Source organism: Thiocystis violacea (genome assembly GCF_016583565.1).
Taxonomy (GTDB): Bacteria; Pseudomonadota; Gammaproteobacteria; order Chromatiales; family Chromatiaceae; genus Thiorhodococcus; species Thiorhodococcus violaceus_A.
In genome coordinates, this window is sequence record NZ_NRRF01000046.1 from 1 (window position 1) to 42,347 (window position 42,347).

Annotated in this window: 38 protein-coding genes and 1 pseudogene; 23 read left to right on the forward strand and 16 right to left on the reverse strand. The window is 63.7% G+C overall.

Annotated elements, in window-relative coordinates; translation table 11 throughout:
• Positions 1–259: 259 nt before the first annotated feature.
• The 4 genes from CKO23_RS16775 to CKO23_RS16790 all read right to left on the reverse strand — a co-directional run bounded on the left by CKO23_RS16775 (position 260) and on the right by CKO23_RS16790 (position 2,722).
• Entirely contained in the window at positions 260–973 is a 714-nt protein-coding gene (locus CKO23_RS16775) for a transposase (RefSeq protein ID WP_200332972.1), read from the reverse strand.
• A complete protein-coding gene (locus CKO23_RS16780) occupies positions 909–1,142 on the reverse strand; it encodes a VOC family protein (protein WP_200332973.1) in 234 nt (77 codons plus the stop codon). Before CKO23_RS16780 ends, CKO23_RS16775 begins: the two co-directional genes overlap by 65 nt.
• Positions 1,139–1,438 carry a helix-hairpin-helix domain-containing protein gene (locus CKO23_RS16785; RefSeq protein WP_200332974.1) on the reverse strand — a complete coding sequence of 100 codons (300 nt, stop codon included), beginning with the start codon at positions 1,436–1,438 and terminating at the stop codon, positions 1,139–1,141. Before CKO23_RS16785 ends, CKO23_RS16780 begins: the two co-directional genes overlap by 4 nt.
• A 75-nt stretch (positions 1,439–1,513) precedes the next feature.
• Complete coding sequence (locus CKO23_RS16790) at positions 1,514–2,722, reverse strand: Shedu immune nuclease family protein (protein WP_200332975.1); 1,209 nt, start codon at positions 2,720–2,722, stop codon at positions 1,514–1,516.
• A gap of 916 nt (positions 2,723–3,638) precedes the next feature.
• On the opposite strand from CKO23_RS16790, the gene CKO23_RS16795 reads away from it, so the two are divergent.
• On the forward strand, positions 3,639–5,414 hold the full coding sequence (locus tag CKO23_RS16795) for a B12-binding domain-containing radical SAM protein (RefSeq protein ID WP_200332976.1): 1,776 nt from the start codon (positions 3,639–3,641) through the stop codon (positions 5,412–5,414).
• Positions 5,415–5,896: 482 nt separating this feature from the next.
• Here CKO23_RS16795 and CKO23_RS25735 read toward each other — a convergent pair whose 3' ends face one another.
• Entirely contained in the window at positions 5,897–6,445 is a 549-nt protein-coding gene (locus CKO23_RS25735) for a DUF134 domain-containing protein (protein ID WP_242482505.1), read from the reverse strand.
• 133 nt (positions 6,446–6,578) lie between these two features.
• On the opposite strand from CKO23_RS25735, the gene petA reads away from it, so the two are divergent.
• The 8 genes and pseudogenes from petA (at position 6,579) to CKO23_RS16835 (ending at position 12,983) form a co-directional block, all read left to right on the forward strand.
• A complete protein-coding gene (gene petA, locus CKO23_RS16805; protein WP_200332977.1) occupies positions 6,579–7,172 on the forward strand; it encodes a ubiquinol-cytochrome c reductase iron-sulfur subunit in 594 nt (197 codons plus the stop codon).
• Positions 7,173–7,278: 106 nt separating this feature from the next.
• Positions 7,279–7,434: pseudogene (locus tag CKO23_RS26740) on the forward strand (hypothetical protein); the annotation flags it as partial.
• A 207-nt stretch (positions 7,435–7,641) separates the two neighbouring features.
• Positions 7,642–8,013: a NifB/NifX family molybdenum-iron cluster-binding protein gene (locus CKO23_RS25740; protein WP_242482506.1), complete on the forward strand. Its 372-nt coding sequence runs from the start codon at positions 7,642–7,644 to the stop codon at positions 8,011–8,013.
• Positions 8,014–8,018: 5 nt separating this feature from the next.
• Positions 8,019–8,897 (forward strand): ATP-binding protein, encoded by an 879-nt coding sequence (locus CKO23_RS16815; RefSeq protein ID WP_200332979.1) that lies wholly within the window; start codon positions 8,019–8,021, stop codon positions 8,895–8,897.
• Entirely contained in the window at positions 8,894–9,808 is a 915-nt protein-coding gene (locus CKO23_RS16820) for an ATP-binding protein (RefSeq protein ID WP_200332980.1), read from the forward strand. The genes CKO23_RS16815 and CKO23_RS16820 overlap by 4 nt, the downstream gene beginning before the upstream one ends.
• 37 nt (positions 9,809–9,845) lie before the next feature.
• Positions 9,846–10,217: a NifB/NifX family molybdenum-iron cluster-binding protein gene (locus CKO23_RS16825; protein WP_200332981.1), complete on the forward strand. Its 372-nt coding sequence runs from the start codon at positions 9,846–9,848 to the stop codon at positions 10,215–10,217.
• A gap of 304 nt (positions 10,218–10,521) precedes the next feature.
• Positions 10,522–12,225: an FAD-dependent oxidoreductase gene (locus tag CKO23_RS16830; protein WP_200332982.1), complete on the forward strand. Its 1,704-nt coding sequence runs from the start codon at positions 10,522–10,524 to the stop codon at positions 12,223–12,225.
• A 263-nt stretch (positions 12,226–12,488) separates the two neighbouring features.
• Positions 12,489–12,983 (forward strand): rhodanese-like domain-containing protein, encoded by a 495-nt coding sequence (locus CKO23_RS16835; protein ID WP_200332983.1) that lies wholly within the window; start codon positions 12,489–12,491, stop codon positions 12,981–12,983.
• Between the two features lie 444 nt (positions 12,984–13,427).
• Here CKO23_RS16835 and CKO23_RS16840 read toward each other — a convergent pair whose 3' ends face one another.
• The 3 genes from CKO23_RS16840 to CKO23_RS16850 all read right to left on the reverse strand — a co-directional run bounded on the left by CKO23_RS16840 (position 13,428) and on the right by CKO23_RS16850 (position 17,187).
• On the reverse strand, positions 13,428–13,913 hold the full coding sequence (locus CKO23_RS16840) for a hypothetical protein (protein ID WP_200332984.1): 486 nt from the start codon (positions 13,911–13,913) through the stop codon (positions 13,428–13,430).
• A 68-nt stretch (positions 13,914–13,981) separates the two neighbouring features.
• Positions 13,982–15,343, reverse strand: coding sequence for a paraquat-inducible protein A (locus CKO23_RS16845; protein WP_440870572.1), 1,362 nt, complete (start codon positions 15,341–15,343; stop codon positions 13,982–13,984).
• Positions 15,344–15,513: 170 nt separating this feature from the next.
• Positions 15,514–17,187: a right-handed parallel beta-helix repeat-containing protein gene (locus tag CKO23_RS16850; RefSeq protein WP_200332986.1), complete on the reverse strand. Its 1,674-nt coding sequence runs from the start codon at positions 17,185–17,187 to the stop codon at positions 15,514–15,516.
• A gap of 502 nt (positions 17,188–17,689) precedes the next feature.
• On the opposite strand from CKO23_RS16850, the gene CKO23_RS16855 reads away from it, so the two are divergent.
• A complete protein-coding gene (locus tag CKO23_RS16855; RefSeq protein WP_200332987.1) occupies positions 17,690–19,630 on the forward strand; it encodes an acyltransferase family protein in 1,941 nt (646 codons plus the stop codon).
• A gap of 333 nt (positions 19,631–19,963) precedes the next feature.
• On the opposite strand, the gene msrB is transcribed toward CKO23_RS16855, so the two are convergent.
• Positions 19,964–20,539, reverse strand: a complete 576-nt coding sequence (gene msrB, locus CKO23_RS16860; protein ID WP_242482507.1) for a peptide-methionine (R)-S-oxide reductase MsrB — start codon at positions 20,537–20,539, stop codon at positions 19,964–19,966.
• A 264-nt stretch (positions 20,540–20,803) separates the two neighbouring features.
• Between msrB and CKO23_RS16865 the strand changes: the two genes are divergently transcribed.
• The 4 genes from CKO23_RS16865 (at position 20,804) to CKO23_RS16880 (ending at position 25,506) form a co-directional block, all read left to right on the forward strand.
• Positions 20,804–21,409 carry a DUF938 domain-containing protein gene (locus CKO23_RS16865; RefSeq protein ID WP_200332988.1) on the forward strand — a complete coding sequence of 202 codons (606 nt, stop codon included), beginning with the start codon at positions 20,804–20,806 and terminating at the stop codon, positions 21,407–21,409.
• 142 nt (positions 21,410–21,551) lie between these two features.
• Positions 21,552–22,628: a hypothetical protein gene (locus tag CKO23_RS16870; RefSeq protein ID WP_200332989.1), complete on the forward strand. Its 1,077-nt coding sequence runs from the start codon at positions 21,552–21,554 to the stop codon at positions 22,626–22,628.
• Between the two features lie 326 nt (positions 22,629–22,954).
• Positions 22,955–24,355 carry a L,D-transpeptidase gene (locus CKO23_RS16875; protein ID WP_200332990.1) on the forward strand — a complete coding sequence of 467 codons (1,401 nt, stop codon included), beginning with the start codon at positions 22,955–22,957 and terminating at the stop codon, positions 24,353–24,355.
• A 17-nt stretch (positions 24,356–24,372) separates the two neighbouring features.
• Positions 24,373–25,506, forward strand: coding sequence for an aminotransferase class V-fold PLP-dependent enzyme (locus CKO23_RS16880; RefSeq protein WP_242482508.1), 1,134 nt, complete (start codon positions 24,373–24,375; stop codon positions 25,504–25,506).
• A 6-nt stretch (positions 25,507–25,512) separates the two neighbouring features.
• Here CKO23_RS16880 and CKO23_RS16885 read toward each other — a convergent pair whose 3' ends face one another.
• From CKO23_RS16885 to CKO23_RS16895, 3 genes are all read right to left on the reverse strand, one after another.
• A complete protein-coding gene (locus CKO23_RS16885) occupies positions 25,513–25,932 on the reverse strand; it encodes an acyl-CoA thioesterase (protein ID WP_200332991.1) in 420 nt (139 codons plus the stop codon).
• Positions 25,933–26,143: 211 nt separating this feature from the next.
• Positions 26,144–26,707 (reverse strand): hypothetical protein, encoded by a 564-nt coding sequence (locus CKO23_RS16890; RefSeq protein WP_200332992.1) that lies wholly within the window; start codon positions 26,705–26,707, stop codon positions 26,144–26,146.
• Positions 26,708–26,796: 89 nt separating this feature from the next.
• Positions 26,797–27,099: a hypothetical protein gene (locus tag CKO23_RS16895; RefSeq protein ID WP_200332993.1), complete on the reverse strand. Its 303-nt coding sequence runs from the start codon at positions 27,097–27,099 to the stop codon at positions 26,797–26,799.
• 235 nt (positions 27,100–27,334) lie between these two features.
• Here CKO23_RS16895 and CKO23_RS16900 point away from each other — a divergent pair, with 235 nt between their 5' ends.
• The 8 genes from CKO23_RS16900 to CKO23_RS16935 all read left to right on the forward strand — a co-directional run bounded on the left by CKO23_RS16900 (position 27,335) and on the right by CKO23_RS16935 (position 36,645).
• Positions 27,335–28,684 (forward strand): V-type ATP synthase subunit B, encoded by a 1,350-nt coding sequence (locus CKO23_RS16900; RefSeq protein WP_200332994.1) that lies wholly within the window; start codon positions 27,335–27,337, stop codon positions 28,682–28,684.
• Positions 28,685–28,778: 94 nt separating this feature from the next.
• The gene (locus tag CKO23_RS16905; RefSeq protein ID WP_200332995.1) at positions 28,779–29,384 is read left to right on the forward strand and encodes a V-type ATP synthase subunit D; all 606 of its coding nucleotides are present in this window, start codon (positions 28,779–28,781) and stop codon (positions 29,382–29,384) included.
• Complete coding sequence (locus CKO23_RS16910) at positions 29,381–31,177, forward strand: V-type ATP synthase subunit I (RefSeq protein WP_200332996.1); 1,797 nt, start codon at positions 29,381–29,383, stop codon at positions 31,175–31,177. The genes CKO23_RS16905 and CKO23_RS16910 overlap by 4 nt, the downstream gene beginning before the upstream one ends.
• A gap of 103 nt (positions 31,178–31,280) precedes the next feature.
• A complete protein-coding gene (locus tag CKO23_RS16915; protein ID WP_200332997.1) occupies positions 31,281–31,727 on the forward strand; it encodes an ATP synthase subunit C in 447 nt (148 codons plus the stop codon).
• 22 nt (positions 31,728–31,749) lie between these two features.
• A complete protein-coding gene (locus CKO23_RS16920) occupies positions 31,750–32,451 on the forward strand; it encodes a hypothetical protein (RefSeq protein ID WP_200332998.1) in 702 nt (233 codons plus the stop codon).
• Positions 32,452–32,463: 12 nt separating this feature from the next.
• On the forward strand, positions 32,464–33,150 hold the full coding sequence (locus CKO23_RS16925; RefSeq protein WP_200332999.1) for a DUF2764 family protein: 687 nt from the start codon (positions 32,464–32,466) through the stop codon (positions 33,148–33,150).
• A gap of 47 nt (positions 33,151–33,197) precedes the next feature.
• The gene (locus tag CKO23_RS16930) at positions 33,198–35,063 is read left to right on the forward strand and encodes a V-type ATP synthase subunit A (RefSeq protein ID WP_200333000.1); all 1,866 of its coding nucleotides are present in this window, start codon (positions 33,198–33,200) and stop codon (positions 35,061–35,063) included.
• 235 nt (positions 35,064–35,298) lie between these two features.
• Positions 35,299–36,645 carry an FHA domain-containing protein gene (locus CKO23_RS16935; RefSeq protein WP_200333001.1) on the forward strand — a complete coding sequence of 449 codons (1,347 nt, stop codon included), beginning with the start codon at positions 35,299–35,301 and terminating at the stop codon, positions 36,643–36,645.
• On the opposite strand, the gene CKO23_RS26575 is transcribed toward CKO23_RS16935, so the two are convergent.
• Positions 36,614–36,955 (reverse strand): ATP-binding cassette domain-containing protein, encoded by a 342-nt coding sequence (locus CKO23_RS26575; protein ID WP_200333002.1) that lies wholly within the window; start codon positions 36,953–36,955, stop codon positions 36,614–36,616. The genes CKO23_RS16935 and CKO23_RS26575 overlap by 32 nt on opposite strands.
• 193 nt (positions 36,956–37,148) lie before the next feature.
• Between CKO23_RS26575 and cysC the strand changes: the two genes are divergently transcribed.
• The gene (gene cysC / locus CKO23_RS16945) at positions 37,149–37,802 is read left to right on the forward strand and encodes an adenylyl-sulfate kinase (RefSeq protein WP_200333003.1); all 654 of its coding nucleotides are present in this window, start codon (positions 37,149–37,151) and stop codon (positions 37,800–37,802) included.
• A 155-nt stretch (positions 37,803–37,957) separates the two neighbouring features.
• Here cysC and CKO23_RS16950 read toward each other — a convergent pair whose 3' ends face one another.
• The 3 genes from CKO23_RS16950 to CKO23_RS16960 all read right to left on the reverse strand — a co-directional run bounded on the left by CKO23_RS16950 (position 37,958) and on the right by CKO23_RS16960 (position 42,054).
• Entirely contained in the window at positions 37,958–39,025 is a 1,068-nt protein-coding gene (locus tag CKO23_RS16950; RefSeq protein ID WP_440870573.1) for a DUF2333 family protein, read from the reverse strand.
• A 96-nt stretch (positions 39,026–39,121) separates the two neighbouring features.
• Positions 39,122–40,588, reverse strand: a complete 1,467-nt coding sequence (locus CKO23_RS16955) for a glycosyl hydrolase family 57 (RefSeq protein WP_200333005.1) — start codon at positions 40,586–40,588, stop codon at positions 39,122–39,124.
• 125 nt (positions 40,589–40,713) lie between these two features.
• On the reverse strand, positions 40,714–42,054 hold the full coding sequence (locus CKO23_RS16960) for a glycoside hydrolase family 57 (RefSeq protein WP_200333006.1): 1,341 nt from the start codon (positions 42,052–42,054) through the stop codon (positions 40,714–40,716).
• Between the last annotated feature and the right edge of the window lie 293 nt (positions 42,055–42,347).

Sequence of the window (42,347 nt, forward strand, 5' to 3'; positions counted from 1 at the left end):
TTCAGGGTCCAACGGGTGTGCGACATGTGTTGTGCAGCGAGCGCTCAATCGAGGAGCCGGATGCGGTAGTCCCGCACGTCCGGATCTGTGGGAGCCGCGGGTGCGTAAGCACCCGCGGCCACCCGGTACCGGTAGGGTGGACGAGCGAGAGCGAAGTCCACCGAATCCCGCGCCGTTGTTGGTGGACTGCGCTGCGCTTGTCCACCCTAGCGAAGACGACTGGTCAGAAGGATGATCGACGCCCCGAAAGGAGACAGATTCATTGACGATCATCACGCAGCCTCATCCGACGAGGCCGACCGTGCTTACGGTTCTCGATTCGACGATTGATCATGGCCTCCACTTGATCGGTGAATCGCTCGCCGCCGGTCAACTGACCACGCTGCAAGGCCTCGCGGATGAGCGTCCACTCCCCCTCGGGAATCGCGCTTCGCACAAAGGTGCGGTATCGGAGCGCCCGCTCTTCGGCGTTTGAGCCCAGGGCATCGTAGCAGGGGTCGGTGTCCAGCCAATCCTGTTCCACATCTTCACCGGCGTGCCAACGGTAGCTCGACCACGGATACGCGGCGGGTGTATCGATCATCCCCGCCCGCACCGGATTGAGTTCAACGTACCGGCAACATGCAAGCAAGTACGCATCCGTCTCAATTGGGCTCGATTTGTACCGCCCCTCCCAAAGCGTCCCGCTGCGCGATTCTTGGCGGTTGACGAACCGCGTCTGCCGCCCGGCCAGACGCTTCATCAGCTGACCGAGGTCTGCGATCGCCTCCCCTGGCTGAAGAATCAAGTGCACATGATTGGTCATCAGGCAGAAGCCGTAGACTTTGATGTCATAGATGGTTTTGAAGGCTTCCAGCGTTTCGAGGTAATACCGGTAGTCCGCATCCTCGGCAAACACAACCTGCCGGTTATGTCCGCGCTGCACCACATGATGCGGATAGTTCGGCAGAACGACGCGCCCGACTCTTGGCATGCTGCTGTCTTCCCTTGAATCCAATACCCATATCAATCAGTGTAACATTAAATAAATCTGTCCCCTTTTTTCCATGGATGAATTTTACGTCAAAACCAAAGGCTTTTTTGTAAAAATCCAATGTTTCTTCTACTGATGAAACATAGATGATTGTATAACCGTATTTCATTCTCTATATCTCCGTTGCTGAGTTATATGATTTTTTCGTTCTTGAGTAAACGACCACCATGGAAAAGGTTCACCACCCTCCATAAAATGAACAGCTGACATAAATACATCAATAACACAAGGGTCATGCCTTTTACCTGTTGCTGTGCATAACTCTTCATACATTTTGAATGGATCCATTCCAATCAGCTCCTTTGGATGGTCGATGCCAATTAAACGAAGATCTGCTGACATCGCCTTTCCAATATTTGGTAGCGCATCCAGGCGCGATACTTTTTCTCTGTCTGGATTCTTCATAGTGTTCCCTACTCCGGCTAACGCCTTAAATCACTGGGAAATTTAAGCTGCGTAACGAAGTGGAGTAGCTTAAATTTATCCATGTGAATTTTCCTTGTTAGCTTTGTTGTCTTTCCAAGTTAAATTGAACAAAGTAGCTAATGTTTCTGCTTTTTTAAACAGTTCATCAAAAGTTACTATTTCAACGTCTTTCATACTTGTGCGAAATAATTCAAAGGAAGTTCGCTTGGCATCAGTATCTAGTTCCTTTTCGGCATTTCCAATTATCACAACGCACTTTGGATTAAATACATCTATCGTTTTCCCTGACTCTGATGTTAAATTTTCATAATTTTTAGCTAGCTCACGCCTATAATTAAGAACCTGTAAGATAGAACCCGATAATTCCTTAGTTGGGTTGTAAACACTATTCCTATATTTAGTCTTGGCAAACATTTGTGTCACTGGCGTTTTAATTTCCACCAGAAGAGCATCATTAGAAGACTGGTTTGCAAAGAGAAAGTCTACGAATTTTGCTTCTGAACCTTCAATATTCATACCGCCTACGTAAGCTCTATCTTTTATAAAAATAACGGGAATGGAAAAGACCTGAGATAAAATATATGGGTTTTCAGAAAATATTACTTGCCAGAATTCTTCTTTAGCATTGTCTTTATTGGCATGCCATTTACGAATAACTTCTATGATGCGCCCAGCGGAATGACCCATCCAGACAACTTCTTCAAGACTTTCTTTAAATACGCACATTGACCTGCATCTCTCAGCTGCACGCATTGCCCAAGCTGCCTTCTTTGCATCGTTTTCTGCTATGGCATCTTTCGTAATATCATTGAACATTCCAAAACAATAGGCCCACCACTCTAGTCCATCCTTTTTATTCTCAACTCTTGAAAATAGTTCTTTTGCGTCCTCTTCCAATGACAAATCTAGTCCTTCAAACAAGCCAGCATCTTTTAATATTTTTTCGCTATAGTCCTCATTTGATTTCGTGAACAGTTCGATTTTGTCTGGGTTTTTTTCAAGCTCCTCTACGAATATAAGCTTCGCAAACCACGCCAAACCATGTTTGGTTAAATGGCCTGTTGATTTTAATGGGTTTGCTGAGACTTTTAGAAAACCATCAGGGAATACGAACTGATCTCCCTTCTCGACCTTAATGCCATGCCCATTATCTCCTGGTTCCCTAAGTTTGATTTGTCTGTTACAAGAACCGCAAGTTCGAACTACATAGGGCAAACTCAAATCATCAATGTCTATTAAGGATGCGCACTGATTGCAGGTCATATTAAATCTCTTTGCAGTCCATGATTAAAGCTAACAGTTAACTAGACAGAGTGTCGGTCCTGCGTGCTAGGCAGATTCTGTCTAGTTCCAATAGGGTAGATTCTGCCTAGCTCGGTTGATTGTTGTTGAGGGTGAGCGCTCAACCTGTGCAGTGCGGATCCCCTAAACCCCGTAGGGAGAAGCTAGCAGATGGCGGGCGAGCACACAACGTTGAGCGGAACTGTCCAGCGGTTTTTGGGCAACTGGCTTGATCGCGCACGGAAATCGGGCATCAAAGAATCCGCCATGCTCTAGTACGCGCGGCGCGCAGCACGGTATCTGAGGGCACACGCCGCCAAGCATCTCGCCGAGCATGGCGTTTTCGACGTGACGCGGTCTCGTGAGACCGTCGGCAGGATAGGCAGAATCGAAGACTAGGGGAAAAGGGGAATCCCGGTGACCGCGTCTATAACTCATAACCAAGGCGAGCGTCGGCTTTCCATTGGACTGCGGACTCCGACCGACGCAAGACGAGCGCCTCAATTTGGGGCAGATCACCAAGTCAGTGGAGTTGGCTGGGTAGCTGGTTTGCGGCGCGATGTGAAGCTTCACATAGCGACCCTTGGCGTCCACGTTTGCGGTCGGTGCTGTCGACGTTCAGCGCCGCCGATCGATCAGTCTTGTGACTCTGGTGCCCAGCTCCGTGACGATCGACACGCACACCCCGAACAGGCCGGCACCGACTGTGATATACCCGTTTGTATGCTCGTCACGAAGGAAAGCCTGGCGATCGCTTGATCGTTCCTCCGAGGGCCTCTGAGGTTCGGGCTTGGGTGAGCCTTGCGCCGGTGCGAGGCGAGCACTGCCCTCGTCAAGATCACCCGCCGACCCTGGCGCACGCAAGGCGTCGGCCTGAGCCAATCGGAGCTTGCCGCACTTGCCCACACAGCCATCGACAACACCGCGCCCTTTCCATTTGCTGCTGATCAAGCCCTCGCACTACGACGACGACGGCTATGTGATCCAGTGGTGGCGCTCCTCGCTGCCCTCCAACAGCCTCGCAACGGTGTACGGCAACGCACTGGATTGCGCGCAACGACGCGTGCTTGGTGACGACGTCGCAATTCGCGTTCTGGCGCTCGACGAGACGAATACGCGCGTCGACACCAAACAGCTTGTTCACGAGATCAAGCGCGCGGGTGGCGATGCCCTTGTCGGCATGGTCGGCGTCCAATCCAACCAGTATCCGCGCGCGCTCGATCTTGCGAAGCGGTTTCGCGCCGCGGATTTGAGCGTGGTGATCGGCGGCTTCCACGTAAGCGGCTGCCTGTCCATGCTGAAGGAACGGCCGCCCGAACTCGAAGATGCCTTGAGGGACGGCATCAGCCTCTTCGCCGGCGAACTGGAGGGGCGGCTCGAACCCTTGCTGCAGGACGCAGCGAGCGGCGGCTTGAAGCCGATCTACAACTACCTCAGCGATCTGCCGGACATGGGCGGTACGCCGACGCCCTATCTACCGCCGGAGCGCATCAAGCGAACCATGGGCAAGCGAGCCAGCTTCGACGCCGGCCGCGGTTGTCCTTACCTTTGCAGCTTCTGCACCATCATCAATGTCCAGGGCCACAAGTCGCGCCATCGCACCGCGGACGATATCGAGCGGCTGATCCGCGCCAACTCGGCTGATGGCATCAGTAATTTCTTCATCACGGACGACAACTTCGCGCGCAATCAGAACTGGGAGGCGATCTTCGATCGCATCATCGCGCTGAAGGCGTCCGGCCTGCCCGTGCGCCTGGTCATCCAGGCCGACACCCAGTCACATCGCATACCCGGCTTTATCGAGAAGGCGGGGCAAGCCGGGGTCGACAGGGTCTTCATCGGCATGGAGACCATCAATCCGGACTCGCTCAAAGCGGCACAGAAGGGCCAGAACAAGATCACGGATTACCGCAGCATGCTGCAGGCCTGGCACCAGACGGGCGTGCTCACCTACGCCGGCTACATCATTGGATTTCCGAGCGACACGCCCGAGAGCATTCGCCGCGATATCGAGATCATCAAGCGCGAGTTGCCCATCGACATCATGGAGTTCTTCATCCTGACGCCGCTGCCCGGCTCAAAAGACCATCAGCGGCTCGTCGAGGCCAGCACCCCGCTCGATCCCGACATGAACAACTACGACACCCAACACGTCACCATGGCGCATCCGAAGATGACCAAGACGGAGTGGGAGGCCATCTATCGCGAGGTCTGGGATCTCTACTACTCCGATACCCATGTCGAGACCGTGCTGCGACGCGCGCGCGCCTGGGGCTATGACCCAAAGCAGATGCTCGCAAAGCTCTTCGCCTTCCATGCCCCCGTCGTCTACGAACGAATGCATCCCCTGGAAGGCGGGCTGATCCGGATCAAGCGTCGGCGCGATCGCCGCCCCGGATTTCCCGTCGAGAGCCCCGTTGTCTTCTATCCGAAGCTGGTCCGGGAATTCGTCGCCAAGTATCTCGGTGCGTACGGCATGCACCGGCGCTATCAACGCATCCTCGCCAAGGTGCTTGCCGACCCGACGCCGGATGCCTATACCGATATCGCCATCACACCAGACGGCCAGGAGCAGCAGGACGCCCTCGAACTCTTCACAGCGACGGCCTCCGCCCAGGCATTCGTCAACAAGCGGCGGAAAATCACGGCGCGAAGACGGGCTTCCGGCAGCTAGAAACCATCTCGCAAACCGAGCGATTCGATGACAGGTGCGGGATGGTGAGAGGTGAACTTCGGGCAGAAAAAGCAGGGGGCTCGGGTGATGACCGGCTTCTCTTATCTGAGTGAGACACTACGTTTCAGGTCAGTTTGAACGCTCAGGAGCTGGACATGTTGACGATCCGACGCGCCACCGGCGTCGATCATCCTTCGGGCCAGTCGTCTTCGTTAGGATGGGCAAAGCCCTGGCGATGCGCTGCTTTCGGAGCGCCGAGGGTCGCGGGGCGTGCCCATCATCCCAGCTCGGCGTCTTGCACGATGGGCACGACCGTCTGGCGTCGAGGTTGGGTTCGAGCCCAGAGCGCGGACGTTGCCCATCCTACCGATCCGGGTCTATTTGGGTAAGGTCATTTCTGGAAATCGCCCAGACCAACTCTGGAAATGATGTGTACGGAACGAGGGCGCACTCGGCAGGTTTCGCCCCGCCCGAGGAAGGGGTCACGGCTCGGCGTCATCATCGTCGATGGTCTGCCGACTGGCGGGGATCTCCCCCGGCCCAGCCCGACCATCCTGACTCGGCTCCGGGTCACACCCGGCGCCAGGGTGTCCGCAGGGCGGCTGCCTCGTCCGCGGCGGCGATCCAGGGCGTAGGGTCGAGGCAGCCGCAGTGGCGTCGGCCGTGCTGGGCGCCGGGATCGGCTCCACGACCAGACGCTTGCCGTTGATCAGCGCGTCGGTCACCGTGCGACGCGCCTGCGCCAAGGTCCGCGACAAGACGGTTCGCGAGATCCCCATTCGCCGGGCACACTCTTCCTGATACAAGCCTTCCAGGTCCGCAAGACGCAGTGCCTCCAGCTCGTCGAGGCGCAGCGACAGGGTCTCCATGCCCCGTCCCGATCGGCCACAGGGTTTGAAGCAGATGAAGCCCGGATCGAATCCGATCCAACGGGCGCGTCGTGTTCGACCTCCCAAGGTGCCTCCGAAAGCCGTGCCGTTTCGATTCAAGCCCGCAGTAAAACGCACATATGTGCATCCTGCATTGATCATTGTCAGGGTAATTCAGTCGGGAAAAGGACGAGAATGCCGACCTCCAACATCGCAGATCGCGATTCATCCCAGCGGCGTCAGGCGCACCCGAGCAAGGGGCCGGCACCGCGCATCAGTCAGGAGACGCAGATTCGTGAACGCGCAGGCTGTCCACACGACAAGACGACGCGTACTCGTCGCCGCCACCAGTCTGGTCGGCGCGATGGGCGCGGGCTTTGCCTTGGTCCCATTCGTCGCCTCCATGAATCCCAGTGCCCGAGCGCGGGCCGCCGGGGCGCCGGTCGAGGCGGAGATCGGCAAGCTGGAGCCGGGCGCCTTGCTGCGCGTCAAATGGCGCGGGAAACCCGTTTGGGTCGTGCATCGCACCCCGGCGATGCTCGCCTCCCTGGCGAGCAACGACCACAAGCTGGTCGATCCGACTTCCCAAGTGCCGCAGCAACCGGCGTATTGCCAGAACCCGGCCCGCTCCATCAAGCCCGAGTATCTGGTCGCGATCGGCATCTGCACCCACCTCGGCTGCTCACCGACCTACCGCCCGGAAGTCGCCCCCGAGGATCTGGGCGCCGAGTGGAAGGGCGGCTTCCATTGCCCCTGCCACGGATCACGCTTCGATCTCGCGGCGCGCGTCTTCAAGAACGTGCCCGCACCGACCAATCTGGTGATCCCGAAGCATACCTATCTCAACGCGACGACCCTCTTGATCGGTGAGGACGGCGCCGCCGCCTGAGGCCCGCCGAAGCACACCGCGGCCTGCCCATGATCGCGAGTGGACAGGCGGCTGAAGTCACTTGCAGCAAGGCCGATGTCAGGCAACGCGGCCTGGAGAGAACAGCATGCCGAACAAAGACGGAACAGGTCCGAACGGTCAAGGTCAACGCCAGGGTCGTGGCCAAGGCGGTGGTCGAGGACGGGGCGCCGGACAGGGGAAGGCCAGCGCCCAGAGCGGCCGTGGCCGCGGTGCTGGCGGATGCCGCCAGGGTTCGGGCGCGGGCGCCAACCAAGGGGCGTCCTGGATGCACGCGTCGCTCAACGAGCTGCGCACCCTGATCCAGCGCCTGACGGAGCGGCTGGATGCGGCCGGCTCGGATTCAACCAGCTCGGATTCAACCAGCTCGGATTCAACCAGGTCGGATTCAACCAGCTCGGATTCAACCAGGTCGGATTCAACCAAGTCAGACATCGGGAGACCATCACCCATGAAGCTCGCCATCTCCATCGCAGGTCAATCGCTCGACTCACCCTTCGACGCCCGCTTCGGGCGCGCGGAGTCCTTCTGTCTGGTAGACACGGACACCGGTGCCTGGACGACCCACGCCAATCCGGCGCAGTCGGCCTCGGGCGGGGCGGGCGTGCAGGCCGCGCAGTTCGTCGCCAAACTCGGTGCACAGGCGGTCGTGAGCGGCGCCTATGGCCCCAAGGCCTATGACACTCTGTCGGCGGCGAACATCCAACGCCTCCTCGCGCCGGGCAAGGATGCCTGCAGCGCCGCCGATATCCTGGCGTCGTTCACGGCGGGGCAGCTGATCCCTGCCGATGGCGCGAGCCACGGCGGACATCACGGGGGCTAGTGGCAATGCGCATCGTCGTTGCCAGCGGCAAGGGCGGCACGGGTAAGACCACCGTCGCCACCAGCCTGGCGCGTGTCGCCGCGGAACGCGACCGAGTCCGCTTTCTCGATTGTGACGTGGAGGCGCCCAATGCCGCCCTCTTCCTGCATCCCGTCCTGGACAGCCATCGGGAGGTCGGCATCCGCGTCCCACGGGTGGACGCGGATGCCTGCACCTACTGCGGCCGCTGCGCCGAGGTCTGCCAGTTCAACGCCATTGCCGTGGTCGGCCAGAAGACGCTGGTCTTCGACGATCTCTGTCACGGCTGCGGCAGTTGCACCTGGAACTGCCCGGAGCAGGCGATCAGCGAGCAGCTTGCCGTCACCGGGGTGATCGACAGCGGCCAGACCGCCGAGGGCATCGCCTTCGCGCAGGGCGTGATGAACGTCGGGCAGACGATGGGCGTGCCCATCCTGCGCGAGCTCAAGCAATGGACCGCGGCACCGCCGCCCGTCGGCCATGACCTGCGCGGTCGCGCCCTCGAGATCCGCGATGCCCCGCCCGGCGCCTCCTGCCCGGTGGTGGAGACCATGCGCGGGGCGGATTTCGTGCTGCTGGTGACCGAGCCGACGCCTTTCGGCCTGCACGATCTCAAGCAGGTGGTCGCGATCGCCCGTGAGCTGGGACTGCCGGCCGGGGTCGTGATCAACCGCGACGGCATCGGCGACGACGCGGTCGCTGCCTATTGCGCCGAGAGCGACCTGCCGATCCTGCTGCGCATCCCGATGGAGCGACGCATCGCCGAGGCCATCGCCAGCGGTCAGCCCCTGGTGGAGGCCGAGCCGCGGTATCGACCCGAATTCCAGACCCTCCTGGAGCACATCGTCGCCGGGGTGAACGCATGAAACAGCTCGTCATCCTCAGTGGCAAGGGCGGTACCGGCAAGACCAGTGTGACAGCCGCCTTCGCCCACCTCGCCTCGCAGGGACCCTTCGCCGATCGGATCCTCTTGGCCGACGCCGATGTGGACGCGGCCAACCTGGAGCTCGTCCTGCAACCGCGCAGGCTCGACACCCGTCCGTTCAGCGGGGGACAGGTCGCCGTGATCGACGCCGACATCTGCATGACCTGCGGCGACTGCGAGTCCGTCTGCCGTTTCGATGCCATCGCCGAGATGGATGGGCGTTTCGTCGTCGACCCCATCGCCTGTGACGGCTGTGCCGCCTGCGTCTATCAGTGCCCCGCCGAGGGGATTCACATGGAGGAGCAGACGGTCGGCGAAGTTGCGGTGTCCGAGAGCCGCTACGGCCCACTTCATCATGCCCATCTCTATCCGGGACAGGAAAACTCCGGCAAGCTGGTCACCCAGGTCAAAGAACGCGCCCGTCAACAGGCGCTGGACGAGTCGCGCCAATTGGTGCTGGTGGATGGACCGCCCGGCATCGGCTGCCCGGTCATTGCCGCCGTCTCCGGCGCCGACCTGGCGCTGCTGGTCACCGAGCCGACGGTCTCCGGCATCCATGATCTGCGTCGCGCCCTGCAGACCGTCCAGCACTTTGGCGTGCCGGCGCTGGTCTGCATCAATAAGGCCGACGTCTATCCCAAGGGCGCGCAAGACATCGAAGCTGACTGCCTTGCAAACGGAATCAACGCGATCGGTCAGATCCCATTTGATTTAAGCATCGCGAGCGCCATGGTCGCGGGCGAGGCAGTGACCGCCTACCGCCCGGACGCCCCCGCCAGTCTCGCCCTGACGGCCCTGTGGGAGCGCGTGGTCACCTGCCTGATAGCGCCCGACGCGACACCTGACACCTGACACCTGACCAACCCAAACGAAAACCAGGAGCTTTGCCATGAAGATCGCCATTACCGCCGAAACCAGCCAGGGACTCGACAGCCAGGTCGCCCAACACTTCGGCCATGCCCCCTACTTCATCTTGGTGGACATCGAAGACGGCGCGGTGACCGCGACGCAAGACATCGCCAACCCCTTTGCCGAGGCCCATGAGCCGGGTCAGATTCCCACCTTCATCAAGCAGCAGAACGCCGAGGTCATGCTCAGTGGCGGCATGGGCGGACGCGCCATCGAGTTCTTCCGAGAGGCCGGCATCAAGACAGCGACCGGGGCAACCGGCACGGTGCGCGAGTCGCTGGAGCGTTATCTCGGCGGCACCCTCACCGCCGCCGCGCCCTGCGCCGAGAGCGTGGCGCACGGTCACGGCTAACGCACCCCAAGGTTGAGTCAGCGCGGGCGCAACCTCCTGCCCCATCCGGGATGGTGTGACCACAGCTGATGTCTAGCGATTGGACCGATGTACGAGGCCCAATGAAACGGCGCATGTTGGGCCTTCGAAAGTCGGCCCAACTTTCTGCGGAAGCCGGCCGGCGCGCATCACCGTTGATCGCACTCCCTCCGGTCTGGCGCTTACGCCCTCTCCAAGGTCCACACAAGATTCAGGGGGCCACTGGTTTCGCCCCCGCCCTTCAACGCCGGATCCGATCGACCGGATCCACTTTCAGGATGCCCCTATGTCAGCAAAACCCCTCAAGATCCTGGTCATTGGCGGCTCCGCCGCCGGCCCGAAAGCCGCCGCCAAGGCCCGCCGTTTGGACGAGCACGCCTCGATCACCATCATTCAGAAGGAAGCCGATCTGTCGATGGCCTCCTGCGGTTACCCCTACTATGTCGGTGGGGTCTTCGATGACCGCAATCAGCTCATCTGCACCCCGGCCGGGATCGTGCGCGATCCCAATTTCTTCGAGAAGGCGAAGGGGATCGAGGCGCTGGTGCAAACCGAGGCCATCGCCATCGACCGCGCGGCCCGCACCGTCACCTGCAAACATCTGCCGAGCGGCGAGACACGCACCCTGGCCTACGACAAGCTGGTGATCGCAACGGGCGCGACCCCGCTCCGCCCGCCGGTGCCGGGCATCGAGCTGGAGGGTATCCATCACCTGCAATCGCTGGGCGATGCCGATGCGCTCCGCAAGATTCGCGACGAACGCCAGGTCCGCCACGCCGTCATCGTCGGCGGCGGTCTGATCGGCTTCGAGGTCTGCGAGGCACTGCGTCTGGCCGACATTCGGACCACGGTCGTCGAAAAGACGGATCGAATCCTGCCCTTCCTCGATCCCGACCTCGCCAAGCTGGTCGAGAACTATGTCCGCACCCATGGCGCCGACATCATCACCGGCAATGGCGTCGCGGCCTTCCTCGGGGAGGGCGGACAGCTCACCGCGGTGAAGCTCGAAAATGGCACCGAACTGCCCTGCGAACTGGCGGTGGTGGCGATCGGGGTGCGGCCGAACATCGCGCTGGCACAGGCGGCCGGGCTCAAGATCGGGGGGCAAGGCGGCATCAAGGTCGATGAATTCATGCAGACCTCGGACCCCGACATCTACGCCGCCGGCGATTGCGTGGAATGCACCTCGCTCATCACCGGCGACAAGGTCCGCGCGCCCTATGGGGATCTTGCCAATCTACAGGGCCGGGTCATCGGACAGAATCTGATCAACCCCGGCAGCGCAACCTTTCCCGGCATCACCCAGACCGGCATCTGCAAGATCTTCGACTACGGGGTCGGCTTCACCGGCCTGAGCGCCAGCGAGGCGCGCCAGCGGGGCATGACAGACATCGAGACGGCGACCGTCTCCGGACTCGACATCCCCGGCTATATGAAGGGCCAGCTGCTCATCAGCAAGATGATCGCGGACCGCAAGAGCGGCCGCGTGCTGGGCTTTCAGTGCATCGGCCCCGGCGATGTCAGCAAGCGCGTGGCGACGGTCGCCATGGCCATCCGCGGCAAACTGACCATCGAGGATCTGGGCAACGCGGACCTCCCCTATGCCCCCCCCTACTCGCTGGCACTCGATCACGTCATCGTCTCGGCGCATGTGCTTGAGAACAAGGTGCTCGGACGCCTGAAGGGGCTCTCGGTCAGCGAGGTCAAGGAGCGGGTCGATGCGGGCGCCGACTGCTTCATCATCGATAGCCGCACGCCCCAGGAGTTCGAGGAAGAACGCCTTGGTATCGGCGAGCATCTGATTCCGCAGGGGGCACTGCGCGGACGGCTGGCTGAGCTGCCGCGGGACAAGGACGCGGAGATCATCCTCTACTGCAAGATCTCCCTGCGCGGTTACGAGTGCGCGGCGATCTTGGAGGGGCATGGCTGGCGCAACGTCAAGGTCATGGAAGGCGGCGTCGTCGCCTGGCCCTATCCGCGCGAGAAATAGACCGCTCGGTGGTGGATCAGCAACGCCGATCCACCACCCTCCCATTCGCTCCCGGTCGCTCGACCGTCGAGCATCAGCCCAGCCTCGCCGCCGTCAGCCATCAGCCTCCAGTTCAATGACGATTGGTCCGTGCGTCGCACTGGTCTCGGCCTTTTCGAGCTTGGCCTGACCCAAGTCATGCCTCGGCGCGGCGCCAGCCGTGGAATCAGTACGAGTCGATATGCTTATAGAGGGACTGATCGTCAACGAACAGGAGGTGCGACATGATGCGTCGACTCATCTTGGCGGCGATGGTCTTCGGCCTCACGACGGCACCATCGAGCCTCTGGTCCTATGACAGCGCACTGGCCGCAAGCTACGCGCGGCTGTTCAGCCCAGCCGTGGGCGCGCAGGCCGGCAAGGCACTGCATCTGATGACGGCGAAAGCCATGGTGGACAAGATCAACGCGGGCGAGTCCATGATCATCCTGGACGTGCGGACACCCGCCGAAACCAAGATCTTCACCGGCACGCTGCCGGGCAGCCTGGCAATTCCGCTGAACAGGCTGTTCACCGACGAGAACCTCGCACGGATCCCCACCAACCAACCTGTGATCGTGCTCTGCAAGTCCGGCATCCGGGCCGCCGCGGCCGGAACGGCATTGCGTCACATTGGCTTCGACAAGGTGTTCATCCTGAAAGGCGGCTTCAAGGCATTGGCGGACTATCTGGATGCCAGGACCGCGAATGCACCACCGGTCACGCCAACGCCGAGATAAACGCGGCTCACGACCAAGGGGCTGAACACCCCGCTCAGCCCACGGGCTTGAGGCACCGAAACAGCTCCCGGCGCGCGATCCCGTAGGATGGGCAAAGCCCTGGCGATACGCTTCTTTCGGAGTGCCGAGGATCGAGGGCGTGCCCATCATCCCAACTCAGCGTCTTGCGCGATGGGCACGTCCGTCTGGCGTCGAGGCGAGGCGCGAGCCCAGAGCGTGGACTTTGCCCATCCTACCGCTCTACCGATCCGGGTCTCTTTGGTAAGGTCATTTCCGGAAATCGCCTTACGTGGCGAGGAGCCTGTCGAACCGAGAGGAAGAGAAGCGCCGACGTAGCACGATCTCCTGACCTTGCTCATCCCGCTGCTGGTCTGGGAATTCGTCTTGGCTGGGTCGCACATGGCTGGCTCGGGGATCGGCTTGCCCCCTCCCGTCGCCGCCGCATCACTCGCAGGGCTTGAAGAAGGCGTTGCCCATGGCCTCGCGGCACTGATCGGCGCTCGTGTCCTGGGTCCGCGTGGCTGAGTCGCCGCGCAACGCCTCTTTCGCCAGATCCACCAGCTCGTTGGCGAGGCGGCAGGGCTCGGAGGTGCTGCAGCGAAAGTCCTTGCCGCACACCCGATCCACCAGTTCGTAGCAGGGCGAGGAGTCGGGAAGCACGGCCCGCGGCGTCCGTGGTCCCCAGGTCTGGATCATGTCCTGGTTGGGAACGGCCGTGCCGTCGCGAACGATCACCACGGATCCATCCTCAAGTCGATGGGTACCATCCCAGAGCGGCGCCCGATGGCCGTTCTCGGTCCGCCAGGCGCGATGCGTCGATGGATCGACCTCCACGTCAGAGCCATCTTGCAGCCTCCCGCGCCAGTCGGCGCCGATCGCCGGCGCGGCGCAAAGCCAGGCGACCAGGCCCGACAGGCAGCTCAATGCCAACACAGATCTTGACCGATGAGCGAACGGCACGCGCGCCTCCCATGATCGGATGTCAGTTCGGATGGATGTCAGTTCGGATGCGTTTCGCCGAAATGCTTCTCCAGCTTAGCCGAAAGCAGCAGGCTGGCCAGCACGAAGGCCAGGAAGAGGTAGAAACCGGGTTCGAGCGCCGTGCCGTTCGTGGTCAGCAGTTGCGTGCCCAGCGCACCCGAGTTGGCCGACCCATCCGCGCCCGCCGTCGTCATGGCGCGCAGTTGGCTTTCCACCAGGCCATCGAAGCCGATGTAGGCCATGAAGATGGCGATGACCAGGACATCCGCCATGGACCACTTGCCCGAACGCAGCGCGAAGAAACGCACCCAGGCGGACGCCCGCGCCCGCCCGTAGTCGAAGTAATAGAGGTAGGTCGTGACCACCTTGAGGGCCGGAAAGATGACGCTGAAGAGCGTGATCAGCACGCCGACCAAGAGCATGTCCGCGGCGCCGGTCTCGGCCAGGATGCGCACCACCTCGAAAATGCTCTTGGTCTGGAAATAGAGCACCTGATTGGTGAAGACGATGGGCTCGCCCATGAAGATCAGCTTCAGCTCGCTGATGCGCGCCTCGATCTCGATCATGGGAGTCAGAAGACCGCCCAACAGCAGGATCAGGGTCGCACCGGTCAGGAGCAAGAGCTTGACGGGATCGAATCCCTGGCGGCCCGCCTCGGCTGACTGCCCCGCCCTCGCCGGCCCGCCGGTGAGGCAGAGCAGGAAGAGCAGCGCGACCGACCCCAGCAGCATCCAGAGTCGTTCGAGGCTCGGCAGCCGAGCGGCGCGGATCCGCCCCTCGATCAGCGCGCCGCAGCTCTCCGGATCCGCGCAGTCATAGCGCGCGAGCGCGGCCTCGAGCCGCGAGCGGTCCACCTTCGCGAAGGTGGCATCCGAGGCCTGACGCATGAGGCCGACCAGCTGCGTCTTGATCTCCTGCTTGGCCTCCGGCTTGCTCAACTGCTCCACGACGGCCTCCGCATACTGCGGGACCTTCCCGCGCAGCCTGTCGAAGTCGACCAGCAGATCCTGCAGACCCTGCTGCAAGACCCCCTGGAGCTGATCCACCCAGGTCCCGCCGCTCTTGAGATTGCGCCGACGCAGATAGCGCTCGATCTCCACCAGCATGGAATCCAGCACCTGCGCGACCGCCGCGACCACCTGTGGTCGGTTCGCGTCCGTCAGCTCGAACTCGCCGATCCGCTTCTCGATCACGGCGGAAATCCGCTCCACCCAGGCATCCGCATCCAGCAGCCCGTAACGGACGTGATGGATCTCGGCCAGGTCCGTCTTGAGCCGCTTGACCTGGTTCAGGTCCTGGACCAACTGGACGAGCAGGACGCCCGCCGCGACGAAGAGCGCGATGGCTAGAACTCTCTTGAGAAGGGGAATCTTGAACACAGGCATCGCTCAGTCCAGGACAGCGTCCGTCAATTCGCCGGCAAGCAGCCGGCACCGAGCCCAGCCATCGGATAGCCAAGTGCGCTGGGCAGTCGGCTCGGCATGATGGCGGCGGCAATCCGCTCCCACGGGGAGGGAGCGAATCCAACACGCCTGAGCGCCGCCGTCAACTAGGTGCTCGAAAGCGATTGACTCAGCGTGCAATCCACGGGAGCGATGCGAGCATGGAAGGTGCCACCCGCCTGAACCGCGAATCCCTGCGCCAGCGACAGGGAGCTCGCCGCCTCGAAGAGCACATTGCCACCTTGCTGGATGAGGATCTCGCCTTCCGTGCGCAGCGTGGATTCCGAGCGGTACGCCCAAGCGCCGTTGTACACCTGACGCCCCCGCAGCACGAAGGGGCCTCGCTCACAGCTTCCAGGGACGGGTGGAGAGACCTCGACCGAGCCAATGTCCACCACTTCGTTCGCAATCCGCGCCTCACCACGCTGATCCAAGACGGCTGCGATTAGAACCAAGCTATTGCTGCCGTTATCGATCACCGGGCTCGACGCCACCGGGAGATGCGTTTGGGTGGGGCCACCATTGTCGGCGAGCGGAGCGATCGCGCTTGCGATGGCACCGCCCAAGATCAAATCCGTGCCGGCGGGATTGGCGTTGTAGAATCCAGCATCGCCATTCTGACCGAGCAGGTTATACCCCTTGGAGATGAAGGATCCGGCGTTGTAAAGCTCGATCCCAGAGTCCGGATCCGACCCGCCGCCCGTCGTGGTGTTACCCGCCAAGAGACTGTTACCCATCAGCAACGTCGACGTCGAACTGTAAATGTAGAGACCACCGCCCCGGTACGTCGCCAGGTTATTCGAAATAGTGGTGCTCAAGAGATTCAGAATGGCGGAGCCGGCGAGGCAAAGCCCGCCGCCCGTGTAAGCAACATTTCCTGACAAGGTGTTATTATAGAAGGTGATGTTCGAGGTGTCCGAGAGAATGATACCGCCACCGCATGAACTGCGCGCCTCATTGCCTGAGAATGTGCTGTTAGTGATCGTCAGCGTGGTGGCGTTATCACTATAGAGACCTCCCCCACCATAAGCTGTGGTAGTGGTATTGCCAGTAACGGCAGATCGATCGATCGTGAAACTTCCCCCATTATTAGCGAAACCACGATTCAGGTTATCGCTCAACTCGCTGTTTCCGATCGCGACTGTGCCGTAATAGTTTTCGATACCCTGATCTGCATTTGCCGTCAGAACAGAGTCGCTTACATCAATACTTCCATCGCGATTATAAATGCCGTCGTCATTATTCTCGGCAAGGAGGCTATTCACGACAGCAAGGTTAGCCGAGGAGCCGTAGTTCTCAATGCCCTTACTGTAATTCTGATAGATGCTGCATTCCGAAACACTCAAAGTGCCATTGTAATTATAAATACCACGCTGCCCATTGGTAATGGACAATCCAGAAATGCTCACAACAGAACCACTTCTAACGTAGAAGACATCCCGATCTCTGCCGTTGCCAAGGATCTCGATCACAGTGGCGCCGGGGCCAACAATATCCAGCACACCGGTGATCTCCAGAGTGCCCGTGATTGGTAGGATCCCGCTCAATCCCGAAGCAAACACGATCCGGTCAGCGCCCGGCTGAGCGGTCGCATCGAGAATGGCCTGGCGGAGTGAACCGGATCCGCTGTCGCCGAGATTGGTGACGGTGTAGGTGCCAGACCACGCCGAGGCTGCCGTGAGCGATAACGCGACAGCCAAGAATGGGGCATAGGCGCCCCCGTGACGGAGAGTATTGAATCCCTGAGGACGACAATCACCCGAACGCAGATGCAGCTTCATATGCACGTTTCTCCAAAAGCGCCATTCGATTCCACCGTCTGCACATGCAGACTCCCTTTGTCCTCGGGCGACCTGAAGGCCCGAGGCAGGCACTGTAAAACGAGGCCGGACGAACACGCAACCGCCACCATCCCGGTCGGAATGCGAACACGTTTTGGGTCAATGAACCAGGGCGAGGCGAGCATCGCCGTCGCGACCGCAACGGTCTCGATCGCCCATCGGGAGCGACGACCTGGGTACAGGCTTCTCGAGCACCGGCCTCAGCGCGCCGATAGCCATCTCGCTCGCCGCCGATTCGTTTGACAACGACGGGCGCTTCGACGACTGTTCCGCCGCGTCGAATCGCAGACTGGAAACGGCGACCCCAAGACGACCTCCGCGTCTGCGCCGACATCGCGCACCCTCCGGCCGCGCGCCGCGGCCGGGCTCAACGCACCATCGCCCGAGCACCGCACCGCCCAGCGCCTCATCGAGCACAAGCCCTATCAAGGACAGCGTCCCAATGCCAAGCCTTCGGCCCCGACCAGCGCACGACTACCGCCCCGACATCGACGGCCTGCGTGCGCTCGCCATCTTGCCCGTCGTTCTCTTTCATGCCCATGTGCCGGGCTTTTCAGGCGGATTCGTCGGCGTCGACGTCTTCTTCGTGATCTCTGGCTTTCTGATCACCGCGATCATCGACAGGGAGCTGCGAGCGGGCCACTTCACCATCACGCGCTTCTACGAGCGGCGCGCCAGGCGCATCCTGCCGGCGCTCTTCGTGGTCATGGCATGCTGTTCGGTCCTCGCGGCCATCCTCCTGTTCCCGAACCAATATCTCGCCTATGCGCGCTCGCTGATCGCCGCGACCCTCTTCGTGTCGAGTTTTCTCTTCAGGCGCGAGGATGGCTACTTCGACCTGACGTCGGACGAAAAACCCCTGCTGCATACCTGGTCGCTGTCGGTCGAGGAGATCTACTACGTCTTCTTCCCGCTGATGCTGATCTGGGCATGGCGCCTGGTCCGCGACCGGCGGCTCCTCGTCTTGATCGCCGTCGGCCTGCTCTCCTTCATCGCCTCGGTCGGCGGACTCTATCTGGACCCCACCTCCAAGTCCGTCTTCTTCCTACCGCACTTTCGCGCCTGGGAGTTCCTCTTGGGCGCCACGATCGCGCTCGCCTCCCCGCGCCTCATACTGAGCCAGCGCATCGCGGACGCCGCCTCGGCGATCGGTGTGCTCATGATCCTGGTCGCCGTCTTCGCCTATTCCGGCGAGACCGTTTTCCCTGGGCTGGCCGCGCTCCTGCCCTGCGCGGGCGCCGCCCTGGTGATCGCCGCGGGGCGCGGACGCGAGACGCTCGCCGGCAAAGGACTTGCCAGCCCCGCCGTCGTCTTCATCGGGCTGATCTCCTACTCGCTCTATCTCTGGCATTGGCCCTTGCTGGTCTTCGCGCGCGCCTACCTGGGGGCTGACCTGCAGGGCTGGCAGGCGGCGATGGTCATCCTGCTCTCCCTGGCACTCGCGACCGTCACCTGGCGCTTCGTCGAGCGTCCCTTTCGCGGCAAGGGCGGCCTGCTGAGCAAGCGACAGCTGCTGGTCGCCTCCATCCTCGGGATGCTGCTCTTCGTCGGCATCGGGCTTCACGGCATCCTGACCAGGGGATGGATCAGCCGCTATCCGGTCGAGGTGGTCAGAATCCTCTTCGCCGGAGAGGATAAGGATCCGCGCCAGGACGCCTGCATGACGATCAGCCCCAGCAACGCGGGCTGCCTCTATGGCGCGACGGATGCGACCGCGAGATTCGCGCTCTGGGGCGACAGCCATGCGGCGGTCCAGGCCGTTATGCTGGGCGAACTGGCGCGCGAGCATGGCAGCGCCCTCCAGGTCTTCACCATGCCGGCCTGTCCGCCCCTCGTGGGCTGGAAAGAGGTTCCCCAGCCGTGGGGCAAGGACTGCACGCGGTTTCAGGAGCTGGCCTATCGCCGGATCCTGGAGTCGCCGCAGATCGAGACCGTCTTGCTGGCGGCGAACTACGTCAAGTACGGCTATCAGGACGGCACCTTCGCGCAGGCACTGGACCAGGTGGTCGGGGGCCTGCGCGCATCCGGCAAGAAGGTGGTGCTCATCGATCCGACACCTCAGCTCGAGGAGGAGATCCCCTTGGTGCTGAGCCGCAAGGTCCTGGCCGGCAAGACGCCAACCACCCTGACTCAGCCGTTGAGCGAGTATCTGGCGTCGAGCCATGCGGTCACCGACTTCCTCGACCGCATCGCCCGGCGGCACGGCGCCACCCGCGTCTTTCCCCAATCACGGCTATGCGATGCGCGAGACTGCTATTTCTACCGGGACAAGACCGTCTACTACTACGACGCCCATCACCTCAGCCTCAGCGGCTCCGCCTATCTCCGCCCCCTGTTCGAGCCGCTGTTCGACGCGCGGGGCCAATCTCGCCGGGATCCATGAGCCTGTGCCTGGGCGAACTGGATCAAGGTGCGTCGGCCATCACCCGGTGATACTTCTCGTCGATCGGGTCATTGTCGATGGGATCGAAGGAGGCATTGGGCGCGCGCACCTCGAACAGCATGGACGCGCTGAATTCCTGACCGTGCAGGTCGATCCTTCGACCTGGCTGGTCGCAAGCCCCATGACACCGGCGATCTCGCGATGGAAGACCTTGCCCATGAGGCCGCTGTTCGTGCGGGCGATAGCGAGGGTGTCGCCTCGACGAATCACCCGGAACCGGAACAACATGAGCTTCCGCGTCCACCGCCAGCCATGGATCCCGTCGCCTCGCACCTAGCGGTCGCTCTGAAAGAGCGCCGCGTAGTCGCCATAGCCCTCTTTCTCGAGCTCGGCGACCGGGATGAAGCGCAGGGAGGCGGAGTTGATGCAGTAGCGCAACCCGGTCGGCTTGGGACCGTCATCGAAGAGGTGCCCGAGATGGGAATCGCCGATGCGCGAACGCACCTCGGTGCGGACCATCCCCAGCGCGCGGTCCTGATGCTCGACGATCAATTTCGGCTCCAGGGGCGCGTAGAAGCTGGGCCAGCCGGTTCCGGACTCGAACTTCTCCCGCGAGCTGAAGAGCGGCTCGCCGGAGACGACATCGACGTAGATACCCTCCTCGTGATTGTCCCAGTAGCGATTGCGGAAAGGCGGCTCGGTGCCTTCACGCTGAGTGACCCGGTATTGCAGCGGATCCAGGCGATGCTCGATCTCGTCCTGGGATGGCCGTTTCCAAGGCAGGGTTTCCCCAGCCTCGGCGCTCGCCGGGGCATCAGCGGCCAGGGCTTTGGGTGTCGGGACCGCCAAGGAGAAGGCCGCGGCTGCGAGCATCACGGATGCGACGGGAAGATTCGGTCGATTCATCATGGAAGAGGCTCCTGGATTGAAAGGGGTCTGCGATTGAACGGGGTCTGCTGCCCGAGCCGCTGGCGGTTCGCTGGCCTCGCTAGTTCTGAGAGCCTGTCGACCCGCCCGAGTTTCATCGCTCAGGGACATCTCCAATCCAGCGATCTCCAAACATCGCCACGGCGACGCCTGCACCGCAACCCTTGTCCAGCCTGACCTCGCCATCATCTACGACCCCGCCAAGCTCGACGCCGAGCGCGCCCGCGTTTTCTGAGGAACACGACCATGCAACCGGACGAAAAACCCTACGCCCCCTCCTGCGAGGAGAACAAAGCCCCCATCCTCGCGGTCATCGGCCCCCTGTTCCGCGATGCCCGTCGATTGCTCGAAATCGGCGGCGGCACGGGTCAGCATGCGGTTTGCTTCGCCGCCGCCCTGCCCCATCTGCGCTGGCAGACCAGCGATGTGGCGGACAATCTGCCGGGTATCCGGGCCTGGATGGACGAAGCGGCGCTGCCCAACCTGCCGCCACCGTTGACGCTCGATGTGCTGGGTGCCTGGCCGGAGGGTCCCTTCGATGCCGTCTTCAGCGCCAATACCGCGCACATCATGCCGGTGGAGGCGGTCGCGGCCATGTTTCGCGGCGTGGGAGAGGTGCTCGCGCCGGGTGGTCGCTTTGCACTCTATGGCCCCTTCAATGTGGACGGCGGCTACACCAGCGACAGCAATCGCCGCTTCGATGCCTGGCTCAAGACGCAGAATCCGCGGATGGGTCTGCGCGATCTGGAGGATCTCGCGACCTTGGCCGAGCAGCAGGGTTTGACGCTGGCGGCCAATCACGCCATGCCGGTCAACAATCGCACGCTGGTCTGGGAACGGGCGCCAGCGTGATGCCTGATAGACTCCGCGCAAACCGCATCAATCCAGTTCAGCGCAAAGCGCATCACAGACCGTGATATCCCCCTCCACTAGCATCGACACACAGGCCGATCGACTGCGCGGCCAAGCATTTACCGCACGCGGGGTTTTTGAGATGTCTGCCCAGGCGACACGAAACATCGAGCGTCAACCGCTGCTGGTCGGCGAAGTCATCGAGCTTGCGCGTGATTTCGTCAGCCAGGATTTCGCCAAGCGCGAGGGTTTCTGGGGCGCCTACCTCACCGGCTCCATCAACCGCATGGATCCGGATACGGCCTTTCCCGCCTATCTGGACGTCGATATTCGCGTCGTCCTGGCCTCTGCCGTCCGTGATGAAGTCGAAGCCCTGCAGTACCAAGGCTATCTGTTGGACTGCAACATCACCCCGAGCGGCGACTACCAAAGTTCCGAGGCCATCTTGCCGCTGCCGGGGAAGGCCTGCCATTTCGTCGGCAACCACATCCTGCTCGACTCGCGGGAGCGTCTCGGCCGGCTGCAGGAAGACGTCTCGGCCGCCTTCGGGCGACGCCAATGGGTCGCGCGCCGAGTCGCCTCCAGCCTCGCCTCGGCGCGGGCCGCGCTCGGCGCCCTGAAGTCCGCGACCGACACGGTCGGCACCCTGCACGCGCTGGGAGAGTTCCTACTCTATGCCTGCGCGAGCATCAGCATCGCCCACCTCGCGCCACCCACGCACCGCCGCGCGCTGGTCAATCTGAGATCCATCACGCAGACGCATGCCGCCTCCGCGCTGCACGCGCACGCCCTCGCCGCGCTCGGCAGCGACCAACTGGAGACGCAAGAGACCCGGCACTTCCTGCAGCACTGCATCGACGCCTTCGATCGCGGTCTCGCCGTGAAACGGCAGCCTGTTCCCTTCAATTGGATGCTGCATCCCTGCCTGCGCAGCTACCTGCAGGACGGCGCGCTGGAGCTCATCGACGAAGGCGCCCATCGCGAAGCCATCTTCTGGCTCCTGCGGTTCTTCCACATCGCCATTGCCGCGATCCGGCAGGATGGAACGCCGCAGGACAAACTCCTGCATGGCAACCATCTGATGCGCTTCCTCGCCGCCCTTGGACTCGAATCCACAGCCGCGTTGCAGACGCGCATCCTGCTCTGCGAGTCCTTGGTCGCCGAGATCGACGCCTACACCCAGGGTGTGATCGCCACCTCCCCGCTGCTGGTTGACTGACCCGCGCCCATCGACTCCGCCGTCGAGCGGGCGAGCGGAGAGCCCGCGCGACTCATCCACGTCTTGTGCCTGCGCGCCGCGAGCAGCGCCGCCCGACCACCGGCGGCGGCTCTACCCGGCGACGAAGGTCTCATGCAACGCCCGCCAAGGGCGCCACGCGCGCGATCGCGAGAATGCGCATCAGCGCTTTCACGCAGCCAATTGATTGAGAAGGCGTTGAAAAGGATCCGCAAGGGGTGCCCTTGAGCGCAGAGCGCGGTATCCTAGACGCATCGAATCGGTCAAGACGGATCAGGTGCCCGCACACTTCGGGAACGAAAAGCCATATGAACGACACTTCCAACGCTCTCTCTCTTCCTCTGGGCTCTCTTCCACTGGGTCCGCTCAAAATCGCGCTCGCTGCCCTGCTGGTGCTGAATCTGGCGGGCTGCGACGCACTCGCCCGATTCACGGCAAAGCCAGACCAGCCGGCGGACGAGCCTGCCATCGCGGAGGAGGCGCCGGCACCCATCCCAGCGTCGAAGGAACAGAAGCCGATCAAGGAGCACAAGATCAAGCCCAGCCCGCTGTACGAGTGGAAAGGCGAGGGTCAGCCGGTGACACGTATCGTGATCAACACCAACGAGCAAAAGGCCCACTTCTATCACGGTGGAGACGAGATCGGTTGGGCCACGGTCGCGACCGGCGTCGCCAAGCACCCAACGCCAACGGGCAAGTTCCAGGTGACGGAGAAGGTCGAGAACAAGCGCTCGAACCTCTACGGCAAGGTCTACGGCAAGGGCGGCCGGGTGCTTCGCTCGAGCGTCAAGGTCGGGCGGGATCCCATCCCCTCGGGCGGGCGGTTCGAAGGGGCCACCATGCCGTATTTCATGCGGCTGACCGGCGACGGCGTCGGCCTGCACGCCGGCCCGATTCCCCGCCCCGGCCAGCCGGCTTCTCACGGCTGCATCCGCATGCCGAAGAAGATCGCGCCGGTCGTCTTCGCCCATGTTTCAACGGGCACCGAGGTCGAGATCGTCGGCAAGGGTCCGAGCTATGGCGACTATGTCAGCAAGCAGCGCGCCATCGCCGCCCAGCGCAAGCGTGCCGCCGATCAGCGGGCGGTCACCGCGCAAAAGGCCCCCGCGAAGAAACCGGCCGCGGCGGCGCCAACACCCAAGATTGCGGCAGCGCCAGCCGCCAAACCGGCTGCCAAACCAACGAATACGCCCGCGCCGGCCGTGAGCGGCGCCGCCATCGAGGGCGTCGCCGAGGCAGAGGATACCGCTGCCGCCGCGCAAACCCCGCAGGCCGCGCCCCCGCGCGAGACCCGCATGCGCGCACCGGCGGAAGCGACGACGCAGGCCCCGGCTCAACCGGACCCCGTCGCATCCCCGGCGGCGCCAGAGGCGCCCAAGCCGGCCGAGTCCAGCCCAGCGCCGACAGCGGGCACGCCCGCGCCGCAAGCCGCTGCGGCAAAGCCCGAGCCTACGCCACAGCCCACACCGCCCGCGCAGGAGGCCGTCAAGCCGGCGGCCGAGCCCAAGGCAGCCGAGAAGCCAGTCGAACCGCCCAAGGCCGTGCTCGAAACCAAGGAGGTCGCACTGCCTCCGCCGAAGCCAGCGGCGCCAGCCCCGGCCGCCGAGAAGCCGCCCGCCGCGGCACCGAAGCCGGCAGCGGCGCCAGCACCGAAACCCGCCGAACCAGCGCCCGAGACACCCAAGGCGCCCGAGGGCGCCGCGGGTTGATGGACGACCGCCGGTTGATGGACAGGGTGACGGAGGAGTTTCGGCTCGCGCCTGATCTCTGCCATCTCAACCACGCCGCGGTCGGTCCCTGGCCGCGGCGCACGGCCGCGGCGGTCGCCCAGTTCGCGACCGAGAACGCCAGCCAGGGCTCGCTCGCCTACCCGCGCTGGCTGAGCGTCGAGCAGCGGCTGCGCGAGCGCCTGGCCCGACTCATCGGGGCGGCATCGCCGGACGACATCGCGCTGGCCAAGAACACCTCGGAAGCGCTCTCCGTCATCGCGCACGGGCTCGGCTGGCAGGCCGGCGACAGCATCCTCGGCATCCGCCAGGAATTCCCATCCAATCGCATCGTCTGGGAGTCCCTTGCCGCCCAGGGCGTGCGCTGGCGCGCCTTGGATCTGGCCAGCACGGCGGATCCCGAGCAGGCGCTGATGGCGCTCTGCGATGAAGGTACCCGCATGATCGCGGTGAGCTGGGTGCAATATGCCAGCGGGCTGCGGTTGGACCTGAAACGGCTCGGCGCCTTCTGCCGATCCCGCGGCATCCTCTTCTGCGTCGACGCCATCCAGGGACTGGGCGCCCTCCCCTTCGACCTCGCCGAGGCGCAGGCGGACTTCGTCGTCGCGGACGGCCACAAGTGGATGCTCGGCCCCGAGGGCGTCGCGCTCCTCTACGTGCGCCCCGAGCAGCGCGACCGGCTCAGACTGCAACAGTTCGGCTGGCACATGGTTGAGCATTGTGGCGACTTCGATCGCGCCGACTGGACAGCGGCGCGGAGTGCCCGACGCTTCGAGTGCGGGAGTCCCAACCTGCTCGGCGTCCATGCGCTGGAGGCGAGTCTCTCCTTGCTCGAAGAGATCGGGATGGAGCAGGTCTGGTCTCAGCTGCAGACCCGCACGGAGCATCTCCTGTCCCTGATCGATCAGCGCGGCTTCGAGCTGCTGAGTCCGCGCGCGCCGGACCGACGGGCCGGGATCCTGACCTTCCGCGTGCCGGGCTTCCCCTCCGACCGACTCTACAGCGAGCTGATGGCACACCAGGTGCTCTGCGCGCATCGCGGCGGTGGAATCCGCTTTTCACCCCATTTCTACACGCCCCTGAGCGTCCTCGACCAAGCGATGGAGCGCGTCGATGCGCTCGTTCGGGCCTGACCGCACTCAGGCCGACGCCCTTGGCAGCGCGCGAGGTCGACCCCGCGGGTCGACGGCGACATAGGTGATCTCCCCCGCGGCGACCTGATGGCGGCTCCGTGGATCCGGCTCGCGTTGCGCCCAGATCTGAACCTCCACCGTCATCGAGCTGTTGCCGGTCCGCATCAGTCGAGCGAATACCTCGACCAGATCGCCCACCAGGACCGGCGCCAGGAACTGGAAGTCCTTGACGGCCACCGTGGCGACCCGCCCCTGGGCCGTCTGAATGGCGATGGTCCCGCCGGCCAGGTCGGCCTGCGACAGCAACCAACCGCCGAAGATGTCGCCGAAGGCATTGGTATCGCTCGGCATGGCGACCACCCGCACGGCCAGCTGCCATACGCCGGGCTCTGTCACACTGGGGCTGGATGGGTCCGTCCTGTACATCGTCTCTGCACCGCCTCTGCCGCGGTCGTGGGCGCTAACGGGATGTCTGCGCCTGGGTCGCGCATGTTACGCCATCACCGCGGTCCAACGGCATCGAGCAGCAGTGGCTGGGCATGCGAGCGCCAGCAAGGTCCGGTGCCGGCGCACCATCGAGCCCCTGAGCGAGGATCTCTGGAGGGTCGATGAGGCGGACCGGACCACCTTCTCCCACTCAGAATCCGCCCCCGGCAATCTCAAGGCTGGCCTGGTCGCCCAGGACCGCCTGGATCTCGGCCAGGGTCGGCGCACGCGTGGAGGCGGGATCGTCCAACCGCCCGAGGCAGGTCAACCGCATCAGGTTGGGGTCTTGGCTGTCGTGGAGCCAGAAGTGGTAGCCGAAGCGCACCATTTGCGAGCCGCCGCCATCTCCATAGCCCGCCAGCCTGAACCAGCGCTCGCCGCCAGGCGGCGGAGCGACCTGGGAGACCAAGGCGACCTCATGCTGCACACGCGTGATCGGGATCTGGCGAGGGGCGATTGTCTGGACCTGCTCTTGGTCGATGCGGCGCACCTCGAGCGCACAGCTCGCGTCGCCTCCCGCCGTTCCGCGCGACGGGAAGAAGGCGCGAGCCCTGCCAACCGGGATCTGGACCGGTCGATGCAGCCGCAGCAGGCTGCCCGCGGAGATCTCTACCCAATCGCCCGGAATGGACTCCCGCACGAGCGTCTGACAGCCGCTCAGCAGGAGGCTGGCCAAGGAGACCACCGTCCACCTCATCAAGGACTTGGATGTCATCGCATGACCTCGGTGAGTAGACGCGGCGGCGATCAGGCGGCTCGACGGCGGCGGGCGGCCGCCGTCTCGCATGCGGTGGGAGACTTCGCTCAGGACGAGAAATGCGACTTGATCTTCTCGATGGAATCCTTCACGGCCACTTTGAGCTCATCCCACTTCTCCTCCGTCTCATCCTTGATGTCGTCCCACTTCTCATCCGCCGCGTCCAAGAGCGCCTGGCGCTTCGCATGGCCCTCGTCCCACTTGGCGCGCAGTTCCTCGATCTGCTCGTGGATCTTGACCTTTGCATCATCGGAGGCCTCTTCGGCCTTGTCCTTCAGATGTTCCAAATCGTCCTGCCATTCATCCAGTTGCGCCTTGAGCTTGGCGACATACTCGTCTTTGGTCGTCATGGATGCGTCCTCAAGCATTGTCGATGTGGGGCCGAGGCTTGCTTGACCCCGTCCCCGAGCGGAACCCCGAGTCGTCCGTGGACACGGCCCATGGGCACGTTCGGGGTTGCTGTGAAGCATAGTCCGACCGTCGGACCGGTCAACTCGAATTCCGGAGGCGGCATAGCGCCCTGGACACCCGGCCTGGGCTAGAATGAGGCATGATGTCCGACCCAGCGTGTGGAGGCTCGACGCAGTGACCCAATCCCTGGCGCGTTATTCCAAGGTCATGGAGATCGTCGGCGATATCCTGAAGGTGCGCGTGCCCGCGAATGGGGACGCGGGCAGTCAAGTGGCATTCGACGACCTGGCTCTGGTAGAGGATCCGAGCGGATTCAAGTCCTTGGCACGCGCCATCCGGCTGGATCGCGATCTGGTCGCACTGCAGGTGTTCGCGGGCACCAAGGGGCTCTCGACCCAGGCGTCCGTGCGCTTCCTCGGTCATCCCATGCGGGTGACCTACTCGGCCAACATCCTGGGCCGTGTCTTTCGCGGCGATGGCGAGCCCTTCGACCGCGGGCCGGATCTCTCGCAGGATCCCAAGCTGCCGATCGGCGGGCCTTCGGTCAATCCGGCGCGGCGGCTGCTGGCCTCCAAGATGATCCGCACCGACGTGCCCATGATCGATGTCTTCAACTGCCTGGTGGAGAGCCAGAAGATCCCGATCTTCTCGGTCGCCGGCGAGCCCTACAACGCGCTGCTGGCGCGGATCGGCATCCAGGCGGACGCGGACATCGTGGTCTTCGGCGGGCTCGGGCTGATCTTCGACGACTATCATTTCTTCCTGCGCCGCTTCGAGGACGCCGGGGTCTTCGCCCGCACCGTCATGTTCGTCAACCTGGCCTCGGACCCCGTGGTGGAGCGCCTGCTGGTGCCGGACATGGCGCTGGCCGTCGCCGAGAAGTTCGCCGTCGAGGAAGGCAAGCGCGTCCTCGTCCTGCTCACCGACATGACGGCCTACGCGGACGCCATGAAGGAGGTCGGCATCGCCATGGAGGCCGTGCCCTCGAACCGCGGCTACATGGGCGATCTCTACTCCCAACTCGCGCGCCGCTACGAGAAGGCTGCCGATTACAAAGACGGCGGCTCGCTCACCATCCTGACGGTGACCACCATGCCGGGCGACGACGTCACCCACCCGGTGCCCGACAACACGGGTTACATCACCGAGGGGCAGTTCTATCTGCACGACGGCATGCTGGACCCCTTCGGCTCGCTGTCACGGCTCAAGCAGCACGTCATCGGCAAGGTGACGCGCGAGGATCACGGCCAGATCATGAACACCATGATCCGTTTCTACTCGGGCGCCAAGGAGGCCGAGCAGAAGCAGGCGATGGCCTTCGAGCTGTCCGATCTCGACCAGCAGCTGCTCAGATTCGGCCGACTGTTCCGTGAGCGCTTCATGGACATCCAGGTCAGCCTGCCGCTGGAGAAGGCGCTGGATCTCTGCTGGCAGACCCTGGCCGAGTGCTTCGAGCCGGAGAGCCTGCTGATGAAGCAGGGCCTGATCGACAAGTATTTTCCCAAACTGAGTCCTGAGTCATGAGCCTCGCCCCGGTCTCCCTCATCAGGTGGGAGCGGCGCCCCGCCGCGATCGGGCGTTGGTCGCGCCGAGGGCGGCGCTCCCACGGGGATGTGCCATGGCTCGCCTGAGCCTCAACAAGTCGTCGCTGACCAAACAGACGCGCCAGCTGCAGGGCTTCGAGCGCTTCCTCCCCGCGCTCGATCTCAAGCGCAAGCAGCTGATGGCCGAGCGCGCCAAGGCGCTCAGGGTGCGCCAGGAAACCGAGGCGTCCATCGCCGCGCTGCATCAGGAGGTCCGGCACCACCTGCCCATGATCGCCAACCGCGAGATGGACCTGAAGAACCTGGTTCGACTGCGCGGCGTGCGGCTCGGTGAAGAGAATCTCATGGGGACGCGCCTGCCGCTGCTGCTCGGCGTCGACCTGGATCGGCAGGAGGTTGGCTTCATGAGCAGTCCGCATTGGATCGACCCGCTCGTCGAGGCCCTCGCGCAGATGATCGAACTCAGGGTGCGGCTGGCCTTGCAGGAGCGCCGTCTGGCCTTGCTCGAAGAGGCCGTGCGCAAGGTCACGCAACGGGTCAATCTCTTCGAGAAGGTCCTCATCCCGCGTGCGCGCGACAACATCAAGCGCATCCGCATCTACCTGTCCGACGCGGAGCGCGCCGCCGTGGTGCGCTCCAAGATCGCCAAGGGCAAGCGCCAGCGCGAGGGGCTGGGATGAGCATCCTGCCGCTCTACAGGCTCACCCTCGCGGGCCTCACACGCGAGCAGGAGCAGGTACTGGAGCAGTTGCAGACACTGGGCTGCCTGCATCTGCTACCGCTCAGCCCAACACCGAAGGAGCCGGAGCGCACGCCCCCGGCGCACGCGCTCGACGCCCGCAAGGCACTGCGCTATCTGGGCGACCTGCCGGAGAAGCGCCGTCAGGTGCGCGACGCCGCGGAGTTCGACATCCGCGCGACCATCACGCGAGTCCTGGACAATCAGCAGCGCCTGCGTGACGTGACAGACCGCCGCGACGCACTGAGACAACGCCTGACCGAGCTGGAGCCCTGGGGTGACTTCAAGCTGCCGTCCGAGGCCGAGCTGGCCGGACGCAAGCTCTGGTTCTATAGCGTGCCGCAACGGCAGATGCGCGAGCTGAACGACCTGGATCTCCCCTGGCAGGTCGTGCATCAGGATCATCGTCAGTCCTGGGTCGTGGTCGTCCATCACGAGGAACCGGCGCGGGATCTTCTGCCGGTGCGGCGCGCCCACACCGGCGCGCTCAGCCTCGGCGAGGTCAGCCGGCGTCTGGAGGCGGCCGAGCTGGAGCTTGAGGACGTCCATGCCGAGCGGCACGCGCTGAGCCGCTGGATCTATCTGATGTCGAGTCACCTCGCCCAGGTGGAGGACGCCGCGCGGCTGCGCTACGCCGCGGCCCAGACGCGCGAGGAGGACAGCCTCTTCCTCGTCCAGGGGTGGATCGCGCAAGCCGCTGTCCCAGGCGTCGAGGCACTGGCGAAGGCGCAGGGGCTGGCGCTCATCCTCGAGTCTCCAGGCCCGGACGACAGGCCGCCGACCCTGCTCGACAATCCGCCCCTGCTGTCGGCCGGCCAGGATCTGGTGGGCTTCTACCAGATGCCGGCGTATCACACCTGGGATCCATCGCGGGTGCTCTTCTTCTCCTTCACCCTTTTCTTCGCCCTCATCCTCTCCGATGCCGGCTACGCCCTGCTGCTCGCCGTACCGCTGGGCGCCTATTGGCAACGGCTCGGGCACGGCGATCTGGGGCGGCGGCTGCGCGTGCTGGCCGCCGCGCTGGTCGGCGCCTCGCTGCTCTGGGGCATCCTGGTCGGGAGTTACTTCGGCGTCACCCCCGCGCCCGAGGGTTTCCTCGGGCGGCTCAAGCTCTTCGACATCGGGGACTTCGAGACCATGATGCAGCTCTCCGTGGGCATCGGGGTGCTGCACCTGATCCTGGCGAATGCCGAGATGGCCCTGCTCAACCGGGGGCGCGCCCTGGGTCGGGTGGCGCTTGGCTGGATCGCGGTGCTGATCGGCGGCTTCATGCTCTGGCTCGCCGACGCAGGCGGCTGGGTGGAACTGACCGGGCAGACGCTGGTGGGCGGCGGACTCGCGGGCGTTTTCCTGTTCGGCAGCGACCGCCCGCTCAAAGGGGTCAAGTCGGCGGTCTGGCGTGTGCTGGACGGATTGGCACAGCTCGCCCGGGTCACGCAGGTCTTCGGCGACGTGCTCTCCTATCTGCGTCTCTTCGCGCTCGGGCTGGCATCCGCCTCGCTGGCCATCACCTTCAACGACCTGGCACGCCAGGTGGCCGAGAGCCTGCCTGGGCTCGGGCTCTTCCTCGCCCTGCTCATCCTGGTCATCGGCCACCTGCTGAATCTGGCCCTGAGCCTCATGAGCGGCGTCGTGCATGGGCTGAGGCTCAACTTCATCGAGTTCTACAACTGGGCCCTGGCCGGCGAGGGCTATCCCTTCAAGCCGTTCAAGAAGGCGGAGTTGGAGGAGTGAGTTTTCAGGTATCAGTTGTCAGTTGTCAGTTCTCTCGGGACACCTCGCTGAGCGCAGGCGGCGAGGCGCAGATAAACAAGCGAAACGAAGCGGAGCGACGGACATGAACGAATTCGTGAACGCCCTGGGTTGGGCGGGGCTCTACGGGGTCATGGCCTTGTCCGCGATCGGTAGCATCATCGGATGCGCGGTCGCCGGGCAGGCGGCGATCGGCGCCATGGTGGACACCGACTCCGGCTACGGGCGCTATATCGGCGTCTCCGTGATGCCCTCGTCTCAGGTGATCTACGGCATCGTCGTCATGTTTACCCTGCAGCGGCCCGTCACGCCGGAGTCCGCCCCGGCCCTGTTCGGCATCGGGCTGCTGGCGGGTCTGGCGCTGCTCTTCTCGGCCGTGCGTCAGGGACAGGCCTGCGCCTCGGCCATTCACGCCAGCAAGACCAAGCCGGAGATCTTCGGACTCTCGCTCGCGCCCGCGGCCATCGTCGAGGGCTTTGCCGTGTTCGCCTTCGTCTTCGCCCTGGTGCTCGCCGGCACCATTCCCGGCTGATCCCGTCAGGAGACATGACACCATGGCGACAGCGGAGCAGAAGAGCACGCAGGATCTGGCCTCCTCGGGCGTCGAGGCCCTGATCGAGCGACTGCGCGACGAGGGCGTCAGCGCCGGTCGCGACGAGGCGGCACGCATCGAGACCGAGGCCAAACGCCAGGCGGCCCAGCGGCTGCAGGAGGCCGAGACCCGCGCCGCGCAGATCGTCGAGACCGCGCGCCAGGAGGCCCAGTCCCTGCGCAAGGGCGGCGAGGAGGCGCTGCGCATCGCCATGCGGGACACCGTGCTGAGGCTCAAGGCGGAGCTATCGGACCGTTTCAGCGACGAGGTAAAACGCCTCATCGCCGCCGAGATGGAGCAGGAGGCATTCCTCCAGCAGCTCATCCTGGAGGTCGCGGCCAAGGGGCGCGCCGAGTCCGGGCTGGACGGCGGCCAGGCGGTCGAGGTCCAGCTCCCCAAGGCCCTGGTGAGCCCGGAAGAGCTCAGGCGCAACCCGCTGGAGCTGCGCGAAGGCTCGCTCTCGCACTTCGTGCTCTCGCTCGCCGGAAACGTGCTTGCCAAGGGAGTGACCTTCGCCGTGGACGCCAAGGGTGGCACGGGTATCCGCCTCTACCTCAAGGATAAGGACGTGCACATCGACCTGACCGACGAGGAGGTGGCCGCCCTGCTCCTCGCCCATCTGCAACCACGGTTCCGGGCCATCCTCGAAGGCACCGTCAAGTAGGGAAACCCACCCATGGCCGACTCGCACCGCTACGTCATGCTGCTGAGTTCCCTGCCCTATCACGGCCCCCTGTTCGGCGCCAAGCAGACGCCACTGTCGCGGATCCGGCTCGATCAGCGGCTCGAGCTATTGGAGCCGGAGGATGCCCGCTGCCTGGAGATCCTGGGCCAACTTCTCGACTGGCCCAAGCAGGATCGGGAACGCAGCGATGCCGAGGCCATGCGCTGGGCGCGCGGCCAGGTCGAGGCCATCACGCATCCCTTCGCGCGCGCGCTCGCGGTCTGGCGTCTGGAGTACCGAAGCCTGATCGCCGCGCTGCGCCGGCGCCATCGCGGCGAGCCGGCCCCGCTGGATGCGGCCTGGGGCTTCGGGCGCTGGCTCGGTCAGGTCCGACGCAACTGGAGCGAGCCCGCGTTCCGGCTGGAGGGCGCCTTCCCCTGGCTCGGCGAGGCCAACCGCCGCATCGAGACGGGCGATGCGCTGGGCCTGGAGCGCCTGCTGCTGGGCGTGGTCTGGTCCCACCTGGATCGCATCAGCGACGGGCACGCCTTCGATTTCGAGGCCGTGGTCATCTATGTGATGCGCTGGGAGCTGATCGCGCGCTGGACCAGCTATGACGCCGAGGCGACCGAGCGGCGTTTCGAGGCACTGGTCGAGGCGGGCCTGGCGGGCACGGATCTGAGCCGGATCGCCGCCTGATGATGCCACCGTGTGACGAAGCTCCAGCAACAGAGGATGCCAACACCATGACGACCGACAGGATCGCCAGCCACCAGCCCGACGGCCCCGCCCGGGTGATCTCGGTCCAGGAAAGCCTCGCAACCATCGAGGCGGGCTGGCGCGACGGCGCACGCCTGCCGCTCATGAAGAACGAGGTCGTCTTCATTCAGCCGGCGCGCGCCGCTGCCGCCGGACAGCGCGAGGCGCTCAAGGCCGAGGTGCTGCGGGTGCGCGGCGAGCTGGCGGACATTCAGGTCTTCGAGGACACGCGCGGCGTCACCATCGGCGACCCGGTGAGTCAGAGCGGCGAGCTGCTGTCGGTGGTGCTCGGGCCGGGTCTGCTGGGCGAGATCTATGACGGTCTGCAGAACCCGCTGGAGAAGCTCGCCATCCAGCATGGCGTCTTCCTGCCGCGCGGCATCGATCTCGATGCCCTGGACATCAATCGCAAATGGTCCTTCGTGCCCATTGTCCAGCAGGGCGCCAGGCTGCGGGCCGGCGGTGTCCTGGGCCGAGTCCAGGAGGGGCTCTACACCCACAAGATCATGGTGCCCTTCGACCAAGCCGACGAGGTGGAGGTGACCTGGATCCAGGAGGGCAGCGTCACCGTCGACACCCCGGTCGCCAGGATCCGCGACAGCCGCGGACATGAGCGCTCGCTCGACCTCACGCGGCGCTGGCCGGTTCGCCGCTCCATCACGGAGCATCTCTATCGCACGCATGCGGCCGAGCGGCTCTACCCGGATGCGCCCTTGAGCACGACCATCCGCCTGATCGATACCTTCTTCCCCATCGCCCTCGGCGGGACCGGCTGCATCCCAGGACCCTTCGGCGCCGGCAAGACCGTCCTGCAGCACCTGCTCGCCAAGCATGCCGGCGTCGATATCGTCATCGTGGTCGCCTGCGGCGAACGCGCGGGTGAGGTCGTCGAGACCATCACCGAGTTCCCTCAGCTGCGCGACCCCAAGACCGGCGGCTCGCTCATGGACCGCACCATCATCATCTGCAACACCTCATCCATGCCGGTCGCCTCGCGCGAGGCGTCCATCTACACCGGCATCACGCTCGGCGAGTACTACCGCCAGATGGGCTATCAGGTGCTGCTGCTCGCGGACTCGACCTCGCGCTGGGCGCAGGCCATGCGCGAGACCTCGGGACGGCTGGAGGAGATCCCCGGCGAGGAGGCCTTCCCGGCCTACCTGGACTCGGCCGTGCGCGGCCTCTACGAGCGGGCCGGCGTGGTGCGTTGCGGCGACGGCGCCACGGGCAGTCTCACCCTCATCGGCACCGTCTCCCCGGCCGGCGGCAACTTCGAGGAGCCAGTGACCCAGTCGACCCTGGGCACGGTGAAGTGCTTTCTGGGCCTGTCCTACGACCGCGCCTACAAGCGCTTCTATCCGGCGATCGACCCCTTGATCTCCTGGTCGCGCTACCTCGACCAGCTCGAGCCCTGGTACGCCCGCAACCTGGATCCGACCTGGCACGACCGCGTCCGCGCCATGCAGGCACTCCTGACACGGGGCGATGCCATTGCGCAGATGATGCAGGTCACGGGCGAGGAAGGCATCACGACCCAGGACTATATCGATTTCCAGAAGGCACTGATGCTCGACATGGTCTTTCTGCAGCAGGACGCCTTCGACAAGGTGGATGCCTCGGTGCCCATGGCGCGGCAACGGCAGACCTTCGATCGACTCGACCGGATCATCGGTCGCGCCGACGATTTTCCGGATAAGCCGGCGGCCCGCCACTATTTCACGCGACTGACCGGGCTGTTCAAGAACCTCAACTACGCCGAGACCGATTCACCGGATTTCGCGCGCATTTGGGACGAGATCCATCAGCTCGCCGGAGACGGCACTCAGGACAGCGCGGATGCGGGGGATGGCTGACAACCCCCTAGCCGATCGGCGGTCTCCTTACGCTCAGACCGGGCGAAAAAGGAGACAGCGCTCGCTGGCGACAACCCGGCCAGGGTCGATTTTGGCGCGAATACGACTGTCAACTCAACGCAACAGTCGTACCTTCGATGGGTCTCCGGTCATTTCGTCGCCGCAAACCTCTCTGTTCCCCATCATGCTGTTACAATCTTACGTATGCCTCTTCATAGATGTATGACTTAAGCCAATGGGATCCGTCACGGCCAAGAACGAGCTCTCGACCCCATCCAACGGGCCGAACCTATCCCGCGGGTCGAACGCATCTGACGGCTCCGCCCAATCACGCAACGCGATACAATCACGCACTTCCTCTCAATCCAAGTCCACGCAATCGCGGATCGCCACAATCGGAAAGCTCAACTACCTCGACTTCTTCGGGTTCAGCGGGCCGCCCTTCCGCAACAGCTCGGACGTCTCCACGCCTTATCTGAACAATGCGCTGAACACGGCGCTGATCCAACTCGAGGCGGTTCTGGCGAGGTCCAATGGCGGCCTGATCGTGGTCAACGGCGCCCCCGGATCGGGCAAGACCACCCTGGTGAATCATGCCGTCGATCGGCGTCCGGACGACTTCCGCGTCGCCAAGCTGAACCGCACCATGCTGGCCGAGACGGACTTTCTGCAGATCCTGCTGCACGGTTTCGACCTGGATCCCGACGGCCTCGACAAGGCGTTGATGATCGATGGATTCGTCGAACTGGTGGATGCGGAGAACGCCGAAGGGCACCGCGTCGTGCTGGTGATCGACGAGGCGCAGAACCTCAAGCCGGCCATCCTCAAGCTGTTGCCGCGCCTCATCGAGCGGGAAGACAAGACCGAGACCGACGAGAAGCGCCACCTCTTCATCGTCCTCATCGGTCAGGACGGCTTCGAGCATACGCTCGCCCATAGCGGCCTCAGGGACGTGAAGAGTCTGGTTCTCTTCCAGACCTACCTCAATACCCTGAATCAGGCCGACACCGCCGCCTACATCAACTATCAGCTCATCGAGATCGCCCAAGCGGAGCAGAATCCGTTCACAGAGCGCGCCATGGCGCGGATTCACATGCTCACCGGCGGCAGCATGCGGCTGATCAACACCCTGTGCGACTTCGTGCTCTTCAATGCCAGCCTGGGGCAGATCCGCCGCATCACGCCGGAGTTGGTCCAGACCACCTTCAATGCGCTGCAGTGGGAGCCGGCGAGGAGCCGGTCTCAGGGCGCCAGCACGGGCGAGAACGGCCCGGAGGCCCAGGTCTCCAGACTCATCCTGGAGTTCAACCGCAATCTGGAATTCCCGCTCGAGAAGAACGTCATCACCATCGGCCGCGCCAGCGACAACGACATCTGTATCCGCAATCTCAGGGTCAGCCGCTATCACGCGCAGATCACCGCCAGCGACAACGGATTGGCGATCGAGGATCTGGGCAGCACCAACGGTGTCTATGTGAACGACGAGCGGGTCAGCATCCAGCTCCTCAAGGACGGCGATCGGATCGCTATCGACGAGAATCGCATGCGCCTCATTCTGGGAACCGACGCAGGGAAGAGCTGACCCGACAGGGTCGCCAGCCATTCCGCCTCCCAGTGGCTGTAGCCCAAGGCCTTGAAGATGGAATCTTGGTCAGGGCCAAGCCGTCCATCCAGAGCACGCAGTGACGGGCGCGGTTCGGGAAGCGGTCGCCCGGCTTGATCTGACGGATGTCCTCTGAGATAACCTGCCCGCCGGACGGCGAATCCAGTCCACTCAGGATGTTGGGCAGTGTAGACTTGCCCCTGCCCGAGGGACCGAGCAGGACGACCACGCCTCTGGCAGAGAGATCGAGATCCACGCCGCGCGCGGCCTGGACGCTCACCTCTCCCATGACCGAGACCTTGGTCAGGCCACGCGCCTGGAAGATGGGCCTCGGGTCTTCTTCGTGCCTGTTCTCGCTCGGCTAAGATGACGGAGGCATCGAGGATGACCTCGGCGCGGGACGGCTGGAAGCCGCATCGACTGTCCATACCAACATCGCCAGACCAGGCGCTGACCACAACCGGAAGAGAAGACGATTCGCGATGACGAACGACACCAATGTCACCTGGCATGAGCACCAGGTATCACGAACACTCAGGGAAACGATGAAGGGCCACAAGGGCTGCGTCATCTGGTTCACGGGGCTGAGCGGCTCGGGCAAGAGCACGCTGGCCAACACCCTCGACCACAAGCTTCACCAGATGGGCATCCACAGTGCCGTATTGGATGGCGACAACGTCAGACATGCGCTGAACGCCGGCCCTGGGATGCTTAAAGGCACCCATGGCGATGCATTCGCCGAGCGCTTCGGGCTCGGCTTCACGGCCATGGATCGCGAGGAGAACATCCGCCGCATCGGGGCCGTCGCCCACCTCTTCTCGCAGGCCGGGCTGATCGCCCTGACCGCCTTCATCAGCCCCTATCGGGAAGACCGTGATCGAGTCCGCAGGACCATGGACGCCGGCGAGTTCATCGAGATCTTCGTTGACACCCCGCTCGAGATCTGCGAGAGCCGCGACCCCAAGGGCCTCTACAAGAAGGCGCGCGCGGGCGAGATCAAGAACTTCACCGGCATCGATGACCCCTACGAGGCACCCTCGGCCCCCGAGCTGGTGCTGCGCGCGGGCGAGAAGTCGCCCGAGATCCTCGTCGAGGAGATCGTCGCCTACCTCGGCAGCCAGGGCATCATCGGCTAACCGATCCCTCCCCGGCGTGGCTCCGCCTAGCCGCGCTAGCACGCGGACACAACGGCTCTGGGCGCGTCCGGGCGCCAAGAAAAAGGGAGCGCCGCTGCGCGACGCTCCCCACGCTTCCTGGGCGACGGCAAGCCGCCATCGCCCACCCTGGCCGATCAGCCCTGCTGCAGCAGTCGACGCAGATCGATCACTGCCGCGTTCGCACGCGCGATATAGGACGCCATGACCAGCGAGTGGTTGGCCATGGGGCCGAAGCCCGTGCCGTTGAGGATCATCGGACTCCAAATCCGATCCTGCGTGTCTCTCAGCTTGCGTTGAATCTGCTGCAGGGACACCAGGGCGTTCTTGCCCTTGAGGACGGGCTCGAAATCGATCTCCATGGCATCCAGCGTGTGCAGGAGTGCCCAGGTATAGCCCCGCGCCTCGAAAAAGATGTCATCGATCTGCATCCAAGACGTCTTGTTGCTCGCCTCAGACGGAACCGGTGTCGATTGCCGGGCACTGGGATCCCCAGCTAGCGCCGTGTTCAGATCGTTCTGGCCGACGGCATAGGACAGCCGCTGAGCCATGTTTCCCAGCCGCTTCTCCACCAGCAGCAGATAGGCCGTCAAATTGTCCGCCCGCGCGAAGAACTGACCATCCTGCGCCCGATCGTCCGAGAGACGGACGAAATAACGCTCCAGCGCCTTCAGCCCTTTCCCATACTCGGACTCGGTCGAGGGCAGGATCCAGGAATCCGAGTTGTAGTTGAACTGCGGCTGCGCGACTTGCAGATCCTTGTCCTCGACCGATTGAGACTGCGCACGACTGAAGTCGTTGCGCAGCGATTCAGCGAGGTCGCGCAGCTCCGTCAAGGCGCCGAATTCCCAGTTCGGGATGTTGTCCAGATAGACGCCGGGAGGCGCCACGTCGTTGGTCAGATAGCCCCCTGGCTTATCGAGCAGCGTCTGCGCGATCCCGATGGCCGCGGCCGTCGTGTAGCTGCCCACCACCAGCGACGACTCATCGCCGTTGGCCAACTCGGTCGCCTTCTCGCGCACGTCGAACATTGGCGGGGTGCGCGACCAAAGGATGCCGAGGATGATAACGACCACCACATAGGTCAAGAGGAAGAGCCCAGCGGTCCACCAAAGCCCCCTTTCCTTCCAGATGCGCGGGTTGTAGAGCGCGATCAGATCTTTGCCCCGATGGGCCAATCCCTTCTTTGCCGGGGAAGTGTGCATGTTCATCTCATTAACTCCGAGAAAAGACGATGTGCGAGCTCAGCCCGCCCCTAATTCAGCGCCTCATATTGGGGCACAGCGCGTTGATTGCCAGACTCAAGCGAAGTCGTTGTCGATGATGTCCGTGACCCGCCGACAGATCTCGCGACCGTAGTCGGTCCAGAGCCCTTGCCCCCAGTAACGATAGCAGCTGGTCTGCGAGGCCATCAGATGAAAGAGGGCATTGCGGTAACGCGGATCGTCGCTCGGCGTTCCGGGCTGCAGGACGCGCTCGGAGAAGCGCGCGCTCGCCTCCTCCATGGGACCGAGCACATTGTCGTAGCCCTTGACCCAGGAGAGATCGCTGGTCCAGCTGCCGCCGTCCATGTGGAAACGCCCGTCCTCCTGCCTGAGCGTCTCGATGGTCTTGGCCAGCGCCTCCGGGCCATCTCCCGGCTGCATCCTGGCCCAGATGCGATCCTGGAACAGTGGCTGGATCTCCGGCAAATCGCTCTCCTTGATGCCGAGCGCGAACAGATGCTCCAGGTACTCGCTCGCGTTCATCAACGGGGTCTGGGAGTGACTCGACACCTCCACCGCCTCGATGAACTTGGACGGGAACTCGTTCATCATCACGCCGCCGTTCTCTCCGTCGGCGATCTGGGTCACCAGGGGCGGGATCGACTTGCCGGCAAGCTCGACCCGATCCAGGCCCTGGGCCTCGTACCAAGGCTGCATCTGGGCGACCAGCTTGGTATCCGACCCCTGGGTCTTGACGATGGCGATGATACTCGCGCTCTCGCCCCTGGAGTTGGTGCAGACCAGGCGGTGCGGGATGTGCGGTCGCTCCGGGTGGCGCCCGTTGCTGACCTGCTGCACCGTGTGCTCCTGCACCAGGACCCATTGAAAGCCGCAGTCGACCAGGGTCTTGACGAATTCATAGGCCACGTCGGGATGGTTGGGCAGCGCCATCTCGGAGGGCGAGAAGCCGCGCACGCGCTCCAGCGCCTCCCAGCCGAAGATGGCCGCGAAGTGGTGCTGGAAGGCGCGCACATGCAGCCGGTAGTCCTGCACCGGCGTGGAGGGCGCCACCGCATGGCCCCAGGGCATGCCGAGCCACTCGACGGCCGGGGCGTATTCCGGATTGCAGGTCACCGTCTTGAGTGCGTCGATGACGTGGTGCTCGCCCATCTTGCGCAGACCGTGCAGCAAGGTGCCCGAATACTCGAGCATGCAGCGCGGCGACTTGCCGGCACCCATCAGCTGGGGCACGAACTCGCCGATCCGCTTGTAGCACCAGACGAAGACCGGCGCATTGTGGTTATCGCCGATACCCTGATGCTCCATCATGTACTGCAGGTTGCTGATGAGGGCCGCGCTGCGCAGATCGTCGCCGCCGGCGGGGATCAAGGGTTGGTGCTGATGCAGGGCGATGGCGGCGGCGGCGCGGATCTGGGTGAAGTCGATTCCGCCGGCGTCGGCGAATAGACCCCGCGTGCGTCCGCGCGCGATCACCGCATCCAACTCGGCCTCTTGACCGCAGATGTTCGGAACGTCCCCGATATACTCAGGCAATTGATTCACAACGAGTTCCTCGTGTAGGGAATAGCCGGGGCGGCGGCAGGGACTCCTGCCGAACACCATCCCGGAAGAGAAAAAGCAGGGGCTGAGCACTCGCCCCCGCGCGAAGGGGACAAGCGATCACCAGGTCACAGCGGCGTCGCCGGCGCGCTGGTTCGGATCCTCGAGGCTGACGCATCCTCGGCGGTGGGCGCATGAGTCTCGGGCGCGAGCGGCTCCAGCGTCGGACGCGGAGGCTCTGGCGCCTCCTCCGCGCGGCTGTCCTCGACGAGCGTCTCCGCGGCGATCGCCGTCGCCCCGGATCCGACCTGCGCCAGCGCATCCCGGCTGGCCTGAAGCTCAGCCTCGGCCCTCGGCACCCAGGCCTCGCCCCAGAAGAGGTTGCAGCTGGTCTCGGCCTTCAGCAAGTGGTCCAGGGCGCGCTCCATGGCCTCGGCCTCGGGGCCCTCGGTGAGACCGCGCTCCCCAGCATACCAGCGGGCGTCATGGACGACGCGGCTGACCTCGGCAAAGTCCGCCAAGGCCTGACGCTGCCGCTCCGAGCCGGTCCACTGGGTGAAACCCAGGCCGTGGTGCCAGCCCGTATTCCAGGCGCCAGTGCGGACCCGCACCTCGCCGTGGACGCCATGGGTATCCAGATAGTCGCTGATGAAGGTGGGACGGAGGATCGCCTCCTCGCTGCGGGCGTGATCGAGCAGCGGATGATAGAAGGCACTCCAGAAATTGGCCCCTTCGGTCACGTTGCGGAACCAGCCGCCGTTCTCTCCGTCCGTGCAGGTCGTCACCAGCGGCGGGAAGTCGCACCACTTGGTCCGCTCCGCCACCTCGTTGAGGAACCAGCCCAGGTCCATTCCCGACTCCTGCGCATCCGAGAGTTCGCGGTCGCGCACGATGACGACGATCTCCGCGTCCCCGTGCCTGGCGATATGCGGGCGATAGCGCATCTCCTGCCAGGTCATCTCCGTCACGGGCTCGATATGCTCGCTGTCGACGAAGACGTAGCGGTAGCCAAACGCGCGTAGCAGCGGAATGAGCTCCATGGAGAAGCCCATCTCCGGCGGCCAGAAACCCTGGAAACGCGGCCGCCACAGCAGATGATGGGCGATGCCGAGCCAGCGCCGCAGATGCTCCTTGCGGTCGGCTTCCGGAATGAGTGGCAGCACCGGGTGGTAGTAGCCGGTGCCCACCACCTCGAACAGCGACTGATTCTGGAAGTGCCAGAGCAGCGAACCACAGTCGACGATGCCGTAGACCTGCTGCTGGAAGGCCGGATCCGACAACGTCTCCAGGAGCGTCCCCGAAAGCGAGAGATGGACCCTTGCCACATCCTCCTGTCCCCACAGGCTGCGCGGGATGCGGTCGAGGGCGAAGAGGATTTCCTTCGCCTCCCAGGTCTGGTGCTCCAGCAATGCTTGGAGATTGCCCAGGGGCTGATGGAGATTGAGTACGAGCGCATGGTGAGCGATCATCGTTACGAGACCCCAATGACGACAGTTTGGGGGAGAGAATAGCAAAGCCGGCGGGCGAGATTCACTAAGGATGGGTGACGAGGGCAGTTGGCAGTTGGCAGTTGGCAGTTGGCAGTTGGCAGTTGGCAGTTGGCAGTTGGCAGTTGGCAGGATTGTAAGCCTAGCCGTTGACGAATGACAGCATCACTGCCCCCATCGATAAAGAAGGATCCGCCGGTCAGTGCTGGAAAGGCTTGAGCCCCGACCAAAACACACCACTTCCAAACCGCAGACTGACCCCTGACCCCTGACAT

Bases quoted from the DNA above. Each gene is read 5' to 3' on its own strand.
- CKO23_RS16775 (WP_200332972.1), bottom strand. From the start codon at position 973: ATGCCAAGAGTCGGGCGCGTCGTTCTGCCGAACTATCCGCATCATGTG.
- CKO23_RS16780 (WP_200332973.1), bottom strand. From the start codon at position 1,142: ATGAAATACGGTTATACAATCATCTATGTTTCATCAGTAGAAGAAACA.
- CKO23_RS16785 (WP_200332974.1), bottom strand. From the start codon at position 1,438: ATGAAGAATCCAGACAGAGAAAAAGTATCGCGCCTGGATGCGCTACCA.
- CKO23_RS16790 (WP_200332975.1), bottom strand. From the start codon at position 2,722: ATGACCTGCAATCAGTGCGCATCCTTAATAGACATTGATGATTTGAGT.
- CKO23_RS25735 (WP_242482505.1), bottom strand. From the start codon at position 6,445: ATGATCAATGCAGGATGCACATATGTGCGTTTTACTGCGGGCTTGAAT.
- CKO23_RS25740 (WP_242482506.1), top strand. From the start codon at position 7,642: ATGAAGCTCGCCATCTCCATCGCAGGTCAATCGCTCGACTCACCCTTC.
- CKO23_RS16815 (WP_200332979.1), top strand. From the start codon at position 8,019: ATGCGCATCGTCGTTGCCAGCGGCAAGGGCGGCACGGGTAAGACCACC.
- CKO23_RS16820 (WP_200332980.1), top strand. From the start codon at position 8,894: ATGAAACAGCTCGTCATCCTCAGTGGCAAGGGCGGTACCGGCAAGACC.
- CKO23_RS16825 (WP_200332981.1), top strand. From the start codon at position 9,846: ATGAAGATCGCCATTACCGCCGAAACCAGCCAGGGACTCGACAGCCAG.
- CKO23_RS16830 (WP_200332982.1), top strand. From the start codon at position 10,522: ATGTCAGCAAAACCCCTCAAGATCCTGGTCATTGGCGGCTCCGCCGCC.
- CKO23_RS16835 (WP_200332983.1), top strand. From the start codon at position 12,489: ATGATGCGTCGACTCATCTTGGCGGCGATGGTCTTCGGCCTCACGACG.
- CKO23_RS16850 (WP_200332986.1), bottom strand. From the start codon at position 17,187: ATGAAGCTGCATCTGCGTTCGGGTGATTGTCGTCCTCAGGGATTCAAT.
- CKO23_RS16855 (WP_200332987.1), top strand. From the start codon at position 17,690: ATGCCAAGCCTTCGGCCCCGACCAGCGCACGACTACCGCCCCGACATC.
- msrB (WP_242482507.1), bottom strand. From the start codon at position 20,539: ATGATGAATCGACCGAATCTTCCCGTCGCATCCGTGATGCTCGCAGCC.
- CKO23_RS16865 (WP_200332988.1), top strand. From the start codon at position 20,804: ATGCAACCGGACGAAAAACCCTACGCCCCCTCCTGCGAGGAGAACAAA.
- CKO23_RS16870 (WP_200332989.1), top strand. From the start codon at position 21,552: ATGTCTGCCCAGGCGACACGAAACATCGAGCGTCAACCGCTGCTGGTC.
- CKO23_RS16875 (WP_200332990.1), top strand. From the start codon at position 22,955: ATGAACGACACTTCCAACGCTCTCTCTCTTCCTCTGGGCTCTCTTCCA.
- CKO23_RS16880 (WP_242482508.1), top strand. From the start codon at position 24,373: ATGGACAGGGTGACGGAGGAGTTTCGGCTCGCGCCTGATCTCTGCCAT.
- CKO23_RS16885 (WP_200332991.1), bottom strand. From the start codon at position 25,932: ATGTACAGGACGGACCCATCCAGCCCCAGTGTGACAGAGCCCGGCGTA.
- CKO23_RS16890 (WP_200332992.1), bottom strand. From the start codon at position 26,707: ATGACATCCAAGTCCTTGATGAGGTGGACGGTGGTCTCCTTGGCCAGC.
- CKO23_RS16895 (WP_200332993.1), bottom strand. From the start codon at position 27,099: ATGACGACCAAAGACGAGTATGTCGCCAAGCTCAAGGCGCAACTGGAT.
- CKO23_RS16905 (WP_200332995.1), top strand. From the start codon at position 28,779: ATGGCTCGCCTGAGCCTCAACAAGTCGTCGCTGACCAAACAGACGCGC.
- CKO23_RS16910 (WP_200332996.1), top strand. From the start codon at position 29,381: ATGAGCATCCTGCCGCTCTACAGGCTCACCCTCGCGGGCCTCACACGC.
- CKO23_RS16915 (WP_200332997.1), top strand. From the start codon at position 31,281: ATGAACGAATTCGTGAACGCCCTGGGTTGGGCGGGGCTCTACGGGGTC.
- CKO23_RS16920 (WP_200332998.1), top strand. From the start codon at position 31,750: ATGGCGACAGCGGAGCAGAAGAGCACGCAGGATCTGGCCTCCTCGGGC.
- CKO23_RS16925 (WP_200332999.1), top strand. From the start codon at position 32,464: ATGGCCGACTCGCACCGCTACGTCATGCTGCTGAGTTCCCTGCCCTAT.
- CKO23_RS16930 (WP_200333000.1), top strand. From the start codon at position 33,198: ATGACGACCGACAGGATCGCCAGCCACCAGCCCGACGGCCCCGCCCGG.
- CKO23_RS16935 (WP_200333001.1), top strand. From the start codon at position 35,299: ATGGGATCCGTCACGGCCAAGAACGAGCTCTCGACCCCATCCAACGGG.
- CKO23_RS26575 (WP_200333002.1), bottom strand. From the start codon at position 36,955: ATGGGAGAGGTGAGCGTCCAGGCCGCGCGCGGCGTGGATCTCGATCTC.
- cysC (WP_200333003.1), top strand. From the start codon at position 37,149: ATGACGAACGACACCAATGTCACCTGGCATGAGCACCAGGTATCACGA.
- CKO23_RS16950 (WP_440870573.1), bottom strand. From the start codon at position 39,025: ATGCACACTTCCCCGGCAAAGAAGGGATTGGCCCATCGGGGCAAAGAT.
- CKO23_RS16960 (WP_200333006.1), bottom strand. From the start codon at position 42,054: ATGATCGCTCACCATGCGCTCGTACTCAATCTCCATCAGCCCCTGGGC.